The 57,671-nt window shown below is 38.4% G+C and carries 50 protein-coding genes, 1 tRNA gene and 1 other RNA gene (1 of these 52 running past the window's edge); 30 read left to right on the forward strand and 22 right to left on the reverse strand.

Translation table 11 applies throughout. The annotated features are described in order from the left end of the window. Positions 1–292: 292 nt before the first annotated feature. From araA to AC1RJ8_RS07690, 5 genes are all read right to left on the reverse strand, one after another. Positions 293–1,783, reverse strand: a complete 1,491-nt coding sequence (araA, locus tag AC1RJ8_RS07670; protein WP_492953635.1) for an L-arabinose isomerase — start codon at positions 1,781–1,783, stop codon at positions 293–295. Positions 1,784–2,193: 410 nt separating this feature from the next. After that, complete coding sequence (locus AC1RJ8_RS07675; protein WP_492953634.1) at positions 2,194–2,895, reverse strand: L-ribulose-5-phosphate 4-epimerase; 702 nt, start codon at positions 2,893–2,895, stop codon at positions 2,194–2,196. Further along, complete coding sequence (locus AC1RJ8_RS07680) at positions 2,892–4,592, reverse strand: ribulokinase (protein WP_492953633.1); 1,701 nt, start codon at positions 4,590–4,592, stop codon at positions 2,892–2,894. The genes AC1RJ8_RS07675 and AC1RJ8_RS07680 overlap by 4 nt, the downstream gene beginning before the upstream one ends. 151 nt (positions 4,593–4,743) lie before the next feature. After that, a complete protein-coding gene (locus AC1RJ8_RS07685) occupies positions 4,744–5,616 on the reverse strand; it encodes an alpha/beta hydrolase (protein WP_492953632.1) in 873 nt (290 codons plus the stop codon). A gap of 211 nt (positions 5,617–5,827) precedes the next feature. Continuing rightward, positions 5,828–6,211 (reverse strand): winged helix-turn-helix transcriptional regulator, encoded by a 384-nt coding sequence (locus AC1RJ8_RS07690; RefSeq protein WP_426329523.1) that lies wholly within the window; start codon positions 6,209–6,211, stop codon positions 5,828–5,830. A gap of 82 nt (positions 6,212–6,293) precedes the next feature. Here AC1RJ8_RS07690 and AC1RJ8_RS07695 point away from each other — a divergent pair, with 82 nt between their 5' ends. Continuing rightward, on the forward strand, positions 6,294–7,040 hold the full coding sequence (locus tag AC1RJ8_RS07695) for an SDR family oxidoreductase (RefSeq protein ID WP_492953631.1): 747 nt from the start codon (positions 6,294–6,296) through the stop codon (positions 7,038–7,040). 132 nt (positions 7,041–7,172) lie between these two features. Then, positions 7,173–7,529, forward strand: a complete 357-nt coding sequence (locus tag AC1RJ8_RS07700; RefSeq protein ID WP_492953630.1) for a VOC family protein — start codon at positions 7,173–7,175, stop codon at positions 7,527–7,529. Between the two features lie 52 nt (positions 7,530–7,581). Here AC1RJ8_RS07700 and AC1RJ8_RS07705 read toward each other — a convergent pair whose 3' ends face one another. Then, a complete protein-coding gene (locus AC1RJ8_RS07705; protein ID WP_492953629.1) occupies positions 7,582–8,034 on the reverse strand; it encodes a VOC family protein in 453 nt (150 codons plus the stop codon). Positions 8,035–8,253: 219 nt separating this feature from the next. Here AC1RJ8_RS07705 and AC1RJ8_RS07710 point away from each other — a divergent pair, with 219 nt between their 5' ends. From AC1RJ8_RS07710 to AC1RJ8_RS07730, 5 genes are all read left to right on the forward strand, one after another. Further along, positions 8,254–8,604, forward strand: coding sequence for a cupin domain-containing protein (locus AC1RJ8_RS07710; protein ID WP_492953628.1), 351 nt, complete (start codon positions 8,254–8,256; stop codon positions 8,602–8,604). Positions 8,605–8,742: 138 nt separating this feature from the next. Then, positions 8,743–8,877: a DUF1963 domain-containing protein gene (locus tag AC1RJ8_RS07715; RefSeq protein WP_492953627.1), complete on the forward strand. Its 135-nt coding sequence runs from the start codon at positions 8,743–8,745 to the stop codon at positions 8,875–8,877. 28 nt (positions 8,878–8,905) lie between these two features. Further along, positions 8,906–10,348 (forward strand): ligand-binding sensor domain-containing protein, encoded by a 1,443-nt coding sequence (locus tag AC1RJ8_RS07720; RefSeq protein ID WP_492953626.1) that lies wholly within the window; start codon positions 8,906–8,908, stop codon positions 10,346–10,348. Between the two features lie 881 nt (positions 10,349–11,229). Continuing rightward, positions 11,230–11,637, forward strand: coding sequence for a VOC family protein (locus AC1RJ8_RS07725; protein WP_492953625.1), 408 nt, complete (start codon positions 11,230–11,232; stop codon positions 11,635–11,637). A 465-nt stretch (positions 11,638–12,102) separates the two neighbouring features. Further along, complete coding sequence (locus AC1RJ8_RS07730) at positions 12,103–13,932, forward strand: ABC transporter ATP-binding protein (RefSeq protein ID WP_492953624.1); 1,830 nt, start codon at positions 12,103–12,105, stop codon at positions 13,930–13,932. A gap of 84 nt (positions 13,933–14,016) precedes the next feature. Here AC1RJ8_RS07730 and AC1RJ8_RS07735 read toward each other — a convergent pair whose 3' ends face one another. From AC1RJ8_RS07735 to AC1RJ8_RS07745, 3 genes are all read right to left on the reverse strand, one after another. Further along, positions 14,017–14,922, reverse strand: coding sequence for a hypothetical protein (locus AC1RJ8_RS07735; RefSeq protein ID WP_492953623.1), 906 nt, complete (start codon positions 14,920–14,922; stop codon positions 14,017–14,019). Continuing rightward, complete coding sequence (locus tag AC1RJ8_RS07740; protein WP_492953622.1) at positions 14,922–15,950, reverse strand: DGQHR domain-containing protein; 1,029 nt, start codon at positions 15,948–15,950, stop codon at positions 14,922–14,924. Before AC1RJ8_RS07740 ends, AC1RJ8_RS07735 begins: the two co-directional genes overlap by 1 nt. Positions 15,951–16,049: 99 nt before the next feature. Further along, positions 16,050–17,717: a reverse transcriptase domain-containing protein gene (locus tag AC1RJ8_RS07745; protein ID WP_493008041.1), complete on the reverse strand. Its 1,668-nt coding sequence runs from the start codon at positions 17,715–17,717 to the stop codon at positions 16,050–16,052. Positions 17,718–18,007: 290 nt separating this feature from the next. On the opposite strand from AC1RJ8_RS07745, the gene AC1RJ8_RS07750 reads away from it, so the two are divergent. Both AC1RJ8_RS07750 and AC1RJ8_RS07755 read left to right on the forward strand, forming a co-directional pair. Next, positions 18,008–18,988: a BT4734/BF3469 family protein gene (locus AC1RJ8_RS07750; protein WP_492953620.1), complete on the forward strand. Its 981-nt coding sequence runs from the start codon at positions 18,008–18,010 to the stop codon at positions 18,986–18,988. A gap of 213 nt (positions 18,989–19,201) precedes the next feature. Beyond that, positions 19,202–19,879 (forward strand): hypothetical protein, encoded by a 678-nt coding sequence (locus AC1RJ8_RS07755; RefSeq protein ID WP_492953619.1) that lies wholly within the window; start codon positions 19,202–19,204, stop codon positions 19,877–19,879. A gap of 169 nt (positions 19,880–20,048) precedes the next feature. Here the strand turns inward: AC1RJ8_RS07755 and AC1RJ8_RS07760 are convergent, their stop codons facing one another. Both AC1RJ8_RS07760 and AC1RJ8_RS07765 read right to left on the reverse strand, forming a co-directional pair. Further along, complete coding sequence (locus AC1RJ8_RS07760) at positions 20,049–20,636, reverse strand: hypothetical protein (protein WP_492953618.1); 588 nt, start codon at positions 20,634–20,636, stop codon at positions 20,049–20,051. A gap of 4 nt (positions 20,637–20,640) precedes the next feature. Beyond that, positions 20,641–21,552 (reverse strand): HEPN domain-containing protein, encoded by a 912-nt coding sequence (locus tag AC1RJ8_RS07765; protein WP_492953617.1) that lies wholly within the window; start codon positions 21,550–21,552, stop codon positions 20,641–20,643. A gap of 375 nt (positions 21,553–21,927) precedes the next feature. On the opposite strand from AC1RJ8_RS07765, the gene AC1RJ8_RS07770 reads away from it, so the two are divergent. The 7 genes from AC1RJ8_RS07770 (at position 21,928) to AC1RJ8_RS07800 (ending at position 26,593) form a co-directional block, all read left to right on the forward strand. Continuing rightward, positions 21,928–22,248 (forward strand): hypothetical protein, encoded by a 321-nt coding sequence (locus AC1RJ8_RS07770; protein ID WP_492953616.1) that lies wholly within the window; start codon positions 21,928–21,930, stop codon positions 22,246–22,248. A gap of 6 nt (positions 22,249–22,254) precedes the next feature. Beyond that, on the forward strand, positions 22,255–22,590 hold the full coding sequence (locus AC1RJ8_RS07775) for a hypothetical protein (RefSeq protein ID WP_492953615.1): 336 nt from the start codon (positions 22,255–22,257) through the stop codon (positions 22,588–22,590). Between the two features lie 135 nt (positions 22,591–22,725). Then, on the forward strand, positions 22,726–23,100 hold the full coding sequence (locus AC1RJ8_RS07780; protein WP_493008042.1) for a DUF695 domain-containing protein: 375 nt from the start codon (positions 22,726–22,728) through the stop codon (positions 23,098–23,100). A 129-nt stretch (positions 23,101–23,229) separates the two neighbouring features. After that, the gene (locus AC1RJ8_RS07785) at positions 23,230–23,940 is read left to right on the forward strand and encodes a leucine-rich repeat domain-containing protein (RefSeq protein WP_492953613.1); all 711 of its coding nucleotides are present in this window, start codon (positions 23,230–23,232) and stop codon (positions 23,938–23,940) included. 188 nt (positions 23,941–24,128) lie between these two features. Beyond that, complete coding sequence (locus tag AC1RJ8_RS07790) at positions 24,129–25,088, forward strand: DKNYY domain-containing protein (protein WP_492953612.1); 960 nt, start codon at positions 24,129–24,131, stop codon at positions 25,086–25,088. Between the two features lie 453 nt (positions 25,089–25,541). After that, complete coding sequence (locus tag AC1RJ8_RS07795; protein ID WP_492953611.1) at positions 25,542–26,120, forward strand: hypothetical protein; 579 nt, start codon at positions 25,542–25,544, stop codon at positions 26,118–26,120. Positions 26,121–26,185: 65 nt separating this feature from the next. Then, on the forward strand, positions 26,186–26,593 hold the full coding sequence (locus tag AC1RJ8_RS07800) for a hypothetical protein (protein ID WP_492953610.1): 408 nt from the start codon (positions 26,186–26,188) through the stop codon (positions 26,591–26,593). A gap of 288 nt (positions 26,594–26,881) precedes the next feature. On the opposite strand, the gene AC1RJ8_RS07805 is transcribed toward AC1RJ8_RS07800, so the two are convergent. From AC1RJ8_RS07805 to AC1RJ8_RS07820, 4 genes are all read right to left on the reverse strand, one after another. Next, positions 26,882–28,213: a Gfo/Idh/MocA family protein gene (locus AC1RJ8_RS07805; protein ID WP_492953609.1), complete on the reverse strand. Its 1,332-nt coding sequence runs from the start codon at positions 28,211–28,213 to the stop codon at positions 26,882–26,884. 248 nt (positions 28,214–28,461) lie between these two features. Beyond that, a complete protein-coding gene (locus AC1RJ8_RS07810) occupies positions 28,462–29,376 on the reverse strand; it encodes a helix-turn-helix domain-containing protein (RefSeq protein ID WP_492953608.1) in 915 nt (304 codons plus the stop codon). A gap of 44 nt (positions 29,377–29,420) precedes the next feature. After that, positions 29,421–30,323 (reverse strand): SDR family oxidoreductase, encoded by a 903-nt coding sequence (locus AC1RJ8_RS07815; protein WP_492953607.1) that lies wholly within the window; start codon positions 30,321–30,323, stop codon positions 29,421–29,423. A 312-nt stretch (positions 30,324–30,635) separates the two neighbouring features. Next, positions 30,636–30,708, reverse strand: a tRNA-Lys gene (locus AC1RJ8_RS07820). Between the two features lie 182 nt (positions 30,709–30,890). Between AC1RJ8_RS07820 and AC1RJ8_RS07825 the strand changes: the two genes are divergently transcribed. The 3 genes from AC1RJ8_RS07825 (at position 30,891) to AC1RJ8_RS07835 (ending at position 34,072) form a co-directional block, all read left to right on the forward strand. Further along, a complete protein-coding gene (locus tag AC1RJ8_RS07825; protein ID WP_492953606.1) occupies positions 30,891–32,012 on the forward strand; it encodes a formylglycine-generating enzyme family protein in 1,122 nt (373 codons plus the stop codon). Positions 32,013–32,116: 104 nt separating this feature from the next. Continuing rightward, entirely contained in the window at positions 32,117–33,403 is a 1,287-nt protein-coding gene (locus AC1RJ8_RS07830) for a sugar MFS transporter (RefSeq protein ID WP_492953605.1), read from the forward strand. A 162-nt stretch (positions 33,404–33,565) separates the two neighbouring features. Next, positions 33,566–34,072, forward strand: a complete 507-nt coding sequence (locus AC1RJ8_RS07835) for a D-glycero-alpha-D-manno-heptose-1,7-bisphosphate 7-phosphatase (RefSeq protein ID WP_086546192.1) — start codon at positions 33,566–33,568, stop codon at positions 34,070–34,072. An 880-nt stretch (positions 34,073–34,952) separates the two neighbouring features. On the opposite strand, the gene fsa is transcribed toward AC1RJ8_RS07835, so the two are convergent. Together fsa and ffs are read right to left on the reverse strand one after the other, a co-directional pair. After that, positions 34,953–35,612, reverse strand: a complete 660-nt coding sequence (gene fsa, locus AC1RJ8_RS07840; protein ID WP_025141909.1) for a fructose-6-phosphate aldolase — start codon at positions 35,610–35,612, stop codon at positions 34,953–34,955. Between the two features lie 86 nt (positions 35,613–35,698). Then, positions 35,699–35,798, reverse strand: an RNA gene (gene ffs, locus AC1RJ8_RS07845) — signal recognition particle sRNA small type. A gap of 423 nt (positions 35,799–36,221) precedes the next feature. Here ffs and gltB point away from each other — a divergent pair. Both gltB and AC1RJ8_RS07855 read left to right on the forward strand, forming a co-directional pair. Continuing rightward, complete coding sequence (gltB, locus tag AC1RJ8_RS07850; protein ID WP_492953604.1) at positions 36,222–40,721, forward strand: glutamate synthase large subunit; 4,500 nt, start codon at positions 36,222–36,224, stop codon at positions 40,719–40,721. 3 nt (positions 40,722–40,724) lie between these two features. Continuing rightward, entirely contained in the window at positions 40,725–42,191 is a 1,467-nt protein-coding gene (locus AC1RJ8_RS07855; RefSeq protein ID WP_492953603.1) for a glutamate synthase subunit beta, read from the forward strand. A gap of 500 nt (positions 42,192–42,691) precedes the next feature. On the opposite strand, the gene AC1RJ8_RS07860 is transcribed toward AC1RJ8_RS07855, so the two are convergent. Then, complete coding sequence (locus tag AC1RJ8_RS07860; protein WP_492953602.1) at positions 42,692–43,894, reverse strand: DUF763 domain-containing protein; 1,203 nt, start codon at positions 43,892–43,894, stop codon at positions 42,692–42,694. 260 nt (positions 43,895–44,154) lie between these two features. Here AC1RJ8_RS07860 and AC1RJ8_RS07865 point away from each other — a divergent pair, with 260 nt between their 5' ends. Then, entirely contained in the window at positions 44,155–45,258 is a 1,104-nt protein-coding gene (locus AC1RJ8_RS07865) for a metallophosphoesterase (protein WP_492953601.1), read from the forward strand. On the opposite strand, the gene AC1RJ8_RS07870 is transcribed toward AC1RJ8_RS07865, so the two are convergent. Then, complete coding sequence (locus AC1RJ8_RS07870) at positions 45,244–46,311, reverse strand: sensor histidine kinase (RefSeq protein WP_492953600.1); 1,068 nt, start codon at positions 46,309–46,311, stop codon at positions 45,244–45,246. The two genes, AC1RJ8_RS07865 and AC1RJ8_RS07870, sit on opposite strands and share 15 nt — an antisense overlap. Positions 46,312–46,462: 151 nt before the next feature. Here AC1RJ8_RS07870 and AC1RJ8_RS07875 point away from each other — a divergent pair, with 151 nt between their 5' ends. Continuing rightward, a complete protein-coding gene (locus AC1RJ8_RS07875; RefSeq protein WP_492953599.1) occupies positions 46,463–47,929 on the forward strand; it encodes a glycoside hydrolase family 130 protein in 1,467 nt (488 codons plus the stop codon). A 290-nt stretch (positions 47,930–48,219) separates the two neighbouring features. On the opposite strand, the gene AC1RJ8_RS07880 is transcribed toward AC1RJ8_RS07875, so the two are convergent. Beyond that, the gene (locus AC1RJ8_RS07880; protein ID WP_492953598.1) at positions 48,220–50,490 is read right to left on the reverse strand and encodes a glycosyltransferase family 4 protein; all 2,271 of its coding nucleotides are present in this window, start codon (positions 50,488–50,490) and stop codon (positions 48,220–48,222) included. A gap of 129 nt (positions 50,491–50,619) precedes the next feature. On the opposite strand from AC1RJ8_RS07880, the gene ku reads away from it, so the two are divergent. Beyond that, entirely contained in the window at positions 50,620–51,390 is a 771-nt protein-coding gene (ku, locus tag AC1RJ8_RS07885) for a non-homologous end joining protein Ku (RefSeq protein ID WP_477583083.1), read from the forward strand. A gap of 84 nt (positions 51,391–51,474) precedes the next feature. On the opposite strand, the gene AC1RJ8_RS07890 is transcribed toward ku, so the two are convergent. Next, positions 51,475–52,593, reverse strand: coding sequence for an alpha/beta hydrolase (locus AC1RJ8_RS07890; protein ID WP_492953597.1), 1,119 nt, complete (start codon positions 52,591–52,593; stop codon positions 51,475–51,477). Positions 52,594–52,734: 141 nt separating this feature from the next. Here AC1RJ8_RS07890 and AC1RJ8_RS07895 point away from each other — a divergent pair, with 141 nt between their 5' ends. The 3 genes from AC1RJ8_RS07895 to AC1RJ8_RS07905 are packed head-to-tail and all read left to right on the forward strand — an operon-like array spanning position 52,735 to position 54,099. Next, on the forward strand, positions 52,735–53,103 hold the full coding sequence (locus tag AC1RJ8_RS07895) for a SpoIIAA family protein (protein ID WP_492953596.1): 369 nt from the start codon (positions 52,735–52,737) through the stop codon (positions 53,101–53,103). Positions 53,104–53,115: 12 nt separating this feature from the next. After that, on the forward strand, positions 53,116–53,268 hold the full coding sequence (locus AC1RJ8_RS07900; protein ID WP_165456547.1) for a hypothetical protein: 153 nt from the start codon (positions 53,116–53,118) through the stop codon (positions 53,266–53,268). A gap of 24 nt (positions 53,269–53,292) precedes the next feature. Next, on the forward strand, positions 53,293–54,099 hold the full coding sequence (locus AC1RJ8_RS07905) for a mechanosensitive ion channel family protein (protein WP_492953595.1): 807 nt from the start codon (positions 53,293–53,295) through the stop codon (positions 54,097–54,099). 4 nt (positions 54,100–54,103) lie between these two features. On the opposite strand, the gene AC1RJ8_RS07910 is transcribed toward AC1RJ8_RS07905, so the two are convergent. Continuing rightward, complete coding sequence (locus AC1RJ8_RS07910) at positions 54,104–54,472, reverse strand: response regulator transcription factor (protein ID WP_492953594.1); 369 nt, start codon at positions 54,470–54,472, stop codon at positions 54,104–54,106. Positions 54,473–54,616: 144 nt separating this feature from the next. Here AC1RJ8_RS07910 and AC1RJ8_RS07915 point away from each other — a divergent pair, with 144 nt between their 5' ends. The 3 genes from AC1RJ8_RS07915 to AC1RJ8_RS07925 all read left to right on the forward strand — a co-directional run. Next, entirely contained in the window at positions 54,617–56,830 is a 2,214-nt protein-coding gene (locus AC1RJ8_RS07915; protein WP_492953593.1) for an ATP-binding protein, read from the forward strand. 2 nt (positions 56,831–56,832) lie between these two features. Beyond that, complete coding sequence (locus tag AC1RJ8_RS07920) at positions 56,833–57,252, forward strand: response regulator (protein ID WP_492953592.1); 420 nt, start codon at positions 56,833–56,835, stop codon at positions 57,250–57,252. A 75-nt stretch (positions 57,253–57,327) separates the two neighbouring features. Continuing rightward, positions 57,328–57,671 carry the 5' portion of a biliverdin-producing heme oxygenase gene (locus AC1RJ8_RS07925; RefSeq protein WP_492953591.1) on the forward strand. Its footprint extends 241 nt past the window's final position, so the window shows 344 of its 585 coding nt (coding positions 1–344); its start codon is at positions 57,328–57,330; its stop codon lies beyond the right edge, outside the window.

Genomic DNA, 57,671 nt, shown 5'->3' on the forward strand with positions numbered 1-57,671 from the left:
AAACGCTTACCAAGCTTTCTTCTTGTAATACTATTTGAAAGAAGAAAAATCAGTTTGATAAACCAAAGGAGATGACGATTTTTTGGTGGGATCTTTCAATGGTACTTATTTCAGGACCTATCCTGCTTAGTGTTGCTAAAAAGATCCTGAAACAAGTTCAGGAGGACGATCAAAGAGGATGACGATCAAAGGGGGGACGATCATAGAATGATGATTACAGAATGATGATTGCATAAAAAAGCCGATAACCCTAAGATTATCGGCTTTTTATTGAGCATTACTTTATTAAAAATTATTTATAAAAAACCTCATTCCAATGCAATTCATTTCTGAATTGATTGATTTTGGTATCGGCACCTATATTTACATATTCTAAGCCGGCAATATTCGCAAAATCCAATAAATGCTCGGTAGTTAAATTCTGGCTATAAGCGGTATGGTGGGCGCCACCAGCATAAATCCATGCTGCACAACCCGTTTTCATATCAGGTAGTGGTTTCCACAATACTCGGGCTACTGGTAAGTTTGGTAAATCATGTTCAGCTTCAACAGCTTTTACTTCGTTCACCAATAAACGGAAACGGTTGCCCATATCTATTAAAGATGCATTTAAAGCATCGCCACCAGCAACGTTAAAAACCAAACGCGCAGGATCTGCTTTGCCGCCAATACCTAATGGGTGAACCTCTAAACTCGCTTTACCACTTGCCAATGATGCATCAACCTCGAGCATGTGCGAGCCCAAAACCATTGAGTTTGCCGGATCGAAATGATAGGTATAATCTTCCATAAATGCATTTCCACCAGCTAAACCTGCACCCATTACTTTACAGGCACGTACCAAAGCTGCCGTTTTCCAGTCGCCTTCACCCGCAAAGCCATAACCATCGGCCATTAAACGTTGCGCTGCAATTCCAGGTAACTGGATCATACCATGTAAATCTTCAAAAGTATCAGAGAAACCTTTAAAACCACCGTCTTCCAGGAATTTTCTTAAACCCAGTTCGATTTTAGCTGCTTCGTAAACAGATGAATGCCTGGCACCGCCAACTTTTAAATCGGCAGTCATTTCGTAAGTCTCTTCATATTCTTTTAATAACGCTTGAATAGACTCCTCACTTATTTCATTAATTACTGCTACTAAATCACCTATACCATAGGTATTTACCGCGAAACCAAATTTCATTTCAGCTTCTACCTTATCGCCATCGGTAACGGCCACATAACGCATATTATCACCAAAGCGGGCGAATTTAGCACCTTGCCAATCGTGCCATCCTGCAGCAGCCCTGCACCAGGTATCGATCTGTTTAGCTACTTCTTCATCCTGCCAATGCCCAACAACTACCTTACGGTCTTTACGCATGCGCGAAACCATAAAACCAAATTCGCGGTCGCCGTGTGCACTTTGATTCAGGTTCATGAAATCCATATCAATGGTATTCCAAGGAATATCGCGGTTAAACTGCGTATGTAAGTGTAATAATGGTTTCTGCAAAACATTTAAGCCCCTGATCCACATTTTAGCAGGAGAGAAGGTGTGCATCCAGGTAATTACGCCGATACAGTTCTCATCAATATTGGCTTGTTGCAGGGTTTCAAAAATCTCTTCGGTTGTTTTTACAATCGGCTTGTACACTACCGAAACAGAAATACTTCCGTTCTGGTTTAACGAATCGGCCACTTGTTGGGCGTGCTCCGCTACTTGTTTTAAGGTTTCTTCACCGTACAAATGTTGCGTACCTGTGATGAACCAAACTTGTAACTTTTTTAAATCAATCATTACTATTTATGTTATTTTTAATTTATTCAATGTCATGGTCTGTGTCCTCACAGACCATTATGTATATCTTTTTAAAGCGTACCACTCTTCTTCCTCGGTCTGTGTCCTCACAGACCGAAATATTTTTTTGAAAAGCAAGGTTCCGTATTCCATCGGTTAGGATAGTCCTGCTTTCCGTTTTATCCCGATTTTACATCGGGATGCTCACTCCAATCAGGTTTAGCTCACTTAGGTAAACCTTACAATGTTAAACCCGACAGCAGCGACAGCTCCCGATTCTTCATCGGGACTATAGCGAATGGCGGGACTTTCGTTCCCCAAGCACCACTGTACCTGCTTTCCAAACTTATTATGCAACGCTATCTCTGCACCCAAGACTAAAGACTTTAGACTCGTGACTAAAGACTACCTTAAAGCTGTCCATAATAAGCACCATCACCATGCTTACGCTCGTAATGTTTTTCTATTAACGAATCTTTCAACTTTGGGGCTTTAGCATTAATTTGTTCCGTTAGCAAAGCCATTTGTGCCACAGTTTCTAAAACCGCACTGTTATAAACGGCTTTCTCGGCTGTTTTTCCCCAGGTAAAAGGAGCGTGGTTACCCACCAAAATCATCTCAAGTTCTTTATAGCTTAAACCCAAACTTTCAAAATGGTTCATGATCTGAAAACCCGTTTCGTACTCATAATTCCCTTTAATCATTTCATCAGCCATTGGTGGTGCACACGGAATATCGACTGTTAAATGGTCGGCATGGGTAGTTCCGAAAATTGGAATTGCCCTTTGCGCCTGTGCCCAGGCTGTGCCATAAGTAGAATGTGTATGTACAATCCCACCAATTTCTGCCCAGTGTTTATATAAAACCGCATGGGTTTTAGTATCCGACGAGGGGCGTAGACTTCCTTCAACAGTATTTCCTTCAAAATCTACAATCACCATTTTCTCGGGCGACAAATCTTCGTAAGGCACGCCGCTTGGTTTAATGGCAAAAACACCTTTTGATCGATCTGCAGCACTCACATTGCCGAAGGTAAAAAGTACCAGCCCTAATTTGGGCAACTGCATGTTGGCCTGGTAAGCCTGCTCTTTTATATCCTGATAGTTGCTCATGATAAATAAGGTTTTACATCTTTTTTATTGTATTTCTCCAGGTACCTGCCTAGCCCCAAATATTGTTGGTAATGCTGGCGGTAAAGTTTTTGTTTTTTAATATTTGGCTTGTATTCTTTCTCAAAGCCTGTTCCCATGGCCGCCATGGCTGCTTCGATATTTGGATAAACACCAGCTGCTACAGCCGCGAACATTGCCGCACCTAACGCACAGGTATGCTCAAAACGATGGATTCTAATGGGCATTTCCAATACATCTGCCATCATTTGCATAATATAAGCCGATTTTTTTGCTACACCGCCAATACCGATAATTCCTTTAACCGGAACGCCCTGTTCTTTAAAACGATCTACAATGGCTTTTGCACCAAAACAGGTGGCAGCAGCTAAGGCACGGAAAAACCGTGGCGCATCTGTTCCTAAACCTAAACCCGTTATAGCACCTTTAAGTTCCTGATTGGCATCTGGTGTTCTACGGCCGTTCAACCAGTCGATAGCCAGTTCGGCATAATCCCCCTCTGGTAAAGCATCAGCCTGTTTGCTTAAATTGGCGATTATTTTTCCTTCGAGCTCTGCCTTTAATGCAGTAGCTGTAGCTTCATCAATTACATCAGATTCAGTAAGCAAATGGTTTAATGGCCAGCTGATTAAATTTTTGAACCAGGCATAAACATCACCAAAAGCAGATTGACCAGCCTCTAAACCTGCCATACCCGGAATTACCGAGCCATTAACCTGTCCACAGATCCCATTAATCAATTTTCCATGTAAATCCTGGTTTGGTGCAACCAAAATATCGCAGGTACTCGTACCCATTACTTTACTCAGGTAGTATGGCTCAATTTGTCCGCCAACTGCCCCCATGTGTGCATCAAATGCACCAACACCAACAACTACATCTGTACTTAAGCCCAGTTTAGTTGCCCATTCCTCGCTCAGTGTTCCCGCAGCAACATCAGAAGTATAGGTATCGGAGAATAATTTATCTCTAAAGCCTGCTAAAAGCGGATCAAGACTACTAAAGAAATCTTCAGGAGGTAAGCCGTTAAACTCTTCTGCCCAAAGTGCTTTATGCCCGGCGGCACAACGGCTACGTTTCATTGCTGTAATGTCGTTTCCACCACAAAGTAAAAACGGAACCCAGTCGCAATGTTCTACCCACGATGCCGCACCTTTTTTAATAGTCGGATCAACCCTTAATATGTGTAATAATTTAGACCAGAACCATTCTGATGAATAAATGCCACCTACATATTTAAGATAATTGGTACTGAATTTAGTAGCGTGTTCATTAATTTCTGCGGCTTCTTTAACTGATGTATGGTCTTTCCAAAGCACAAACATGGCATTTGGATTTTCTTCAAAATCTTTGGTCAGGGCAAGGGGAGTACCCGTTGCATCAACAGCCACCGGACTTGACCCAGTTGTATCAACCGAAATTCCCTTTACCAGATGTGCAATATCGGCACCACCTGCTTTTGTTAAACAATCTTTTATAGTGTGTGTTAAACCTTCAATATAATCTAACGGATGCTGGCGGAACTGATTAACAGCCGGTTTACAATATAAACCTTTCTGCCATCTTGGATAAAGAAAAACAGACGATGCTATTTCCTTTCCGTTTGCGGTATCGACTAGAACTGACCGGACAGAATCTGTCCCGTAATCCACTCCAATTACATAGTTTGCTGTGCTCATAACAATAAATAAATGTCTAATTAACGTTTATTTTTTTGAATTAAAAAATTTTATTACTTTTTTAATCAAAAACCTTCATTTTAACGTTTTAGTAGCATGATTTTGTATACAGGTTTTGCATTCCACTCCTGTCGGATATTTTTTCTAAACCCTATTCTTTTTTCACTACCGGATATAAAAATTTAAAAGAATTGGACACCGCCTGGTGCATAATCGTAGCATGGTTCTCCTGTGGTAAAAAATCAAAATATACCCGCACATTTTTGTTTTTGAGACCTTTAATTTTTTCAGTCAGTAAATTTGCATCTACTTCCATCACCCTGGGTATTTCAGTTGGTGTAAGGCCTTCTTTACCTACACCAATGTAAACATCGGTTTCTTGCTTAAACGTATTTTCCTTTAATTCGGAATCCTGATTCAACAACGAAGCGTTATCCCACCACAAACTCGGACTAATAATAATGTATTTATTAAAAAGTTTAGTTTTTTTGATTAGGATTTCAGTAGCCAGCAAACCGCCTAAAGATTGCCCAATAAGTGTTTTGTTCGCATTCGTTTTATATTTTGATTGAATGTACGGCTCAAGCTCTTTTTCAATGAACGAAATAAATTTATCCGAATGGCCTGTTGTAGGATATCTTTTCTTGTCGCCCTCGATTGAGGTAGGGAAAGTAAAATCCCGTTTCCGGTCTACAGTGGCAATGCCCACCACAATTGATTTAGGCAGCTGATTTACCCATTCGAAACTATTAAACTGCACAAGCCCTACAATATGGATAAAATCTTCGTCTGCAGAACCATCAAGCAGATAAATTACCGGATATTTTGTGGTATCGTTTTGTTTATAGCCTTCGGGAAGATAAATGTTCAGGATTCTTTTCTCAGCCAGTTCTTTTGATTGGATTTCTTCTATTCGCCCCAAGACAAAGGCTTTACTTTTATCGCTTTCATTTGTCCTGTTTTTTTGTCCAAAAACTACTGCCGTAAAAAAAGTTAAAAGAAGAATTAAAAATGTTTTATTCATATGTTACTTATAGGGTATTTGGTGCATCAAGCTGTGCTTAATTTGTCTGCCATTTTTTTGGAAAAATACAATTTTCATTTGGCCCGATAAAATTGATCTCAATAAGATAATGCGCTCTTAGTCAATTTGGCTAACACAAAGATAGATTTGCTTAGGCACGTTCTTTTAAGATCATGGAACTTTGCATCGATAAAAATTGTTAGCCATTAACCTAATCAGCAGTTCCCTTCAAGCGTTGCCTGTGGCTTTTGCCCCACCTGATCATTTCCAGGATGATGCCGCCAAAAGATTGGCAGTATTCAGTGGAAGTATATTCAATACTTACAGGAGTATCGTCTATCACTGTTCTTTTGATCAGCTGGTTTGCCGTCATTTCCTTTAATTCCTTACTCAGCATCCGCGTGGTAATTCCCGGAATGCTTCTTTCAATATCCCGGAATCTTTTATTTCCATTACAGATGGAATTGATGATCGGCAGTTTCCATTTGCCCCCGAGCACATAAAGTGTATCCTGTAAAGCTTGTACCTCTTCTTTTTGGTTGCGTGGATTAGACAGCACCTCTGTTGCAATCTGGATTGTTTTTTCTGTTTCCATAACTGGTATACTCTGTTATACTGACTACAAAAGTATACCAATACAACCATATTTTTGCAGGTATAAAATTTATTTTTTTATCATGAACAATTTAACAGGAAAAAAAGCGCTGATAACCGGCGGAAATAGCGGCATCGGTTATGCCACCGCAAAAGAATTAAAAGCACAGGGTGCAGAGGTGATTATTACCGGAAGGAGGAAAGATGCCGTTGAAAAGGCTGCTTCAGACCTTGGTGTGATAGGATTGGTGGCAGATCAGAGCCAGATTACCGCAATTGAAGGATTAGCGAGTGAGGTAGGAACAATCTTTGGTAAAATTGACATCCTGTTTATTAATGCGGGTGTAGTGGAGCAGAGCAGCATTGCAGATGCTACTGAAAAAAGTTTTGATAACATTTTTGGTGTTAATTTTAAAGGTGCATATTTTACTTTGAGCAAATTTATCCCATTGCTGAATGATGGTGGTTCTGTGGTATTCCTTTCTTCTAATACCGCACACATGGACGGGGCAAACAGCTCAATTTACTCTTCAAGCAAAGCAGCACTGAACTCGGTGATGCGTATTGCAGCGGTAGAGCTTGCACCACGCCAGATCCGGGTGAACAGTGTGAGTCCAGGCCCTATCGCTACAGAAATCATGAACAAAATAGGACTGAGCGAAGAACAGTTAGCAGGCATTAACCAGTGGCTGATCGGCCGTATTCCGCTCGGCAAAATCGGAAAATCTGAGGATGTGGCCAAAATGGTTACCTTCTTTTGTGGTGATGCTGCCACTTATATTACAGGGGCAGAAATCGTAATGGACGGGGGCATGAGCCTGAAAGCCTAAGGCGAGATGGTTAAAGGTACAGGCGAAGGCTTGTCTGTACCAGTAACTAGGAAAGCATCTTGAAACCAAAACAATAATTTTTTGGGAGGCAAGCCCATTTATAGGTATTTTTGCTGATCAAGCAACATATTTATGAGCAATACGCCACAGAAGTTAAAGCACCAGCAGGTGCAGTACCTTGAATTTCTTTCCCGCGACCTTGAAAAGGTCAAAGCATTTTATACATCGGCTTTTGGATGGGTTTTTACCGATTACGGGCCTGAATATACTGCTTTTGAAGGGGATTTTGTAGATGGTGGTTTTACCATTGGAGCGCCGTCGAAAGGAAGTATCCTGGTTGTACTTTACTCACAGGATTTAGAAGGAACCAGAACAAATGTGATTCAAGCAGGCGGCGTAATTTCAAAAGAAATATTTGCTTTCCCTGGCGGTCGCCGGTTTCAATTCCTTGATCCGGATGGTTATGAGCTTGCCGTGTGGTCTTTATAAGGATGGGACCGATGCGCTATCCTTTAAAAGAAGCCACGGGTTATCAATTTCATCATTTTTTGTGAAGTTCCTGCGCAAGCCCGATCAGAAGACCTTCTGATCCCCTGATGTAGCAGAGTTTATAGGTGTCTTCATATTGAACAACTTCACCAACCAATGTGGCGCCGTGTTTTTGCAGTCTTGGCAACAACTCGTCGATATCTGAAACCGTAAACATTACACGCAGGTAGCCAAGGGAATTAACGGGTGCTTCGCGGTGGTCTGAAATGGTAACCGGAGCAATAAACTGTGAAATTTCAAGGCGGCTATGGCCGTCGTGGGTAACCATCATAGCAACTTCCACGTGCTGGTTGCCCAGCCCGGTAACCTTACCTGCCCATTCTCCCTCGATTGTTGCCTGGCCTTCAAGTTTCAGTCCGATTTCGGTGAAAAAAGAGATTGCATTGTCGAGCGATGCCACAACAATGCCCATATTATCCATTCTGATCAATTGGTTCTGTTCCATAACGTATTTGGTTATCATTTAAAATTAAGGAATTTCACAAAGCTAATCGATGCTTTATAGAATAAATTGTATAAATCGGAACAGCGGGTATGATATTTATTATGTGCACCGGGTGCCCATCTATCTTTGAGTTAGTGATGAGTCTGGTACTAAAGATGTAATTGCATGTTAATATGCTTTGAATTAAGAAATATGTAATTTTAAGGCTAAAATAAAAACATGATCAGGACCATACCTCAGCTTACCGTGATTGATATTGAGCAGGAGATCGCTGGCGTCAGCAGCTACAAAAATATTCCGCTTTCCCTCTTTAACGACCATGTTGTAAGGGTTGGGGTAATGACGGAGTCCTTTTACTGGCACTACCATCCAAATAGTGATGAAACCTTTATGGGCATTGAAGGCACTTTATTAATTGATCTTGAAGACCGTACGGTTGAGCTGAAACCGGGACAGCTATTCACCATTCCTGCAATGGTTAAGCACTGTACAAGACCGCTTAATGGATGTTCGGTGAACCTTACCTTCGAACTAGCTGAAATGGAAACGGTGAGATGTGATGCAAGTTGATCATTGTATTTTGGTTGATGCCAGTCTTGATAAACATAGCAGCAAATAATTTTGAGTAATCAAACGAATGGTATATCTTTCATGATCTATTTTATCTAATACACTCAACTAAAACCCAATGCCAAGGATTGACGGCTGTTGCTACAGATCGATAGCAATGAGGAAAACGATTATATGTGGGGAGACAGCGGCAGACTGTATTTCCGGATCAAAGAAGTGGATCTTGCAGCAAAGCAGTTTGAGAAAACCTGGTGTATACTCCAAAGTTATTAACCTTATAAAAACAAAAAATAAAATTATTGTGAAAAAGACACTCTTAGTTATTGCCTTAAGCCTGTTTTCAATCCTTCTGAATGCACAGAGCCTTTACCCTGAAAAGTTTGAAGACTGCAAACTCTCCGAATTCTGCCTGGATTGCGGAAATCCACAGGCGCAGCCGCCAAAGACAGTGTTTCAGAATATCTTGCGTGGTATCGGCGAAAAAAACCTTTTAACGCTCAAAGGTACGCTGGAAATGCAGATCCTGGTCAATCAGGAAGGCAAGCCCTGCCTGTTAAGCATCGATAACAAGACCAACATAGGTTCAGCTGAACTCGGCATCAGGCAATCGGTCAATGCTACTGAAAACTGGACACCTGCAATAGATGGCTCGAAAAAGGCAAACAGCTCGGTATCGCTCATGATGGAATTCGTAGATGGGAAATTCAGGGCCAAACGCAGAACATTTAATTTTACTAACCAATCCAATATGAAAGCCACGGGTACTCCCGACCGGAAGGGAAGTGAACGGGCAGCGCTTAGTGAGGGCTGGAAAGTATTTACACAGGGCAACTCCGAACTGCCCTGGGATATGAGCAGGGCTGTGGCAGCTGATTTAAAGGGCGACATCTGGATCGGAACGGATAACGGGATTGTGAAAATATCAGAAGGCAAATGGCAGCACTTTAATTCTGGAAATACCATTGTCTCCGCAACGAAATACAACAAGGCCCAGACGGAGTCGGTCCGGGACATGGCGGTTGATCAAAAGGATAATAAGTGGTTTGTGATCGGCTATGATGTTTACCGCTACGATAACCATGTTTGGACCAAATTCGATTCACTTAATTCACCCATTAACTGGGCAAGAAATATCGTAGTCGACCCTAAGGGGAATATTCTTTTCACCTCTTGGGATGGGGTAGCCAGGTTTGATGGCAGCAAATGGAGCGTGATGAACAAAAAGAACTCGAAGTTGCCATCTGATAGGGTTCTGGGCGTGTTTGTGGACAGCAAAGACCGCACGTGGATCGGTACTTTTGAGGGCAACGTTGTTATTGAAAAAGGTAAAACCACTGCTTTAAACGATAACTCGTCACCACTATCAAAAGCTTACATTTCCAAGATGTGGGAAGATAAAAAAGGCAATCTCTGGTTTTCGCTCTATAATGAAAAAGGCGCAGAAGCAGGAATGTATATACTTTCTCCCGACGGAAAATGGCAGCGTTTATGGAGCGATGCCCTAACAATGTTTGCCGGAAATAGCATCAATGATTTCTTTTTGGATGAAGAAAAAAATACCTTATGGCTCAGTCAAAACAACATAGGCATCATTAAATACGACATAGCAGGCAAAAAGACCGAAATCTATACCACTGAAAATTCTAATGTTCCCAGTGTCAATATCGAACGGATCGCAAAGGATCGAGAGGGTGCAATCTGGGCAGCAACCTTTGCCGGAATAATCAAAACAACATTAAAATAAGAGACTAAGTTACCTCATTATGCTTGAAGCATATCTCCTAACTTTTCCGCCTGATCCTTTATTCTGTGGATACAAAGCTGTAACACATGGGGCCTATCCAATATTGGTTTCTTCGGCTCTAGATCAGGTGGGGCTGGAGGATAAATTATCTGTAAGACATGAAATGTTTGAACATTAATATCAGGATATTTTATTCGAGAAAAGCCATTGTTATGGACTGTCCCGCAATGGCTTTTTATTTATACAGATTACTAAACGTTATGATCGGCTGTTAAAGTTTCACCTTTCTTACAATGGCCTTAATTCCGCGTTTGTAAAAAAACAAAATCCCGTTTGCCCTTTAATTTTGGTCATTCCATTCTCAACAGCCATAATTTTAGTATATTAGGTTAATCAAAAAGGGATGATCACCCAAATCAATCCATCTGATTAAAAATCCTCAAAAAAATATTAAAAAGTCCACCTTCATGCCACCTTTAGCCCACGTTTAGGCCACCTTCCGGCCAGGCTTGCGTGGTACTTACTTGCACACTGCTTTGTACTTACTTCGGTTGAGTTGTAGTCTTGTTCTAGATCAGGTTGGTCAAAGATTTGCGTCGCTTTAGGTTGGCAGGCTAACAATAGCTAAATAAGAGGTAAAGAGAAAGTTATTTTAAGGTATGGTTGGTGTATGGCTGTGTCGGAGCAGCCAGGATCATTCACTAAGAATAACTGTAGAATGTACCGTTTAGATAGGATGGAAGCGGCCAATGCAGCCGATTTCATGTTTGCTCTGCATCAATATATTCTTTAGGAATATTTACGAAAAAAAATCATCAGCCCTGACAAACAGTTGTCATAAGCCCCCAATAACTTCGCTGCATCATCAAAACCAATTAGCAATGAATTTAATATCAACACGCATTATCACCGATCAGGTAGCGGCACTTATCCATTTTTATGAACAGGTAACAGGCTTAACCGCCACCAGGTACACGCCCGATTTCGCCGAACTGAAAACCAAAACCGCAACTTTGGCCATTGGCAGCACCCGTACTTTACAGTTTTTTGGTGGTAACCATGTGGCGCAGCCCGCACAGAACCTTAGTGTGATTATCGAATTCAGGGGGGATGATGTACAGCAACTTTTCGATCAGCTGGCTGCTTCTTTAAAAGGTGCCGTGGTACAAGAACCTACTATCATGCCCTGGGGCAATCAATCTTTATTATTAAGAGATCCCGATGGCAACCTGGTGAATCTGTTTACCCCGGTAACGCCCGAAGCTGTAGAGAAGTTTAAGGGTAATTAAGAGGCCGAGAATAATCGTTATCCAATAGCTATCGGATGAGAAAAGGCTTTCAGCCGACAGCCTGTCCCAAACGAGGGAAGCAATCTTTCGTCATCTCGACCGCAGTGTTCCAAAGGAACTCCTTTGGAGGAGAGATCTTTTAACACAGTTCAAAGATTTCTCCATTCCACTGCGTTCCAGTCGAAATGACGCCCAATTTTAGAAATCTTTTATTGATCGCTTCTCAAAGGATCTGAAGAGTTAGTACGATGGGGCTGTTTGTACCAAAAGTTTTAAATCTGTTGCTTTGGAAAATAACCAATAAGCATTTTTCATCACCAGTATAAACCTCCAGACTAACCTGCTTAAATAGCTCAAAATATTTAAAGTATTTTTGATGTTGATCCGTCTTCACTACCATAATCCTGTTTGGTATTACAACAGGCATTAAAAAAGGAATATATCCCAACGATCAACATCAAAATAATGGCAAGAAAACAGTTAAACAGCGGAAATGCACCGGGCGTTGAATTAGCAAAAGCAAAAATAACCAGAGAAAGTTTGGGCAACGTTGCCCGTTTACTTACTTATTTAAAACCTTATCGTGGTAAATTTATTGCTGCGCTGTTTTTTCTATTCTTGTCCAGTTTGGTTGGGCTGGCCTTTCCATCTTTTATCGGCGCCTTAATTGATACAGCACAGGGCAAACACACCAACAGTTACCTGCCAGGCACCATACAGGGCATTTTAATGTTGGCTTTTGTAGTATTGGCCTTGCAGGCAGTAGTGTCTTATTTTAGAATATTATGGTTTGTTACGGTAGCCGAACGCTCCCTGGCCGACATCAGGCGCGACACTTACTTCAAATTGATCACCCTGCCCATGAATTTCTTCTCGAACCGCAGGGTAGGTGAACTGAACAGCAGGATCTCTGCCGACCTTTCACAGGTTCAGGATACGTTAACCACCACCATTGCAGAGCTGTTGCGGCAGCTGGTGCTGTTTGTAGGCGGTGTCGTTTTTATGGCCATCATATCGAAAAAGCTGGTTTTTGCCCTGCTTTTGGTCTTGCCCGTGATGATTGTATTTGCGGTGCTGTTTGGCCGTTTTATCAAAAAGATTTCGCGCCAGGCGCAGGATAAAATGGCCGAATCAAACAGTATAGTGGAAGAAACCTTATCGGGTATTGCCAATGTAAAAGCTTTCGTAAACGAGGCATTCGAGGCCACGCGTTACCGGAACACCATCCGCGAGGTAGCCGATATTGCCATTAAGGGCGCAAAATTCAGGGGCATGTTTGTTTCCTTTATAGTGCTGTGCGTTTTTGGTGGGGTACTGGCCGTAATCGGATATGGCTGCGTGCTGGTTAGTCAGCATGAAATCACCTTTGGCGAACTTTTAAAGTTTTCATTATATGCGATGTTCCTCGGCAGTTCGCTGGGAAGTTTTCCCGAACTTTTTGCCAACCTGCAAAAGGCTGTTGGGGCCAGCGAAAGGGTACTGGAAATATTGGGAGAGCAGGGCGAAGCCGTTTCCATAAACGAAAAGGACCAGGTAACGAGCCAAAAAATAACGGGGAATCTCGCTTTTAATCATGTCAATTTTGCCTATCCTTCACGGCCGGAAGCAGCCGTATTAAGCCAGGTATCTTTCGAGGCCAAAGCCGGACAAAAAATAGCCATAGTAGGTCCGAGTGGCTCGGGCAAATCGACCACAGCAGGATTGATACTACAATTTTACCATCCGCAAAGCGGCGAAATCCTGTTCGATGGCAAACCAGCCGCTGCCTATTCGCTTACGGATATCCGGAACCAGATCGCTATTGTTCCGCAGGATGTAATGTTATTTGGCGGAACGATATTGGAAAACATTGCATACGGCAAGTTAACGGCTACCAAAGCAGAAATTATACAGGCCGCTAAACGGGCAAATGCACATGATTTTATCAGCGCATTTCCGGAAAGTTACGGCACCATAGTTGGAGAACGTGGGGTAAAACTATCAGGCGGACAACGGCAGCGCATTGCCATTGCCCGGGCACTGTTAAAAAACCCGTCTATATTAATTTTAGACGAAGCTACTTCTTCGCTCGACTCCGAATCGGAACGCCTGGTACAGGAAGCCCTGGAAGAATTAATGAGCGGCCGCACCTCTATCATCATCGCACACCGTTTATCCACCATTCGTGAAGCAGACCGGATCCTGGTGATGGAAAAGGGACAAATTATTGAATCGGGCACCCATCAGGAACTCATCAGCCGTGAACAGGGTTTGTACCTGTATTTGAGCGGCTTGCAGTTTGAGGTGCAGGCGTAAAAAAGGAATATAAAAGAATTTTATAGGCGAACTCCATCGCTCAATTAATATCAGAAAGCAGGTAGATTCGAATTAGTATTGTCTCTAAACTTTAATTGGAAAAATTTCTTCAACAAGTATTTCATTGAATTTCAACCAATCTGCTAAAAACGCCATAAGCCAATCACTTATAAATGGATATCTTACTTTGAGTGGCTCTAATCTATTATTCATATTACGAATATAATAACTTTTATACTCAGCATTATGGTTTGCTATGTAGTTCAGGACATAACTAACGACTCTAATTCTTGCAGTAGCGATTTTTAATGCTCTTTTAGCAAAATTTGGAGGAATTGGCACTGAATCTTTTTCACCTAAAAATGGGGATCTACTGTTATCTTTGATGATTTTCAGAAAATCACTATTACGTATATTCAATTCATAATAAAACTTATCAGTATGTGATAAATAATAGTTTATTGCATTTCTTAATCGGTGTTCGGATCCATATCCTTCTAGTCCTTCAAATGTGGAAAGCCCTAAATTCCATATTCTATCAATCTGTTCTTTTTTATATTCCGGTACATTATTATTATGATAAATGTGGAACTGTTCGTCGTGAGAGTTACTCGATGAAGCGTACTTCGTAAGTTTGACTTCCTTTGTGTTATAATTCACAATCTCACATTTAACATCATAAGCAGTAAAATTTAATTGTAATCTATTTAATGCCTGTACAGAGAAGAAACTACTGTAATAAGAGCTCACAAAACTCCAATTGAACAGCCCTTTTTTCATCAATAAATCAGCAGCAACAATATTTAATACACTTTTTGTTAGAAGCCTTTCACAATCGTATAAAATAAAATTGTTAACGTCGTTGACTATTAGACCACCTTTGAAATCGGTGCCTTGACTTTTTAAGCCTTCTTTATAATCTTTGAAAGTGTATGTATTTGTTTCTGCATTACAATCTTTAAAAGCAATTGCTATTTCTGATAAATTCATTATTCCTCAATACGGATTGTTGAATTATTATCTTTAATAGTTGACTTTAAATCTGAAATTAATGCTTTTGCTAAGTTGTCCTGAGCCTTAAAACCACTACCAAATTTTCCGCTACTAAAATCAAAACTATTAACAAGTTCAAGCACTTCAATAGTATTATTTGTGCTGAATGATTTCTTTTGTTGCGTTACTGTAACAAAAATTTCATACATAGCTTTCATGATACCTCCAAAAATCGCTGATTTAAAGAACACAGCCTTTTCCCATTGAGGTAAATAGACAGCCTTAATTGATTTGAAAAAGATCTTAAAGATAATGTATTGTTGTTCGAAACCGTATTCTTTGAACTTACCATTTTTATGATCAACATATTCTAAAAGGCTAGCTTTAAACGCGGCTAAAGAAACCCCTTGACTTCTCTCTCCTACGGTATTCACCTTTTCAAAGAATGGACTATCTGTCTCTTCATTGAGTCTTTTAGCGATTTCAACAGCACGACGTTCCCCCAAGTTAGAAATACCTTCATCATCAAAATTATCGATTTCACCTTCAGTTAAATCTAATAGATCTAAATATAATGAAGTTGGAACTCCTTTTTGTGTTGAATTAATTTTAATAAAGAGTTTGGCTTGCTCGACCACATCCAATTCAACAGTTGCCACAACTGGTAGCAATATTTTGGGATCTGCATGATAAGTTCCAATTACTCGATGTTGCCCATCGATAATAAAACCAATTGAGGCTTCATCTTTCAGTGTTAATTCACCTTTTTTTTCATCAAAAGAATAATTTCCCTTATCAATATTTACTAATATGGAGTTCGGAATGATTCCATTTTCTTTTTGAAGATAATTTTGCATATTTTTAATTCTGCTACTTCCAAAAGATCTCTGATAGCCCTCATCATTAGTTATATTATCATCTTTTCGTCTTGATATATCAAAATTATTATATAGAATTTCCGCTGGTACAACAAAAACAAACATTTGCTGCTTGTTCTGTATCAATTTTATTGTTTGAACTTTCATTGTGAATTGGTTGTTAATTTAAATCGGTAATAAGCAATCTCGGATTGGTTGCAATTTAAGCATAAATCTTATTTTCAGCTTAACAATATTTCGATTAACTCATGCTTTAGGCCTATCAAGCAAGCTAAAGAATGAATGAGGATATTTCGGTTTTAATATTTCAAGATCATCTTCTTTTTCTACTGGAACATTTTCAATATTTCTAGATTTAAAATAATTACGAAGTCTAGATATTGTTTTCTTTCGAGAGGAATCTAATTTTTTTAATTGAGTACGCGTAAATTTATTGTTCTCAATCAACTTGAAACCAGCACCCCAACACATTTTAACTCGTTCTTTTTTATAATTGTTGATATCTACATTGCCTACAGCCATTGATATCAGTTTAGTTTCAAAACTCCTAAGAATTGCAAACTCCTGATTAACAAGGGCTAAGTCACTTATCTTATCGAGTTTTTTTATTGTTTTTACAAGCTCGTTGTTATGCTTTGAAACTTGTTTATCTAGTGAAGATTTTCGAATTTTCAAATCTCCATCAAAATTGACCATATAACCGAGAAAACTTACCCAGGGAGAATGAGGACAATTAGAATCGTTTTTTTTTGACCAATAGTAAACGTCTCTTGATTTTATATTAGAACCCCAAAATTCTTTGCAATACTTTAATTTTAAATTGGGGGGATCGTGTGGAATTAACTTTAGCGCTGAAAGATTTTTAAAATATATGCCAAACAATCTTTTGCACTCATCTGCGGAGGAATGAATGATTACCATATCATCACAATAACGTAAATACAAATAGATTTTGTTCCATTCGTTTAAATCTGTTACTGCAACATCTAGTGGATGCATGATGATATTGACAATTAAGCCTGATAATGCGCCTCCTTGAGGAATTCCAATTCTTTTATTATCTAATTTGCCATTATTAAATTCATCCTCAAATTCTGCACTCCATCCAAATTGACCATCAAAATCATTCATGTGATGCCAATAGTCTTTTTCTTTGTTTAATGGGAATACTTGCTTATTAAATGCATAACAAGCTAAGTATGCTTGAAATATACTTTTAGCTTTTTTGTCTATATATATACCGTCCGCATTTAGGACATTTTCTATTTCTTTATATGTCGATATAACAACCCCATGATCTACGCAATCAAAAAATTTTTTGATGTCACATTCCGAAACATAAAGAGCAGTATCTTCATTTTTTATCCTAAAATTTCTCATTTGCTCTACAGCGTCGTTATATGTCGGTCCTGCCATAAAACTATTTCTTGACCTAAAAGCAAATGAAGAATCTAGAAATATATTATCGAAAATTTTCGTGAGATATTTATTAGTTATGCTTAATATAATTTTATCTCTCAGCTTGAATTTTGCCAATGGCCTTCTAACGATGTCTGTTTTATGATATGGTGGTTTTCTCGCTGGTATAATTAACGGCGTGTCGAGTATAAGTTCGTGACTCTGGAAGACATAAATTCTTAAGTCAAAAATAAATTTTCTTAAATTTTGATACCAAATCGGTGTATCTAGAAAACTAATTTGCTTGCTATAAAACAAACGATGAATTTGATAAACTCTATTTTTTATTGATTGTTGGTTCAACTCTATAGATGACTCAAATCTCTTTCTATAAGAATGCTTACTAGGTCTAGACCACTCTTTTCTGGGTGGCATCAAATCGCTTACAACCTTTATCTCCTCTCTCTTTAATTTATCTTTGACAGTAAAATGATTTCCCATCAGGAATTTATCCAAATAGGAATTTTTATGGATGTAAAAAGCTATTTTTGACCTGGAAATTATCAGCTGATTAACTACATTATGAAAGTCGAAATACACATCAAACTCTTTCATAAAGAAAAAAGAGGGCAGCGGCTAAAGGAATTACTTCGATATTGTGGTTGGTTTGAAACCATGATTCTCCAGTTAAGATTTTTGCCTTACGCGTATTAGCCTATCAAAAAATAAGCCGAGTTTTAAATAACTTCTATAAAGAGTTCGCTACCCTCGCCATAAATGTATTACTTTTATTTCTATTTAAATATATGGAAGAAAATTTAATTGTTGGTTTTTATCCAAAACCTTTTAAGCATGTGTATAGGGAAGCAGGAATTAAGGCCGTCTTAGAGAGTTTTGGCTCTGGTATATTTAAATCGAAAATATTAACTGCTCGAGAATTGTATGATAGGAAAGAATATGAGAAATATACGTTATATAAAAACAATTTACCTGCTTTAACATTTTCTGGAATATTTTCTCCGACAAGAACAGCAGCAAATATTATGCAGTACAGTGGCTTAATAGTCATGGATATTGACAAAATTGGCGAGGGTATTAGCATTTTGATTTCTAAATTATCAAATGATAAATATGTGTTATCTGCGTGGCTTTCCCCTTCAGGCGACGGAATTAAATTTTTAATAGTAAATGGTCTAGAGCCCAAAGATCATAAGGATGTTTATAAAGGTGCTGTAGAGTATTTTAACTCTACTTACAATATTAAATTGGATACATCTGGTTCTGATATGTCTAGGCTTTGCTTTGTATCGTATGATCCCGATATAAAGATTAATTTTAAATGCGAACCTTTCATTAAAATACCAAATAAAGAAGTCGTTGTTAAAGAGTTAAAAAAGGCTAATATTGATTTAGTTAAAAATACGCATTCAACAGATTATTCTAAAAATGATGAAATTTCCAAACGCACATTAAAGAGGATTTTACATTATTTACAAAAAAGAGGTTTATCCATTACAGATACTCACGAAAACTGGATTAGAGTAGCTTATGCAATAAGTAACTCTTTCAACTACAATACGGGCGTAAACTATTTTTTAGATTTGTGTCGTTTAGATGGAATACGTCATAATGAAGAATTAAGTGAAAAACTAATAAAAACATGTTATGGAGGAGGTATTTCGCAAAGTAGCTTCGCAACAATTCTTTACATTGCTCAAGAAAAAGGATATGATGTGGGATTCAATGCAAAAGTTAATGTAAAGAGAAAAAAATCAATTGATAAATAATAATGGATAACTAGATAATTGACAATTATATTGACTCTAAAAACAAAACCTCTTTATGTCTTGTCCTGAAATAGCTTGCGATTAATACCTACCTTCGCATGGGAAGATATAGATATGATCAATTTCTTTAAAAGGGCACTTCGTTACATCAAATCAAAGTTCAATTTAAACATTTTTTTAAGTGTACTGGCAATTTTGGTATCATTACTCACAATGTATTATCAATTTTTTAATACTAAACATGAACTCCTTTACGCCTTTATGTTCCCTTCGATTGACGAAAAATTGACAATCCCCATTGTATACAAAAACAATGGTAATCAAAATGAGCTAATTTTAGAGTCCAATATTGAACTTGAAATCATTCCTGATGACGGATCGGAGAAATATTTCAAGAGAATTGGTGATGAAAATAAAACTCACTTTCCCTTAATAATTGCACCAGGTGATTATAAAGTAATCAACTTGTTAGGTGACTATAAGGAATATTTTAAGGGAATGATGGAATATGGTCCGACTGGGCTGAAATACAGGGAGGTTGTTAATCTTGATACACTTTCGATTGTCATCACCACAAAATTTGTTGCTGGAGATGGAATTGCTCAGACCAGACGGAATCTAGGTAAAATAACCTTCCGAAAAGATAAATCATTCGACAGGATTGATATTAATCCCATCAATCTAATCGAACTTGAAGCGGATGAAGACATCGTAATGACAGCGGGATCAGTGGTAAATGCTGGATATAACATGAAATTCAATTTTTCAGATTCGTTGACAAATGACCAGATTGAACAGATTAAGTTTATGGTCAATGTAATAGGGGATACCATTATAAGAAAAGAGCTGATCAAGGTTTTGAAAAAAAACAAAATAGATTATCCGAAGTGATTGCAATAACAATGCTCCCAAAGCTAATAAAATACTTTAAGTGGTTAATTCTAACCATTGGCAAAACGTCAAAACAAGAACACTTACAAATGCATTATTACCGTTACCGCTCGGATTCTGAACTCAGCTTTGTTAGGCCCTTCGTTCAGTCGGGACGGAAAATTATGTTTTAATTACCCTCTTTTAAACGCTCACTAATCAGCCATGTAGCCTCGAACAGCTTGACCAATTGTTCGTAAACGGTGATGACTTCAGATTTGGACAGGCTTTCTTCTATGAAGGAGCTGCTCAGTGCATTGTGAAGCCATGTGTTCAGGATTTTTTTGTACCCGTCGAGTTTATAGATCCTGAACATTTTCTTTAATACAGATGAAGGCTTTACGATCTCCCGAATGCTCAGATTTCCAGGATAGTCCCGTAGCTTCTTCCTTTCCGTTTTGATGTACCATTTTGCGAGTTCACTTTCCTGTTTGTCATTGAAGTGAAGTTTGCCAGGCTTATGGCACTTTAAGAGCCAGGCGGCTTCTATCAGCTTTATGGTCAGTTCGTAATGATAGACCAGGCTGTCTGGACTACATTTTTTTGCTTCTTCGGATTCGAGCGCAGCATCGTTTCGCCAGCGTTTCAGCATCTTCAAATGATTGGGCAACCATGAGTAACTGAAAAAATCGTTTACCACTTTTACCGGATCTGTTATTTCATCATTGTTTAGATAAACGATCCTGTTATCAGATATTTTTTTTGTTAGCTTCTTCATAATATCAAATATTGGCATGTAATATTTTTTCGATCTGTACATGATCAGCATTTTTTAAGGCTGCATAATCTGATGCCGATTTGGCCAGCAGTTCTATTTTTTCGTTGCACATCTCTTTTGCCAACAAAAGAAAAGATGCGACCCGTTGATAAAGACGCTCCGCATCCTGCCGAGAAACCGTAAAATCATCTCTGTAACGCGAACCAGAATAACTTTTTGCCATGATATCAAATAAGCGCTCATCTTCGGGAGTGGACATGAAAAGTTGAAAAGGGCGTTCGGAAAAGCACTGGCACAAACGGAGCAGGCGGTAGAGGTTATGGAACTCCGAACGGTAGGCGATATGAACCCTCACCAGGCAGATACAAGCCTGTTCTACGGCCTGATGGAGCATAAAGGCGCATATTCCAAACTGTTCATTCTCCAGGCATTCGGCTGCGCACATCAGAAATCCGTCAGCTAGCAGTATGCGATGTTCATAATGTCTTATTGCCTTAATTGCGCCCTTAGCAGGAATATAAGGAGGGAGCAGGTCGCCATCTAATAGTCCGTCCTTATTGTAGAGCAGTTTTCCATAGGTAAGCACGCTGATAAAAAAGCGGCTGTTTTGCTGTACTGCGTCCATAACCGATTGCTTGCCATGGGAGATGATGGTAGTTGTGCCTTGCCGATAACTGGTATTGGCGAAATCCTGCATTTCATAATCTATTCGGGTTGCCGTTTCGGTAACTACCAATAGGCAATGGTGAGATCTGAAATAGTGTTGACCATCATTAAAGCAGCCTTGGGAATTATGCGTATAGCTGTTCTGCGAAAAGCTGAAGATCTGGAGTGGTTCGAACTTCTGGGCAAGCTGTTGGATAAACGCCCTAAAATAGACAGCGTGTTCGGCTTCTGGTGATAATTGTGGTTCCATATTGATCTCATTTAAATTTCTTTCAAATGAGTCTTGGAAGTGGAAGGCACAAAATAAGGCGTGAAACCCACTTCCCGTCTTAGTGGCCCTGAGAAGCCTTGGATACGGAAAAGCAGGCTCACGCCTATGACGTGAGCACTACACTTACCTCTCGTATCCATTTGAAATTTCTCAGGTTTCTAAGACGAGACTCGAAGTGCGAATGCTTCAATATTTTGTGAAGTAATCGCTAAAAATAATTCTTTATTCTTTCATACCCAAACGTAGTGAAAAGTACACACAAAAACAAACTATTAGTATTTTTAAATTTACTAATGGTTCTTTTTTATAAATGAATAGTAATCTATTGACGACTTTAGTTATAAACGTAGTAATATGGCTAATTGGAAGAACAACAATAATAGTCCCGAAAAAGACCTTTCGTCAATAGGCGCAATGTTTGAAACCAACAAGATTAAAAAGATGTATGATATTTCGGAATTATACCCAACTAAGATCATCAAACTTTTAGGTATCAATTCAGAAAGATATTCTGTAAAACTGGCCGATCCTGAAAAGTTTACAGTTTCTGAAATCTTGCGCTTGGCTTATATTTTAAATATCGATCCTAATTTAATCGTCAATGTGATACAGGTTGAAACAGAAAAAAAGATTATAAGTAAGATCAGCGTAAATAAAACTAAGCATACTAGGTAGAACAATATGTGGACACCGATTTCATTAGCTGAATTAGAAGAATGGATCTCAAGGGGAGAATCAAAACTCGAAGGTGAGCCATTGAACTTTTGGAACCTGATTAAAATTGCGCCCAAGAAATGGCAGGAAACAGCATATGGAAGCGAGGGTGGAGGATTTTGGGTGGTCGCAATTTTCGGAAATGCGGTAGTTTTTTACAATGACATTGAGGAAGGCTTTAACGTCTCAACATACCAGACTTTTGGATATATTAGTGAATATTGGTCTGAACAGAGCGAACTTGATTGGATAGTTAAACTGCTTTACAGGAGGATCAACGAGGAAAAGCAAAAGACCACGTAACTAACAATAAACCCCTAAAAATTGAACTTTTTAAACAAGTTTTTTGGAAACAAACCTCCTGTGGTTGACTGGAAGATGGTAAAGTATTCGGATCAGATATATCCGAAACATTCTTTTACCCTCTTAAAGCTAACCATGCCAAACGGTGAACTAGGAACAGGGTGGGTTGATAAATCATATAGAAAGTACGAATTCAAAGAATTTTGCCCTTATCATATCGGGATAAGTATTGATCTCACTGATAAAGTTGCCCAGAATAATCCTGACTTGGATATGGGAGCAATTGAGGATTTCTTCTCAGATGAATTGAAGAGGATATGCATTTGCCACTTGGTTTCCAGGCTGGTATCAGATAGAGGAATGGAAATCGAATGTTATTCGGAAAAGAATGAACCTATCGAGCAATTTTTAAGAAAGGTTAGTCTGGCAGAAAACAGATTGGTAACTTTCACTTACGAAATTGACTTCGATCCCAAATGGCAGCGAGTAAATCGGTTGTTAAGTTTATAATAGATTATATTTATGTTTCGCCGAATTAAAATATCCTTACTTTCACACTAATGGGAAACAAAGTAGCATGCCTTTTATTTGTGAATTAATGAAGTTAATTATTCCGACCATAACCGTAAATAGAAAAAAATGAGAATAGAAATTTTGATAATACTTTTTACGTTTAACATTTTAGGACATAAGGACGAGATTAAATTTGAGAATCCAAATTTCGAAAGAATAGTATTAAGCAAATATCCAGAAATTGACTTAAACAGTAACAGAAGGATTGAGGTAAATGAAGCTGATCAAATAAAAACGCTTGACCTAATGGGACAAGATCTTGTAAATGTTAATGACGTAAAATATTTCAAGAACTTAGAACAACTATTAATAACAAATAATAAAATTAGTGGATTGAAACTTGATAGTTTAAAGTTCCTGACAGACATCTATTGTGCTAAAAATGCTTTAAGAGTATTTGAAATTTCAAATATGCCAGCTCTAAAACAAATTAGTTGTGGCTTAAATCAACTGACTCACGTGAATATAAAAAATTGTCCAAATTTAGAGTCATTGAATATGATGGACAACCAACTTAATAAAATCGACCTAAGTCAATTTTATAGGCTTAAGTACTTGATATTAGACAACAATAAATTAAAGACTCTTGAATTATCGAATAACCCAGAATTAATTCAAATAACTGTGAATGGAAATGATATTAAAGCAATTGATATTACAAAAAACCAAAACCTTAAAATGAATATAATATATGTTGACGAGGGTGTAAACATTGTTGGTACTGAAAGCCAAATGAAGAATTATAAGAAAGTTCCGCCAATTATTCAAAGTCAGTAAATCCCCCTCTGTCCGTTAGCGTTAAGCATAGCGTCTCTACGGATATTAGAATAAAATTGAACTTATAAACTCAAATAAAAGCGAGTCACAGACGCTTTTCTATTTACGAATCCGTAGAGCCCTGCGGAACGCTACCGACAGACAAAGGATTGAGGTAAATTGGTGGCAATTATAATAGGCGTACTTCAATGACAATAAGACAAGTAACAATTTTAGTTTTAACAATTTCAACTTTGACAAGTTGCAGACGTGGCTATAAGATTGAAGGCGACAAAGTTTATTATGAATCTTGGAATGAGGGAAGCGGGCAAAATAAGCGAATAATTGAGCAAGCAGACGCAAGGACTTTTAAAGAATTAACTTTTGACTGCGATTGTGACTTTGAGTTTGGCAAGGACAAAAATCACTTGTTTATAGACGGAGCACTTATAAAAAATATTGATCCTAACACTTTTGAATTTATTGGAAACTATATTTTTCGTGATAAAGACTCCGCTTATTTTTTTGGTTTTTATAACAACATAACCGATTGTGTAATTAAAGGTATTAACCCCGACAAAATAAAATTGATTAAATATCCTTGGTCAAGGGCGGATAATTTTTTAATTCACGGTGGGGAGGCTATAAATATTGATGATTTAGATGAATTTGTTCCTATTGACGATAATTGGGGAAAGACAAAAAAATACATAATTAATAATAGTCAAATTCTATACGGAGCAGATGTAGAAACTTTTAAAATCACAAGTCCTTTTCAAGGTAAAGACAAAAACTACAATTATGAGTTTGGTATTATTAATGAAGATGATTTTAAAAAAACAAGTATCAAGACTTTTGACTTTGATAGAAAAGATTTCTGCGAATATGAACCTACAGCATTTGAAGATATTTATGGCAGTTTGCTATCCTATAAAGAAGATCAAAACAAAAGAATTGAAATTGTAGAAAAACTAAAATTGAAAGGTTTTACAATTCGGAATATTAGATATTCAAATTGGTCGGGCGAATCAAAAATAATCAGTGTTTCTTTGGTAAAAGACAAATGTAATTGCATTGTTGAGAAACTTTACCGTTATGATTATTCAAAACCTTCTGAAACTGAAAATATATTTAAAGTAACCGAAAGAATACGCTGTGAACCAAAATAGAATAAAAAATAACGTTGCACAAGAAATTTTAATCTCAACTATTAATGCGCTCATTATGACTGAAGACACCTACGAAGAAAGACCGAAACTTTATAATCAGGTAACAATCGTAATTTTTTCAATTCTACTTTCAACCTTCTTTGGCGGTATCATTTATTCCCAAAATCTTTCAGCGATAGGTAATCGAAAGCAGATAACACCTGTATTAGTGTTCTGTATAATCTGGAATATAGTTCTTTTTAAATTGGCACATAGATATACTGACAATTTCGTTCTCACATTTGTTCTTCCAAATATCATGGGTGGTCTCGTACTCTCGATTTTTTTCTGGAAACATCATTTTGGAGATTTGGACTTTAAGGCTAGAAATGTATGGATTCCGCTGGCTATCTTGTTGTTCATATACGGGCTTTTTGCGGGACTTCGTTTTTTTGGTAATTGAAATTTTTAAAGATGAAATACTATCAATACCTGCTCATTTCAATACTGTTCTTATTTTTTCAGAGTTGTATAGAAAAAGGTAATTTTCAGGAATATGATTTGGAGGCGCTAAGAGCAACCGTCAAACTTCCTAATACATACCTTCAAGTAACTAAAGAAAGACTGGATAGAATACTAAACCATAAAGAAGATCAAGGGTTTAAAAATGAATTATTAAGTCTAATCCAGAGAAAGAAAAATGTTAAAATGCTAATTGATACCATAAATCCCTATAAGTTTATTCTCATCACAGAAAAGATTTCGTATGTAAAGATCGATACCATTTCGATGTACATTCAAATTGATGATGAACGAAAAAAATCAAGCTCACGAGCTGACGTAAATGATTCCACTTATTTTGTCGGTTCGAGGTTGGACAGCATTGGAAGTTTTAAGTTTATTGAATCCAAACATACAAGGACATCTGGGAACAGGCGGCGCATCGGTTATACCTTTATGATTTCAGATGATGCCCATACAAGCGGGATTAGTTTTTTTAGTCCTGAAGAACAGGACACCAGAAAATATATTAAGACAATTTTAAAAAATTAGGCAATCTATAAACCATATCATTCAGATCTATATTTAAGCCAACTATATTACGCAAATCATATTTTATGTTATTCAGAATAACGAAAAGATTAACCATTCTGATTTTGGTAGTTTTCCTAGCTTCTTGCTTTCCATTGTTCGAGGATAGTCCATTAACACTTTTAAAGATTGTTTATAACCATAAAAAAACAAAAAAAGCTATGGTATTTATAAACAATGGGAATGCAACTACGGACAATTCATTACATGTATTTATGGAAAATCCAGATTTCGAATTGACCGAAACCGAATCGGGCAATGTCTTCATCGTAGATTCTAATCATAACGCTGCAAAACTAGATTCCAATGCAATAAATTTCAAATGGTTAAATGAAGAGACTTTGGAAATCTCATACAAATCCAAATTGAGGATATTCAAAAAAGAAGGTGAGGTAAATCAGGTAAGGATTGTGTATAAAGAACTATTAAAATAACAATATGAAATGCTTTTTATACATAGGCAATAAATTAGAATAAAATTGAACTTATAAACTCAAATAAAAGCGAGTCACAGACGCTGTTCTGTTTACTAATCCGTAGAGCCATGCGGAACGCTACGGACAGACAGATTTCACACACAAGATTTCGTGCGAGTTCTGACAATTCCCTAAAAGCATAAAGCCCTGCTAATCGTGCGATTGCAGGGCTTTATACATTTTCATAATCTTTAGCATGATCCCGGAGAGAAATGGATACATGCTGATCTGTTTTAAATGGTAGCGTTAAACTTTGGGTAAGCTGTAGCCGTTGTGATACTGGGCCAGCAGGTATTTATCGTTTACCTTCTGGTCTGTAAACTGATGTTTGGCATGGTCCCATGATAATTTTTGTCCGCTTCTGAAGGCAAGATTTCCCATTTGGGCAACGGCAGCCACATGCGCAGCATCCTGTATGGAGCAGTTCAGTTCTTCTTTTTTTCTGGATCTGACCACACTAAAAAAATTGACCATATGATTGTCCAGTCCATTATCTGAAGATTTAACAAAGGGCTTGCTCACTTTATTGCCGCTTATCTTTTCTTCAATAACTTCCCAGCCTTGCCTGTTGAGGATCAGCGTGCCGTTGTTGCCGATATAGGCAATCCCGTGGTTGCGGTTATAAGAGCCATTATCAATACCCATCGCAGAATCCCATACCATGTTAAACTTGTCAAACTCATATAAGGTAGTCAGCGTATCAGGCGTTTCTTCATACAGATCGGGATAGGCGAAGCGGCCACCTAATGCAGATATGGTTTTTGGTACAGGTGAGTTCATACCCAGCAAGCCATAATCCAGTAAATGCACGCCCCAATCGGTCATTAACCCACCTGCATAATCCCAGAACCAGCGGAAATTGAAGTGATATCTGCTGGCATTGAATGCTCTTTTATTCGCCGGCCCAAGCCACATGGCATAATCAACGCCTGCAGGGGGCAAGGTATCAGGCACTATGGGCGCAGGTTTCATCCAGCCCTGGTAACACCATACTTTTACCGTTCTGATATTACCTAACTGGCCGCTCTTTACAAAATCTACCGCATCTTTAAAATGTTGCTGACTGCGCTGCCATTGACCTGCCTGCACAACCTTATTGTATTTTTCCTGCGCTTTGACCATGGTACTGCATTCGACAATAGAGTTGCCGACCGGTTTTTCAACATATACATCTTTACCTGCCTGTACGGCATGGATCATCATCAGGGCATGCCAGTGATCGGGTGTGCCGATAATTACAGCGTCGACATCTTTATTATCGAGCAGCGCACGATAATCTTTATATCTTTTTACTTTTGCGGCGTCAACATTCATCGACTTTAATTCGGCCATCCTTTCATCAAGCACATTGGCATCACTGTCGCACAGGGCGATCAGGTTTACGCCCGGTACTTTAAGGGCCGCTTTGAGGTCGGACCATCCCATGCCTTTGATTCCGATTACACCAATATTGATTTGATCGTTTGCACCAATAGTCTTACTGAAAAGGGCATAAGCAGGATTGTCTAAGGTAGAAAGCAGGGCAGTGGTTCCCACTGCGGTTGCAGCGTAGTGGAGGAAATTTCTACGGTTTAACATTTAATTTAGGTTAGATTTATACTGAAAGTAAATTACAAAATAATTAGCGGAGCATCCAGGATATTGTAAAATTAATAAGAATGTTACCCATATCTGTGTCCATATTGACTCACCTAACCGCTCTCCATTTTTTTTCCGATACGTTTTAGCTGCAACTACTATTGATGAAACATTTTTAGTGAAAAGTCTCACAAACTTTCTGTCCTGTGAATAAAACTTGACTGAACTTAAGCAGACTTGGAATAATTTTAATTTAACGACTTCCTGAATTCCAGAGGCGAGATATCAGTTTTAGCTTTAAACAGTTTACTAAAAGATTGGGAATGCTCAAACCCCAATTCATAAGCAATTTCACTTACTGAAAGTTCAGTAGTGGAAAGCTTTTCTTTGGCTTTTTCAATCAGCTTTTCGTGGATGTGCTGTTGTGTGGTTTGTCCGGTTAAAGTTTTCAAAAGGCTCCGCATATAGTATTGCGACATATTGAATTTGTCTGAGAGCAGCCGGACACTTGGCAAACCTTGTTCTTTGAGATGATTTCCTTCGAAATAATCTTTGAGCAGAATTTCCAGGCGTTCTAAAAACTGATGATGCGCTTTGTGACGCGTAATAAACTGTCGCTGATAAAATCTTTGAGCATAATTCAGAAGCGTTTCCAACTGAGAAACAATAATGCTTTGGCTGAATTTATCAATGTTGGTTTGATATTCCTGCTTGATATTATCAGTAATTTGCTGGATTTTTATTTCTTCATCTTCGGATAAAAATAATGCTTCATTGACAGAATAGTCAAAGAATTCATATTTCCTGATTGCACTTGCCAAGGGTGTGCTCCAAAGAAAATCCGGATGAATCATCATCATCCATCCGGACGGATTTTTGCCATTCTGTTCTCGTATAACGCTCAAGATCTGATGTGGAGCCATACAGAACATTACCCCCTCATCAAAATCGTAATCTTGCTGCCCATATATATATTTATGATCCATATCCCGCTTAACAGAAATCATATAAAAATCAAACATTAAACGCTGCTTTCCGCTTTCCAAAGCCGGCGCCATATCTTCAAAATTAATCACACTGATGAGCGGATGTTTTGGCTTTGGCAAGCCACGTAAAGTATGAAATTGAGAGATGGTTTTTATTCTTAACGGCGAATCAGACATCAGTTTAAATATTTAATCAAATTTAATGAATATAAAGGTACAGACTATCTTACCTCAGCGAAATAAACATCATTTTGCAAATCTTCCATCAAAGTTGGCTGTTGAGGTTTCCAACCTAATGTTACCTTAGTTGCTTCACTCGAAGTCTGATTATTAAGCTTTACAAAATGTGCAAACCAGCCGAAATGTTCTACTGCTTCATCGTTCGTAAGGGACACAAGTGGAATCTGCAATTTTTCTGCAATAAAAGTTGCAATATCTTTAAACGGAATTCCCTGCTCTGCAACTGCATGATATCTTGTCCCGCTTATGAAAGGTTTTTCCAAAGCTAATCGGTACAATTTTGCTGCATCTAGTACGTGCACAGCAGGCCAGAAATTACGGCCATCGTTAATAATGGCAGCCTTTCTTTTTTCTTTAGCAATATTGATCGAGGTCGGAACAAAACCAATTACATCTCCTTTACCGTGAACAGCTGGAGAGAGTCTTACAACGGCAACTTTCACACCTTTTGCCGCTACAGCATCAGCTGCATTTTCTGTTGCAATTCTGGGATGCGGATGGTTTGCGGAAAGGTCTTTTTCGGTTGTGATTCCGTCTTTTGAAAAAAGTGCAGTTCCTGAAGTGATGAGAAAAGGTTTGTCTGTTCCCAATAAAGCTTCGCCTATTGTTTCAATCACTTTTCCATCAAGTTTACACATTTCCTCGAATCTTGCAAAATCGTGTACAAATCCTAAATGAATCACTGCATCTGAAGCGGTAGCGCCTGATTTCAAACTTTCAAAATCATTTAAATCTCCGCTATGTGCTTCTGCGCCTGCGGCAATCAATTTCTTTACTGATTCTTGCGAACGGGCCAATCCCAAAACCTGGTGCCCATGGGCTAATAATTCCTGTACTACGGCAGTTCCTACGAAACCTGTAGCGCCTGTAACAAATACTTTCATTTTGATATTATTTAATGATGCAAAGTTCAGCTATCGTTTCTGTACGCTTGTAGCCGAAAAGTGTTTTCTTGTAGCCGAAATGCGATTATTACCTATTTAGCCTTTTACAAATCGAACCCGGGCCGGCGCTTCTGTTCGAATTTCAGCAGGAATAAAACAAAAAAACCTCACATTTCTGTGAGGTTTTCTGTGATCCCGCTGGGATTTTTCGCTCGCGCTAGCCATGCTCATACCTGCTCAAGAAAAAGTTCGAACCCGGGTTCGAATCCCTTTTAAACAAAAAATCCCCCAACTTTCGTTGGAGGATTTCTGTGATCCCGCTGGGATTCGAACCCAGGACCACTACATTAAAAGTGTAATGCTCTACCAGCTGAGCTACGGAATCTACTTTGCTTAAAACGTTATCCGTTTCCTTTAAAGTGGTGCAAATATAGGGTTATGAAGCATTTCCTGCAAATAAAAAATCGCCAAATGTGTTAGTGTATTGATTTATAGGCGAATTAATTATTTAGCTTCTCTTTTTTAAACTTAATTGATATTTTTATCGCTCCTAATTTAATATCAATCATGCATAGATTTCTTTCTGCTTTGTTTTTTTTGCCGCTTCTTTTTATACTTTCTTGTCAATCTAAGCACGCTAAGGAAGAAGAACAGGCTAAACACAAGCAAGATTCTTTAGCCTCATGCGAAAAAAATATGCCAAGCCGTTTTGGTGCGGTAAAAGATTCTTCAAGTTTCGCTTCCAATAACAATGTAAGTCATGAAGGCATGGTTTTAATTCCAGCAGGCGAGTTTGCCATGGGCGCTTCTGATAAAGAGGGTAGAGATGATGAATACCCACAGCATCGGGTTAAAGTTTCTTCTTTCTGGATTGATGCTACCGAAGTAACCAATGCCAGTTTTAAAAAGTTTGTAGATGCAACCGGATATCTTACTACGGCCGAACGTAAACCAGATTGGGAAGAAATGAAAAAACAGCTTCCGGCAGGTACGCCAAAACCGCCTGATAGTGTTTTTGTTGCAGCCTCTTTGGTTTTCCATCAGCCTAAAAGCGTTACCTCTCTAAACGATGCCTCGCAATGGTGGCGTTGGGTTAAAGGTGCCAATTGGAAACATCCTCATGGGCCTGGCAGCGATATTAGAGGAAAAGAAAATTTTCCGGTTGTACACGTATCATGGGATGATGCCATGGCCTATTGTAAATGGTCGGGTAAACGGTTGCCAACTGAGGCAGAGTGGGAGTACGCCGCGAGAGGTGCTTTGAAAAATGAAAAATATCCCTGGGGGAATGAAGATATAGAAAAAGGTAAAGTAAAAGCCAATACCTGGCAGGGGAGCTTTCCTGTTAAAAACACCAATTGGGATGGTTTTAATGGTTTAGCTGCAGTGAAAAAATTTAAGCCGAACGGTTATGGACTCTATGATATGGCGGGCAACGTATGGGAGTGGTGCAGCGATTGGTACCGGCCTGATTATTATAGCACGCTTTCAGGGCTGAGCACCAATCCTAAAGGTCCGTCGGATAGCTACGATCCTATGGAACCAACTATACCTAAAAGAGTGGTAAGGGGTGGTTCTTTTATGTGTAATGCCTCTTATTGTAAAGGTTACCGCGTAACTTCGAGAATGAAAACTTCTGTTGATACAGGCCTAGAGCACACGGGTTTTAGGTGCGTAAGCACCAACTAAAGCCCTTTTCTGTTAAAGTTGAAATTACGCAAACGTTTGATCCTTATTTTATTAAATATTATTGTTTAGTTTGGCCCGAACAAATTAAACCGAACCAAAACTTTATGCAACAAACAACTAAACCTGGTCAAACGCAAGGGCCTAAACCACTTATTATCATTTGTGCCCTATTCTTTATTTTTGGATTTGTAACCTGGGCAAACGGAACATTAATTCCTTTCTTTAAATTATCTTTCGGATTATCAAACTTACAGGCCTTCTTCGTAACCTTTGCCTCATACATGGCTTACTTCTTTTTAGCACTGCCATCATCATGGATACTTAAAAAAGTTGGCTTTAAAAATGGAATTGTTTTAGGCTTGGTTATTTTAGGCCTGGGTTCTTTGATATTTATACCTGCGGCCCAAACCAGAACCTTTGGTTTGTTTTTAACCGGAATTTTTGTTCAGGGGGCTGCCTTAGCTTTGTTGCAAACCGCATCAAACCCTTACTTAACGATTATCGGCCCAATAGAAAGTGCTGCAAAACGGATCAGTATTGCGGGTATCTGTAATAAATTTGCCGGAATGATTGTGCCTTTAATTATGGGCAGTCTGTTTTTGAAAAATGCTTCAGAAGTAGAGAAACAGATCAAGGCCGCTACCGGCGCTGTGCACGAGCAGTTATTAAATGATGTTTTAGGCCGTGTAAATATGCCCTATATTGTTTTAGCAATCGTTTTCTGCCTTTTTGCCGTTTTTATTAAATTCACCAACCTTCCGGAGGTTGAAGTAGAAGAAGATGTGATCGACGAAAGCAAAGGAGAGGTGGTAAAACATACAAGTATCTTTCAGTTCCCACACTTGTTTCTGGGTGCACTTTGTATTTTTGTATATGTAGGCGCAGAGGTTATGGCTGGCGATATTATCGGTATTTATGGTCGCGAGTTAGGCATTAGCGCAGAGATTAGCGGAAAGTTAACCTCTATCACGCTTTTCAGTATGTTAATCGGTTATATTATTGGTATTGTTACGATTCCAAAATATATCTCTCAGCAAAAAGCCCTTAGAATCTGTGCTATTTTAGGCATCATATTTACCATTTTATCTTTTGCAATCTCTAGCTGGTTTGCCGTAATTTTTGTAGCCCTATTGGGTTTAGCCAATTCATTAATGTGGCCGGCAATTTTCCCGCTGGGCATTAGCCACTTGGGTAAATTTACCAAAATAGGCTCGGCGATTATGATTATGGGTATTGCAGGCGGTGCATTAATGCCGTTATTATATGCTTTCTTAAATGAAAAATTACATATCAACTTTCAGTTGGCCTATCTTTTAACTGTATTACCATGTTACTTATACATTCTGTATTTTGCTATAAAAGGCCATAAAGCAGGATTGAATTTGAAATAACCAAAACCAAATAAATTTTATGATTAAGCCCGGTCTTTAATTAGATTGGGCTTTCTTTTGTCCTTAATTTTCAGTTATTTTGGCGAAATTATGAGCGAGGTTGGATCTTGCTACTCAATACCCAAATCTTAATACTTATATTACCATACTCATATCTCAATAATGAATAAAGCTATTTTTCTCGACCGTGACGGTGTACTCAATCACGAAATATACGATTACATCTGCCGTGTTGAAGATTTTAAAATCCTGGATTACCAGATTCCGGTATTAAAAAAACTGTTCGACGAAGGTTATCTTTTAATCGTAATTACCAACCAGGGCGGTATTGCTTTAAAACGTTATACCGAACAGGAGCTGGCCATTATGCATCAAATGCTCCGCAACGCTTTTGTGGCTAAAGGAGCTGATATTGCAGGTTTTTATTATTGTCCGCATCATCCAACCGTTGGCGGCGAGTGCAAGTGTAGAAAACCTGCTTCAGGAATGATTTTAGATGCAATTGATATGTACGATATCGACCCGGCACAATCTGTTATGATCGGCGATAAGCCAAGAGACGTAGAGGCCGCTAATGGGGCAGGTGTAAAGGGCATCCTGATCGAACCTGATGAGCAGATCAGTTATGAGAAGATAAAGGAAGTTCTTAGTCGTGAGTCTTTAGTCTAACGTCTTTTATCATTTGGGCGTTTTAACACGCTGTACACTGTATCTTTTTGGCTGCCCTTCGACTACGATCTTCACAGGAGTCCTTTGGACAGGATAACAGCCAAAAAGGATGCCGTTTCCATCGTTAACGCAGCATAACGCGATGACTTACGAAGTTTAGAGGGAAGGAGCGGATGAATAACTTCGTAAGTCAAGAGCTTCTGAAATTCTATTACGCGCTTGCCCATTGAGATTTTGTAAGGTGCCCTGGCCACCTAGCCCTGATTTAAATGGCATTCCGGTATTCGATTAATTTATCTTTATCAAAATTCACCGGAATATAATGGAAAGCAGGACTACAGAAACCTACGAGCACTGTTTCTGCGCTCCAAAAAAAAATCGCAATGACTTACGAGTTTAGAAAGAGAGGAAGCGGATGAATAACTTCGTAAGTCAGAAGCTTCTAAATTCTATTACGCTTTCCCCACCTCATACTTGTGAAATCCTTCCACGCGCTTGCCCATTGAGATTTTGTAAGGTGCCCAAGCCACCTAGCCCTGATTGAAATGGCATTCCGGTATTCGATTAATTTATCTTTATCGAAAATTCACCGGAATATAATGGAAAGCAGGACTACAGAAACCTACGAGCACTGTTTCTGCGCTCCAAAAAAAAGACCGCAATGACTTACGGGTTTAGAAAGAGAGGAAGCGGATGAATAACTTCGTAAGTCAGCAGCTTTTAAAATTCTAATACGCTTTTCCCTACCTCATACTTGTGAAATCCTGTCAGGCTCAGCCCATTGAGATTTCGTAAGATGCCTATTAAACAAAAAATCCTAAGTTTTGAACCGGAAATCCGACTCAAGACTTAGGACTAAAGACTCTCGACTTTATAATTCTTATTTCCCAGCAGCTTTAGCGTGGTCAGCTAAAAATGTAGCTAAACCGCTATCTGTTAATGGGTGTTTTAATAAACCTACAATAGCAGCCAATGGTGCAGTAATTACATCAGCACCTAATTTAGCACAGTTTACAATGTGTAATGGTCCGCGGATTGATGCAGCTAAAATCTGAGTTTCGTAACCATAGTTATCAAAAATGGTTCTGATATCTTCAATTAAAACCAAACCATCGCTAGAAATATCATCTAAACGGCCTAAGAACGGAGAAACATAAGTAGCTCCGGCTTTAGCAGCTAATAATGCCTGTCCGGCAGAGAAAATTAAAGTACAGTTGGTTTTGATTCCTTTTGACGAGAAATATTTAATGGCTTTAACACCATCTTTAATCATTGGTACTTTTACTACGATTTTCGGGTTTAAAGCGGCCAGCGCTTCACCTTCTTTAACAATCTCATCGAAAGTAGTCGCAATAACTTCAGCACTTACGTTATCATCAACAATATCGCAAATCGCTTTGTAGTGGTTAATTACATTTTGTTCGCCGGTAATACCTTCTTTCGCCATTAAGCTAGGGTTGGTGGTTACGCCATCTAAAATGCCAAGATCTTGCGCCTCTTTGATTTGATCAAGATTTGCTGTGTCAATAAAAAATTTCATGTTTATAAATTCTTAAATATTTGAGTTTCTATGATTGAACCCTGAAGAATTTAATTCCCCCTTCAGGGGATTAAGGGAAAAGAAAAAAAGGGCAAGCACCTTCTATCGCACCGCTACAACCTTCTACCCTTGCTGTGTTCCCACCCTGGGGGAGTTCAAAGGGAGCTGGTCGTAAAAGACTTGCCCGGCCACAAAGGTAGAAAAAGAAGTTGTTTCGCAAAACGCATTTTTGTATTTTTTTTCTCTTTTAGGCTATGTGGCTGATTAGTAAATTAATAAAATCAAAATGTGTATTTTTAAATTATAGAAGGAAATACAAGATAAACATTTTTTTAAGCAAGATATTTGTATATGAATTAAATATTCACAAATAAATCATCTGAATAAAACGATTTAGGCTGGAATTTGGCAGAAAAAGTGAATTTATTGTACAATATTGTCATTATCAATCTGATAAATATTCATCAATATCATTATCATTTTTTTAATCCTAATGCTTTAAATTGCTTAAGGACTAAAATTTTTCTAAAAATCGTGTCAACTCTGTAATTTAAAATTTGTTTTTCGTATCTTAGTGTTTCCTATACACTAACAACTAACGAGCAAAGAATGGAACCAAACAGTGGATTGTACGATGCGCAATTTGAACACGATGCCTGCGGTATTGGGTTCGTTGCACATGTGAAAGGGCGAAAATCGCATCAAATCATCTCTGATGCACTTACTATTTTAGAGAATCTAGATCATAGAGGGGCATGTGGAGCAGAACCAAATACAGGCGATGGTGCAGGTATTATGATTCAGATTCCTCACGAATTTTTTTACGACGAATGTTTAAAAGCTGGCTTTAGCCTACCTGAAACCAATAATTATGGTGTAGGTATGTTATTCATGCCAAAAGATATCAGATCGAGAGAAGAGTGCAGAGAATTGATTTACCGTGCCGCCGAAAAATTAGGCCTGGAAATTTTAGGTTTTAGAAAAGTTGATGTTGACACAACAGATATCGGCAATATGGCCCTTTCTGTTGAACCAGAAATTGAGCAGGTATTTATTGCCCGTCCTTATGCAGTAGCGCCAGGGGCCGATTTCGAACGTAAACTTTACATTTTTAAAAATTACCTGATTAAACTGATCGTAAACACCGTTCATGGTGGTAAAGATTTTTATATTGTTTCGCTATCAGCGCAAACCATTATATATAAAGGTCAGCTTACTTCACTACAGGTACGTACATATTTCACCGATCTAACCGATAAGCGCATGGTTTCTGCTCTAGGTTTAGTTCACTCACGTTTTGCAACCAATACTTTCCCTTCTTGGAGGTTGGCCCAGCCATTCCGCTTTATTGCACACAATGGTGAAATTAACACTTTACAAGGAAATTTAAACTGGTTTAGAGCAGGCGTTAAGTCTTTTGCTTCTGCTTACTTTACTCCGGAAGAATTAGATATGTTATTGCCTGTAATTGATGAAACCAATTCAGATTCAGGCTGTTTAGACAATGTTATTGAACTGTTACTTCACTCAGGAAGAACCCTGCCTCATGTATTAATGATGTTGGTGCCAGAGGCCTGGGATGGTAACGAAGATATGGATCCTGTTAAAAGGGCATTTTACGAATTCCATGCTACTTTAATGGAGCCATGGGATGGACCTGCAGCCATTGCTTTTACCGACGGTAAATTAATCGGTGCTACTTTAGACCGTAATGGTCTTCGTCCTTCACGTTATGCCATTACTTCTGATGACCGCGTAATTATGGGTTCTGAAGCTGGCGCACTGGCTATCGACCAAAGTACCGTAATCGAAAAAGGCCGTTTAACGCCAGGCAAAATGTTCGTGGTGGATATGGAGCAGGGCAGAATTATCAGCGATAACGAAATTAAAGAAGAAGTTTGTGGTAAAAGCCCTTATGCGGATTGGATTAATCAATACCAGATCCGTTTAGAGGAATTACCTGAGCCACGTGTAATGTTCACCGGCTTATCTACAGAGTCTATTTTTAAATATCAACAGGTTTTTGGTTACAGCAGAGAAGATATAGATCTTTTGCTTAAACCAATGGCCATTGAAGGTAAAGAACCGATCGGTTCGATGGGTACCGATACACCATTGGCTATTTTGTCAAAACGTCCTCAGCATTTATCTTCTTATTTCAAACAGTTATTTGCACAGGTAACCAATCCACCGATTGATCCGATCAGGGAGAAAGTGGTAATGAGCTTGGCCAGCTTTATGGGCAGCATGGGTAACTTATTGGAAGAAACGCCAAAACAAGCGCACTGTGTAGCCATTAAACATCCAATTTTAACCAATCAGGAATTAGAAAAGTTAAGAAGTATTGATACAGGTGTTTTCCAGGCGAAAACTTTACAGACTTATTTCAGGGCTGATGGCAAGCCGGGTGCTATGGCAAAAGCTTTAGACCGTTTGTGCCGTTATGCGGTTGATGCCGTTGAAGATGGTTTCCAGGTAATTGTATTAACCGATAGGGCTATTGACTCTGAGCATGCTGCAATGCCTTCTTTATTGGCCGTTTCTGCCGTACACCATCACTTGATCCGCAAAGGATACCGTGGGGCTGTAGGTATTGTGATAGAGGCTGGCGATATTTGGGAAGTACATCATTTTGCCACATTACTGGGCTTTGGTGTTACGGCGATTAACCCTTACCTGGCGCTGGAAACCATTAATGAGTTTAAAGAAGAATCTGGCTTATCAACAGAGCAGCTTACCAAAAACTATATCTACGCGGTAAATAGCGGTTTACTTAAAATTTTCTCTAAAATGGGAATCTCAACCTTGCAATCGTACCAGGGTGCGCAGATTTTCGAGATTTTAGGTTTAAATAAACAAGTAGTGAATACTTATTTCACCGGTGCAGTTTCACGTATTGGTGGCTTAGGACTGGATGAAATTGCAAAAGAAACGTTAATTAAACATCACCGCAGTTTTGGTCCGTTAACAGAAACCGAAAATTTATTACCAGCAGGTGGAACTTATAAATTCCGCCGTAAAGGTGAAGCGCATTTGTTTAATCCGCAAACCATTCACTTGTTGCAAAACGCAACACGTAAAAACGATTACAATATTTTCAAACAGTACTCTAAACTGGTGAATGAGCAAACACAACAGGCTTATACCATCCGTGGATTGTTCGAATTTAACTATAGCCGTCCATCGGTACCTTTAAACGAGGTGGAATCTACCGAAGCAATCTTAAAAAGATTTGCAACAGGAGCGATGTCTTTCGGTTCAATTTCCCATGAGGCGCACTCTACTTTAGCCATTGCCATGAACCGTATCGGTGGAAAGAGCAATACCGGAGAGGGTGGTGAAGATGAAATGCGTTATACTAAATTGCCAAACGGCGATAGCATGCGCTCGGCAATTAAACAAGTTGCCTCAGCACGTTTTGGTGTAACCAGTTACTACCTAACCAATGCTGATGAGTTACAGATTAAAATGGCCCAGGGTGCTAAACCAGGAGAAGGTGGCCAATTACCAGGGCACAAAGTGGATGACTGGATTGCAAAAGTTCGTCACTCTACACCAGGAGTTGGTTTAATTTCACCTCCGCCTCACCACGATATTTATTCGATCGAAGATTTAGCACAGTTAATTTTTGATCTGAAAAATGCTAACCGTGCAGCGAGGATCAATGTGAAACTGGTTTCGAAGGCTGGTGTTGGTACTATTGCCGCGGGGGTTGCTAAAGCACATGCCGATGTGATTCTGGTATCTGGTTTTGATGGTGGAACGGGAGCATCTCCTTTAACTTCGATCCAACATGCTGGTTTACCATGGGAGTTAGGCCTGGCGGAAGCACACCAAACTTTGGTAAAAAACAAATTGCGTAACCGTATTGTGTTACAAACAGATGGTCAGCTTAAAACAGGTAGGGATATCGCTATCGCTGCATTATTAGGTGCCGAAGAATGGGGTGTTGCAACAGCAGCCCTGGTAACTTCGGGATGTATTATGATGCGTAAATGCCATTTAAATACTTGTCCGGTTGGCGTAGCAACACAAGATCCGGAATTAAGAAAATTATTTACCGGTGATGCTGACCATGTAGTGAACTTATTTTATTTCCTTGCCGAAGAATTACGTGAGATTATGGCTGAATTAGGTTTCAGAACCATTCACGAAATGATCGGTCAGGCTGATATTTTAAAAGTACGCGAACTGCCTGCTGAAGACTGGAAATTGAAACACCTTGATTTATCAGCTATATTATATAAAGCAGAAGAAAATGGTTTGCCTTTATTTAATACTGAAGGTCAGGATCATGGTTTGGACCATGTTTTAGATCATAAATTAATTGCAGCTGCACAACCTGCTATTGATCATAACGAACCGGTTTTTGCCAGTTTTGATGTGAAAAATACCGACCGTGCACTGGGTACCATGTTATCAAATGAAATTTCGAAAGTTCATTTAGGTGCTGGTTTACCTCCAGATACGATCAATTTTAAATTTGTTGGTTCGGCCGGACAGAGTTTTGGTGCTTTCAATACCCGTGGGGTAACGTTATCACTAGAAGGTGAAGCAAACGATTACGTGGGTAAAGGATTATCGGGTGCAAGATTGGCCATTTATCCTTTCTCAAATTCAACTTTTATCCCTGAGCAAAATATCATTATCGGTAACGTAGCCCTTTATGGTGCAACTTCTGGTGAGTTATTTGCCCGTGGTAAAGCAGGTGAGCGTTTCGCCGTACGTAACTCTGGTGCAACAGCTGTTGTTGAAGGCGTGGGCGATCACGGTTGCGAATACATGACTGGTGGTGAAGTGCTGATTCTTGGTGATACCGGAAGCAATTTTGCTGCTGGTATGAGTGGTGGTGTGGCCTGGATTTATGATGCCAACGGAACTTTTGCACGCAAATGCAATAAAGAAATGGTTGATCTGGATCCATTACAAGCTGAAGATGAGGAGCGTATTTTAGCTTTACTTAAAACACATATCCGCTTAACAGATAGTAGAGTAGCTGAGTTTATCTTAAGCGATTGGAAAACTCAATCTGCTCATTTCGTAAAAGTATTCCCTAAAGAATACAAAGCAGTTTTAAGCAAACGTAATCAACAAGTAAAAACACACTAGGCCATGGGAAAAGTAACAGGATTTCAAGAATACGATAGAGTTGCGCCCACTAGAGAAGAGGCTGCAACACGTGTAAAACACTATGGGGAATTTTTAAATGAATTACCCTCAAAAGAATTAAACAATCAAGCTGCCCGTTGTATGGATTGCGGCGTACCTTTCTGCCAATCAGGCTGCCCATTGGGTAACGTGATACCAGAATTTAACGACGCCGTTTATCAGGGTAAATGGGAATTAGCTGCAAATATTTTATTAAGCACCAATAATTTTCCTGAATTTACAGGTAGAATTTGCCCCGCACCATGCGAATCGGCATGTGTATTGGGCATTAACCGCCCACCGGTTTCTATCGAGGAGATTGAAAAGCACATCATCGAAATTGCTTTCGAAAAAGGATTTATCAAAGCAAAAGCACCATTAATCAGAACGGGTAAAAAAGTAGCTGTAATTGGTTCAGGTCCTGCGGGCTTAGCTGCTGCTGCTCAGTTAAATAAGGTTGGACATGAGGTTACCGTTTTCGAACGTGATGATGCTCCAGGTGGTTTATTGAGGTATGGTATCCCTGATTTCAAACTACAAAAAAATGTAGTGGACCGCCGTATCGATTTAATGAAAGAAGAAGGTATCATTTTTAAATGTAATGCCAATGTGGGCGAGAATGTTGAGATAGGTACTTTGTTACGCGATTTCAACGCAATTGTATTGGCTGGTGGCTCAACTATTCCACGCGATTTACCAATTGACGGCCGTTCGGCTAAAGGAGTTCATTTTGCAATGGATTTCTTGAAACAACAAAATAAACGTGTAGCGAGCAGAGCCGTTGATGCGGAAGATATTATGGCTACCGGCAAAAATGTAATCGTAATTGGCGGTGGCGATACCGGATCTGACTGTATTGGTACTTCAAACCGTCATGGGGCGAAATCGGTTACACAGTTTGAGATTATGCCAATGCCGCCGCAGGCACGTAACGAGCATATGCCCTGGCCAAATTACCCAATGTTGCTAAAAAATACTTCTTCTCATGAGGAAGGTGCACAAAGGGCCTGGTCGGTAAACACTAAAAACTTTATTGCTGATGAAAAAGGAAACCTTAAAGCCTTAAAAGTAGTTGATGTAGAATGGGAAATTGATGCAAACGGACGTCCGGTTACTTTTAAAGAAGTGGCTGGTACTGAAAGAGATCTTCCATGCGAACTAGTACTTTTAGCAATGGGTTTCTTACATCCTCAAAAAGAAGGTTTAATTGAGAAATTAGGTGTGGAACTGGATAACCGCGGAAACGTAAAAGCATCTGAACACACTTACCAAACCAATATTGCTAAGATTTTTGCCGCAGGTGATGTTCGCCGCGGACAATCATTAGTCGTTTGGGCCATTTCAGAAGGTAGAGAAGCTGCCCGTAAGGTAGACGAATACTTGATGGGGACAACTAAACTGGCATCGAAAGATGCAGTTGCATACGCTTAGTAGGTTTAAATTCTATATTTTTAGGGTCGTGGTGCAAACCACGACCTTTTTTGTTTTAATAAATCTTAGTTAATGCTCTGCCACGGAGGCACTGAGCTTATGCCTTTAAGAAATATCGTCCTCGTTTGATAACGAGGATGCAAGAGAATGGCGATTTTATCGCCACTAGAATTCTTATTAAGCATTAGAAATGCGAACCTTGCTAATCTTCGTTATAAAAGAGAACTATTTGTAGACGTTTAATCATTAATTAACTTTCTGACACGGAAATACTGAATTTATTGAGCTTAACCTTGTCATAGCGAGATCTTACAGCTAGTAAGTTTTAGTGCGGTCGTCATGCTGAATTTATTTCAGCATCTATCATACTGTTTAGTTGTTAATAATCTTTCGACACGGAAACACTGAGACCACGGAAATTTCAGAATGAATACTTAACATATGACTAACGAATAGATCCTGAAATAAATTCAGGATGACGAACATGCGAGAAAAATAAATTAAAATAACTTCAATTGCTCATTCTTTGGCGGTTTTTCTTTTCCAAAAACTGTTCTGCCGCCGTATTTCCAGCTTTCAGTACGTTCTTTTTGAATTACCTTTTCAAAATCCATATTTGGAACAAAGTCTTTTTCTGCATTCCGGGCAATTTGATGCAACGATTTGATGGCTTGTTGTTTATCTGTATTTCCAATCTTCGCTTTTTCAATTGCTTTCTGCAAAACACTTATGGTTTCATCATAAACATTTACCGGAACAGGGAAGGGATGCCCATCTTTACCGCCATGCGCAAAAGAATAACGGGCAGGATCGCTAAACCGGGAAGGCGTACCATAAATCACCTCGCTCACTAAAACCATCGATTGTAAGGTTCTTGGCCCCATGCCTTCGAGTAATAATAATTCCTCAAAATCTCTCGGTTGCTTTTCCTGTGCCAGCCATAAAATACTTCCTAAACGTTTTAAATCTACATCTTTCGATTTTACCTCATGATGATCGGGCAATACCAGTTTTTGTATTTCATTAAGCATCCTTACCGGCGATTCAGCTGTAATGCTCACCATACGCTGCCTGGTTTTATCAGCATCATTAGCCGTTAGGTTCAGAATCTTGCCTTGATTAACACCACAGATACCGGTATGTGGTTCCTCGACAAAAGATTTTAGGTTTTCAGAATGCCAGTGGTATCTTCTTGCGGTTGAGCTGCTGTCGCTCATGCCTTGTTGCACCACTGCCCAATCGCCTTCGCTGCTTAAAATAAAACTATGAAGATACAGTTGAAAACCGTCTTGAATGGCCGTATTGTCTACTTTTGCACTGAGTTTACTGGCCCGAACCAATGCTGTTCCATCTAAACCCGTTTTATCGGCAATTTTTAAAAGTTCATTTGGCGTTTCTCTGCTGTGTTTTCCTTTGCCTCCGCAAATGTAAATGCCCAACTCTTTCGATAAGGGATTGATCGATTTCTTTAAAGCGCCCATTACCGATGTCGTAATACCAGACGAATGCCAGTCCATACCCATTACAGCGCCTAAACTCTGAAACCAAAAAGGACTGCTTAAGCGGCGTATTACTTCTGCTTTACCATATTCTAATAGTATCGCTTCCGTTATGGCCAGGCCAAGTGTTGCCATACGCTGCGCCAGCCATGGTGGTACATGGCCATAATGTAGGGGTAAATCTGCGCTTCCTGATCTTTTCAATACTAACAAATTTAGTAAATTTTATTTAAAATAAGGCCTTATCTTATTGGCGATAGAAAGGACCTGACTTTAATAAAAGCGATTAACCAGAGTAAACTAAACTTGATTGGAGTGAGCATGTCGATTTTACATCGGCATAAAACGGAAAGCAAGGCCGAACCTAACCTAAGAATTACCACTATTGCTTTTCAGAAAAAACGATTGCTGATATTTTTTGTTATTTTGAGAAACAATAATACTAGCGAAGGCTCATTTTATACATGCGGAAACTCTTACAACGTTTACTCAGTGCCTGGATTATTCGCATGTCGAATAAATTTGGTTCAAGGCCCAACCGTAAACGCATTCATGCAGCTTTAAATAAACTGTATAAAAACATCAATGCAACACCTGGTAAACGGGGACTTATTTTTGAAGTTGCCGATACGGATAAATTTATCATTTTATCAGACCAGCATAAAGGTGCACGCGATTATGCCGATGACTTTACTTTAGCTGAAAAGAATTATTTAAAAGCACTTGAATATTACAACCAGCAAGATTTCCATTACATAAATTTGGGCGATAGCGAGGAACTCTGGGAGAATTTACTTGAATCTGTAATTAAACATAATAAAGAGACTTTCGAAGCAGAAAAAGCTTTTATTTCAAAAAACCATTTCACTAAAATATTCGGCAACCACGATTTATATTGGGATAATGATCCTTTAGCCGGATTTAACCTCAATAGAATTTACGGAACTAAAATCCACATTTATGAAGGCGCAATCTTAAGAATGCCAGTGGGCGAGATTAAACTCGATATTTTCTTAACCCACGGCCATCAAGGCGATTTACAGAGCGATGGAAACTGGTTTAGCAAATGGTTTGTGAGTACCGTTTGGGCACCACTGCAGTCGTACCTTCAAATTAACCCGAATACGCCAGCATACAGCAACCAGCTCAAAACAGCACATAACACACTCATGTACAGTTGGGTAGCTACAAAAAAGAACCTGGCTTTAATTACCGGACATACACATCAGCCTGTTTTTGCTTCGTTAACACATCTGGAACGGATTTACATCAAACTGAATAAAGCCAAAAAAGAAAAGAATGCTGATGATCTTGCTGTTTTAAATGCAGAGCTTCGTAAACTGATAAAAGAGGGAGATAAAACACCACGTTTTGGCAAATACAAACCCGGTTACTTTAACAGCGGTTGTTGTTGCTTTAATGATGGCGATATGACTGGTATCGAAATCGAGAATGGCTTTATAAGATTAATAAAATGGTCGTACCATAGAAATGCCATTCCTGAAAGAATTTTACTCGAAGAAATGAAACTTAGTGAATTATTAGATTTAAACTTATTTAATGGGTAGCGTTACGTAAAAAGTTGCACCCAAATCTTTCCCTTCGCTTTCTACCCACAACCTTCCCTTATGTACATCTACTAAGGCATTTACGGTGATTAGTCCCAAACCATAGGTATTTTCATGCGCTGTGGCCATAGCCGTTAATGTTGCAAATTTCAAGAAAATTTTATCGAGATCTTCTTCCGTCAAACCCACACCGTTATCTTTTATTACAATGGTTACTTCATTTTCTGCAGTTTGATGTGATATTTTAATTTCCTTTCCTTTTGGAGAAAATTTAATGGCATTGTCCAGTAATTGGCTAAAAATAACCTTAAGTTTATCAGCATCGCCAAAAATTTCAACTGGAGTTTCAATATCGATCAAAACGTTTTGGTTTTTCTGTTTAAGCGTTAAATCCAAATTAAACTTTACCTCTTCGAGCAGCTCTTTCAAGTCAACTTTCGCTTTTTGGGGCTTAAATGAGTGAGCTTCTTTTCGGGCAGTGCTTAAAATGTCATTCAGATTATCGATCATTCTTTTCGATTGTGCATTAATCTTACCGGCAATTAATGAAGCTTTATCTTCAATACCTGGAATGCGTCCCAGCAATTCAGATTGAAGTGAAATCGTCGTCATCGGGTTTTTAAGATCATGAATAAGCACATGTAAACGATCATCGTAAGCCCTTAAAGCCCTTCTGGTTGCAATTCTAGATTCCAGTTTTTCTATTACCATACCTGCTAAATGCCTTAGCATTTTTAGCTGCCGCTCTTCGGCTGCTTTAAATTTAGTATCGGCAACGTAAATCGAGCCGATAGGATAACCTTCTGGCGAGCTGATCAGAGCAGAGGCAAAAAAAGGAAATGCATCTTTTTTTAAAGGTGACCCGATTGAAGATCCCACTTGGGCTTTCATAAAAATATCGCCATCCGTCTGAAAACATATACCCGCATTTGGAACATCAAATATTTCAGCAGCCAATTGTGCTATCTGATCAAAAGCACGTTCAGCAGGTGTACTTAAAATCTCGTAGTATCTTAATTTTCCTAAACGCAAGGTTTCAGCTGTTAAAATCATGTTATCTGCTTTAAAAGGGATAAGGGTTAAAGGTAAAAATTATGTCCAAATACTATAAATAATATAAACAATTAAGTCGTAAATTTCGTTAATATAAAGTTGGAAGATATAAAACGAAAAGCGTTAAAATTACTACCAAAACAGCAAAATAATGAGATTATACATAGAACGCAAACCAGTTAAGGTTAACCCAGATACTAAAAGAGTTATTGCACGTTTTTTTTTTAATGGAGAGGAGAGAGCATTAGAAGTCATCCGAAAGGTTTTAGAGTTTTCAGATGAAAAAGTGTTTTCGCTGATATCGCCCATCTTACAGGAATATTCTAAAAGACACCGGAATATTACCAAAATCCTGACCCGGCACTGTAAAAAATTAAAAAAACAGTTTGCGGCCCTAGGTACAGAATTCGAAGATATTGATGAATACACCAGATTGCTGATCGGTGCTTACTTTACACATGAATACTCGATAGAATCGGCAGCTTTTTTTAATCCAAGCATAGTAGACGACCCCGATCAAACCGATTTGGTAGAAGGCGAAAAGCGGGTAATTATTAGCTTTCGTGCCGTAGGTGAGGGGCATATTTCTTCAATTGTTTTCAGGCGTGCTTTAATTGATAAAAACAATAATATCCAGGTTTTACCAGTTGGGAATTATGTAGATGAGGCGGAGGTAGTGAAGAATGCCATTTATGTAAAAAAACTGTTCTTAAAAAAAGCAGCCTACGCGCAGATTGATCCTTCGGTATTGGATGAAATTGAATCAAAACTGGATGATAAATTTGAATATACCAGTTTGAGCAATATCATTAAAGATTCTAAAAGCTTACATAAAGAAAATCCGTCACGCTTAATCGAGTACGACAAAGTACTTTGGTTATCAGATACTTACCACACCATAACTTTTTCAAAAGATACAGATATTTCTGATCGGGTAATTTTTCCCATTTCAGAATTTGAACGTAAAGGGATTGAAGATGCCCGATTTGTAAAATTTGTTAAAGATGATGGCAAAGTACTGTACTATGCCACATATACTGCTTTCGATGGTTCTTTAATTATTCCAAAACTGGTACAGACCGAAGATTTTTACGAGTTTAAAGTGATTCCACTTTATGGCGATGGTGCACAAAATAAGAACCTGGCATTATTCCCAAGAAAAATTAAAGGGAAATACGTGATGATGAGCCGGATAGATGGCTGGAATAACTACCTGATGTTTTCTGATAAAGTTAATGTTTGGGAAAACCCGGTTCTTTTAAAACAACCTCGGTACGATTGGGAGCTGGTACAGATCGGCAATTGTGGTTCTCCGATAGAAACCGAAAAAGGATGGATTGTAATTACACATGGGGTGGGACCAATGCGCAGGTACTGTATTGGTGTAAGTTTATTGGATCTTGAAAACCCAAATATAGAAATAGGCCATTTAAAAGAGCCATTGATTATTCCAAATAATGATGAACGTGAAGGTTATGTGCCCAACGTGGTATATTCCTGCGGATCGATTATCAGTAACGGCGAATTAATTATTCCTTATGGTTTATCTGATTATAGTTCTTCGTTTGCCAGCGTAAATCTGGAGTTGCTGCTGGCCAAATTACTAGAGAATAATTAATTTCAATCTAAATCATGAAGGACTAGATAGACCCTGAAATAAATTACCTATGGTGAACTCGCTTAAGGCGCTGTTTACTTCGTAGCTTTTCGCTGCGCTACACTCCAGGGTGACGTAATGTTTAGTAAGATCCGTCATGCTGAACTTGTTTCAGCATCTATCGTTAAAGCCAGATGTAACCTGAAAAGGTTCAGGATAATGATCATCTTAACTTAATTGCTCTAAGAAAATACCACAAAAGGCCGATTCATTTCTGAATCAGCCTTTTTATTTCCCAGACAATTTAATCTTTAACTACATTTATCTGCTTCCACCAGGGGAGACGACAGTGTTTCATATTCGGTTTCTGCGGCCTTTAATATCGCCAAATGAGAGATGAAATAAGCCAGTGTACTCTCAGCACCCTGGTTCCTGTTCACACTGTTAAACTGTAATCCATCTGCACATCCATGTGTTTCAAAATCGTATAAAGGAATATGCAGGCTGTTTTTCCCTAAGAACCACTGATAACTGATATGCATTAAATTTAGATATTTATCATCTTTAGTTACCTCGAATGTTTTAGCATAGAGTAATACCATTGCCATCGTTTCTATAGCCTGTTGGTCATAGATAGGGTTTTTGCCATGTTTTTTCATCCATCCTGCATTTCCGACCGGATTTAGGTACCCGTTTTCGAAAGAGAAGCTATTTAAAAACTCAATGCTTTCCATCGCAATTTTATAAGATGTTGCATTCCCCGTAACTTCGTAATGATGAAGCAACGCCAAAGGAAGGATTGCATTATCGTAGGTAAGAATATCTTCAAACCAATGCCAATCGCCATCTTTATTGTCTTGATATGATGCCTTTAAGGAATTGGCCAGCAGATTGATTTCTTTCGTGATCAACTCATCATCAGGATGAGCGCACAGATAATACGATAGACCAATAATGGTATTGGCTTTTCCCCGCAGATATTTTAATCCTTTAAAATGTGGAATAGAATGCGAAAATAATTCTCTACCAAATTCACGGTAAGAATTGTTGGGTGCACTGCAGACTAAATAACCTAATGACCAGATGGTACGGCCAAAAGAATCTTCTGAGCCTATCTCATCCAAATAATTGCGGTTAAAGCTTAAGAAATTCCTAAAGTTCCCGTCATCGGTTTGCATATATTGAATAAAGCTCAGATAAACAGGCATGAATTTTAAAGCTTTAGGATTTTTATCCTGCTCGATAGCCATTAATGCCATAATCAAAGCTCTGGCATTATCATCAATACAATAACCTTCTTTCAAATTTGGAATACCAAAACGGGCATGCTGAATAATTCCGGTATCATCTGTTAGTAGCGAAATATGATCTAAGTTAAGCGCTGGCATACCTTCTACATCAATAATAGGCGGAGTAACTCTTTCTGGCTTTTTCCCTAGAGCCACAGCTTCATTTAATACGTTGAGATAAACACCGCCAATGGCTGGCCAGCGAAGCTTCAATCCATATTCGTAAGCATTTTGCTTCAGTTTTTGATATTTATCTTTATCACTTAAAAGTTCGTTTACAATGGTTGTCAGTTGGGCATCATTTTTAAAATCAAATAATCTGCCCCTGTTATTGGCTAAAAGCTCTTGTGCATGCCAATATGGGGTAGAGACTACTGCCGCACCAGCTCCAATGGCATATGATAAAGTACCACTGGTAATCTGCGCTTCATTCAAATAAGGCGTAATATATAAATAACAGGCTGTTAAATACTGATGCAATTCTTCTTCAGACACAAATTTATTGACAAAAGCAATATTATTTTCTACACCTAAATCTTTTGCCAATGTTTTCAGACTATCGCGATATTCTTCGCCATTATGTTTTACAACGCCGGGATGAGTATTGCCCAAAATCACATATAATACATCCGGATGTTGAGCAACAATTTCCGGTAAAGCTTTAATTACGGTTTCTAAGCCTTTATTTCTGCTAATTAAGCCAAATGTAAAAAGTACTTTTCGATTGGTGAAAAGCGCACTTTGCGCAATTTCATTATTGGGTATAGGTTCCAGATCTGGAACGCCATGTTCAATTAATTTGATCGAATCTTTAGGAATCTGATAGATGCTGGTCAAAAACATGACTGCTTTTTTGCTCATTACGACTATTTTAGAAGATTTAACTGCAATCTCTTTAATAATGGTCTGTTGCATGAAATTCGGTTCTTTTAAAACCGTATGCAAAATGGTAATGAATGGCTTTTTTAATCTATTGATTAAGGACAATAAGAATACACCGCTATTGCCACCATATATACCGAATTCATGTTCAATAATACAACTATCTACATCACTGTTATTGATAAAATCTGCAGCATCGATATAATCTTTTTGGTTTTGCTGGCGGATTACGAATTTCACTTCGTTTGGGTAATCGTGTTCATTAACATCATCCGATTCATTTAATGCAACAACAAAACTTTTCTGTGAATTATAAGCAGGATTTAAACTTAAAGCATTAACCAAATTTTGGTTAAATGTAGCTAAACCACATTCACGAGGAGGATAGGTTGAAATGTAGGCGATTTTCATATGTATTTAAATAGGATTGATATTTAAATAACATTGTATTATCTAAATAGTTTGTGATTTCCTCAATTTACGCTTAATAAAGCCAAAACAATCTGATTTGGACACTTGTTAGTAAGTAAATATTTAACTATGAGATCAATATGGAAAGGTTCTATTGGATTTGGCTTGGTAAACATTCCAATTAAGTTGTTTTCTGCTGTCCAGAATAGCAATCTCGATTTAGATATGCTCGATGAGCGTGATCACGCAAAGATTAAATTTTTAAGGGTGAATGAAAATACCCATAAAGAAGTACCCTATGAGAAGATTGTTAGAGGTTATTTTTTAAAAGACAGGTATGTGGTGCTAGATAAGCACGATTTTGAAGAGGCTGCGCCTGAAAAAACCAAAATTATTGAATTAGAGAATTTTGTTGATATAAAAGATATTAATCCTATTTATTACGAAACTTCTTATTATACCGAGCCTGAAAAGCAGGGCAAAAAAGCTTACGGATTATTACTAAAGGCCTTAGAGAAATCGGGTAAAGCTGGAGTGGCACGATTTGTACTGCGGAATACAGAAAATCTTTGTGTTATCCACCCCATGGAACATGTAATTGTGATTACTAAAATCAGGTTTGAACAGGAAATCAGAAGTTTATCAGAGATTAACAAAGTTGACGACATTACCATTACCAAAAAAGAAATGGATGTGGGCTTGGCATTGATTAAACAATACAGTTCTAAATTCGACCTGAGCGCCTTTAAAGATGATTATAGCAGCGAATTATTGAAGATTATCAAAGCAAAATCTAAAGGCAAACGGGCAACGGTTAAAAAGATGAAACCACAAAAAGCGACAAGCGACGACCTTTATGATCAATTGATGCAGAGTTTGGGCTCGAAGAAAGGCGCATAGCTAACCTGAAGTTTTAAAAGCGCGCTGCGCTAAACGCTATACAAGAACAGCCTTGGAGTGATATCCACTCCAAGGCTGTTCTTTCTATTTAAAAGCAGCTTTCAATTGATCTGCAGCATAAGCCTGAGCCGCTTTCGCTTCTGGTATAAGCAGCGCCATACCAAAAAATTCATGTGTTACGCCTTCATAATTTTTACTGTCCACTTTCACTCCGGCAGCTTTCAATTTACGGGCGAGTATTACACCATCATCGTGTAGCGGATCTATTTCGGCTGTAATAATAGTTGTTGACGGTAGCCCATTTAAATTGGCATTAACCAACGACATTTTAGGGTCCTGCGCTTCAATCATGGTGGTCAGATATTTCTCTGTAAACCAGCCCATCATTGCCTTGTTCAGCGGTTTTGCCTTTTCATACATGTTATAAGATTCAGTATTCATATCTGCCTGAGCAATGGGATAAATTAAAACCTGGTGCACCGGCAGCATAATGTGTTTGTCTCTGGCCATAACAGATACATTTGCGGCTAAATTTCCACCTGCACTTTCACCAACAACTGCAATCTTAGCTGGATCGGCTTTTAAATCAACTGCATTTTTAACTGCCCATTCATAAGCTGTAAAAGCATCGTTATGTGCAGTAGGGAATTTGTTTTCGGGTGCTAAGCGGTAAGCTACAGAAACCACAACTGCACCGACCTGCTCGGCCAAAGCCTGTGCAGACGCGTTATAAACATCTAAATTGGCAATAACGAAACCACCGCCGTGGTAATAAACAATTAGTGGATAGGGCCCGGTTCCATTTTTTGGTGTATAAATACGCAGGTGGATTTTACCTCCGCTAACATCAATATCTTTCCCAATAGTATCTACCTTAGCAATTGGTAAGGTTATATTGTTCTGTTTTGCCAGATCCATTACCGCATCGGTTGGTGTATGATTTTTGCGTGCGTCGGTAGCACTTAAAGTTTCTAAAGGTTTATCTCCATAGCTATTTAATTTTTCTATTACAGCCTGCATTTCTGGCTTTATTGTTTTTCCCCACTCGGGGGCAGGGCCGGCAGGTTTTAGTGCTGCTGTTAATGTAGAGTCGGTTATGGTCGAATCTGTAACCGTAGTCGTTTTTGTTCCGCTTGTACAAGCAGTAATCCAAACAGCCACAGCACAAATAAATGAAGCAGGTTTTAACCAGTTAATTTTCATAGGATTGTTTTATTTTATAAATATTGTTTCTATAACAGTGTCAGCAAGATAAGTGTTTTTGTTGCCACTCAACTTTTCCTAATTTATTTAAAGGGCAAACATCTTGATGAATTAGTGTGTTCTTAAATAAACGAAATAATTATGCTAACAGAAATAACAGGACTACCAGATCATATTTTTGGCGTAAGGGCTACCGGAGAAGTGACAAGCGATGATATAAAGAGCGTTTTATTAACCGGTTTAAAAAGAACCGCTGAGCGTTTTAAGGAAATCAGATACCTGCTCGTTTTAGAAACTGATGTGAAAAATTTCACTGCAGGTGCATGGGTACAGGATGTTAAAGCCGGTCTGCAAAATTTTACCAAATGGAAAAAAATTGCAGTAGTAAGTGCCGAAAAAGGAGTAGAGTGGTTTACAGATGTTTTTACGTTAGCTACGCCAGGTAAATCAAAAGGCTTTAAACCAGAAGAAATAGAAGAAGCAAAGGCCTGGCTGGATGCTGAAGATTAACGATTAAAAAAGATGAAAAATTCTAAAACATCGGCAGAAAGTAGCAAGGCTACCGCACCGAAAAATGCAAAAGCTAAAGGTGCTGATGATAAAGTAACATCAGCCAAAGATGCAAAAAAAGTAAATGTAACTAAAGATGCGCCCGTTAAACATAAAAAACCTTAATAATTAGAAGCAAAATCCTAGTTTATGAAGATTGATGCCAATAACATCGAGCATTTTTACGATAAAGCCTACGATTGGATAATTGACAAAGGACCATCGGTAATTTTAGGTATAGTGTTGCTTATTTTAGGCTTATGGCTAATTAAGCTTTTGGGGAAATGGATGCAGGGTGGTATGCACCGTAAAGATATAAATCCATCGTTGCGACCATTTTTAACCAGTTTAATACTGATTACCTTAAGGGTTTTACTGGTACTTACAGTAATGCAGATTATTGGCATTCAGCTTACTTTTTTAACGGTACTCATTGGTGGTATTGGAGTTGCGGCAGGCTTGGCTTTATCTGGTACGCTGCAAAATTTTGCCAGTGGCGTATTAATTTTACTCTTGAAACCTTTCGTTGTGGGCGATAATATTATTGCACAAAGTCAGGAAGGGACCGTAACATCGATCCAGATATTTTATACCATTGTTAAAACATTTGATAACAGAACGGTAGTTATTCCAAACGGCAAATTATCAAACGAAGTGATTATCAACATCAGCAGAGAAGGCAGCAGGAGGTTGGATATTGAAATGAAGTTTAGCTATGGTATAGATTATGAACAGATTGTAACTGTTTTCAATAAAACGGTCGATGAATTTAAGGATTGTCTCAAAACACCAGAAAGGAGAATTGGTGTGTCTGCTTTAGAAGATAGTGGGTTTAAAGTAAGTTTAAATGTTTGGGTTAAAGCACATGGTTTTACAGACACTAAACTTTCTTTTTTGGAAGTGCTGATGAAAAACCTAAAACTTGGAGGAATAAAATTACCTGGTATGCCCGAGTAAAAACTTACTTTCGCAATAATGCATAAATTTTATCCATCAATTCGTCAATATTAAATGGCTTGGCCATAAAGTCATCGGCTTCTATTCCATCTAAGGTATAATTGTTGGCATTATAACGGGCCGAAATCATTAAAACGGGAATATGCTGCGTAGCTGCTGTATCTTTAAGTTCTTTTAAAAGTATCCTTCCATCAGCATCTGGAAGCATAATATCCATGATGATCACATCCGGATTAAATTCCTGAACATGATTAATAAAATCTGCACCTTTGTTTAGTCCATCAACGTTAAAGGCTTCGCTTTCTAAAATAAGGGTTATAACATCAAGGATTGCATGGTTATCTTCAATAACCAAAATATTCTTCTTTGCCAAGATTGAGATGATTTTAAAATTTCAAACAAATATATAATAAAAAATAAATCTCAAAACCGAATTTGCTAAAATAGAGACATTCTAAAAAGAGGCTTAATATTTGTTAATTCGTGAAATTAAATATGCTGCAATATCAAAATACATATGACTAAATTTTCTGTTGACCTAAGCAACTGTGATAAAGAACCCATTCATATTCCTGGTAAAATTCAATCACATGGATTTCTAATAGCAGTTGATAAAAACAGCCTATCCATTACCTACATCAGTGAAAATGTAGAAGTGTTTTTAGCGGAAGAAGCTAAAAGCCTATTAAATAAACAGCTTTCAGTCTTAAACCAGTTTATTAAACAACAAGATCCGGCGTTTCATATCGAAGAGCTGCTTAAGCTAGGTATTATCCGTAAAAGCTTTGATGCAATTAGTCCGCATCCTGTTGAAATTAATGGCCTTTCTTTTTATCTGATTATTTCTTCATCAGTAAGTGAGTGGTTATTGGAATTTGAACCGGTAACCTTACAATTCGATATTCAGAGTTCTATAGGCCGTTCTGCCTCATCTATGCTTCAGGGGAAAAGTATTTCAGCTTTGTTAAAAGGCGCTGCTCAAGAAGTAAAAAAACTCATCAATTATGATCGGATTATGATCTATAAATTTTTAGAGGATGGTCATGGCGAAGTAGTAGCAGAAGAAAAAGAAGCAGATTTAGAACCATTTTTTGGATTGCATTACCCCGCATCTGATATCCCTAAACAGGCTCGGGTGCTTTATAAACTCAACCTGACCAGGTTAATTGCCGATGTAAACAAAACTGATTCGCCAATTCTAACTTTTAAAGAAAACCAGGCACTCGATTTAACCAATGGTAGCTTACGCGCTGTATCGCCCATACATATTCAATATCTGAAGAATATGGGTGTCCATTCGAGTTTTAGCATATCCTTAATCGCTCATGGCGAATTATGGGGGTTAATTGCCTGCCACAACTACAGTCCTAAGTTTATTGACTACAAAGCCAGGGAAGGCGCTAAGTTAATCGGGCAGATCCTTTCCTCGGCATTAGAATACCGCCAGGAAGAAGAAGATGCAGCAGTTATTGAGCAATTTAAAAGTACTGCCAATGTTCTTTTAGAACATTTAAACCGCGACAAGTATTTAGTTGAGGCCATAACTACCCACAAAAGAACTATTTTAGATGTAACCAAAGCTTCGGGGGTAGCCATTTTTTTCGAAAATGAACTTAAAACGATCGGAAATGTACCATCAGAGGAAGAAATAAGAGAACTCCTTGAATGGTTAAAAACAACCAATGATGAATCGATATATTATACCCATCGATTGTCTGAAATCCATTCTCCGGCTAAAAAATACAAATCAATAGCCTCTGGACTTCTTTCTTGTATGCTCAATAAGGAAATGGGCGAAATGATCATCTGGTTTAAGCCCGAAATTATTACCACTGTGAATTGGGCCGGAAATCCGGAAAAAGCTGCAGTTCCTTCAGAAAATGGTTTGTTAAGCCTGTCTCCCCGAAAATCTTTCGAAATCTGGTCGCATGTAGTTAATAATACTTCGGAAAAATGGATGGCTGAAGAAATTGCCTCCGTTTTAAGGATACGCGAAATTATCATTACCGATATTAATAAAAAGGCCAACGAAATTAGGCTGCTCAACGAAAAGTTACAGGCCGCATACGAAGAATTAGATACTTTTAGCTATACGGTTTCGCACGATTTAAGAACACCGTTAACCTCGATAAAAACTTATGCTGAGCTGATGCTTAAAAATAAGAGCATTGATGAAAATGGCCAAAAAATGCTGAGCAGGATTTTAATAGGCGCTGATAAAATGAATTTCTTAATTAAGGAGATCCTCAATTTGGCAAGAGTTGGCCGTTCTGAAATAAATTTTGAAACAGTTGATATAGGATCTCTGTTAAAAGAAATAAGAAGAGAAGTTTGGTCGGCCTTTAAAGCAGACCGTACCGAATTAGTTTTAGGACAACTCCCAAATATAAATGGAGATAAGACCATGATAGCACAGGTTTTCACCAACTTGATCGGAAACGCGGTAAAATATTCTGCCATGGTGGACAAACCCAAAGTAGAAGTTTCTGCGTACATTGATGGAGAAGAGACTATCTACGCAGTTAAAGATAATGGCATTGGAATTGACAACCGTTATTACGATCGGGTTTTTGAGCTCTTTAAGCGAATGGATAATGTTAAGGATATAGAAGGAACAGGGGTGGGGCTGGCTATTGTAAAAAGGGTGGTAGAAAAACACAATGGGAGGGTTTGGTTTGAGAGTAAGTTAAATGCAGGATCGACTTTTTTTGTGGCTTTTAAAAACAGATAAAAATGAAAACACCAGATATATTTTATGTTGAGGATGATGTAGACTATGCATTTTTTATGCAAAGTGCCGTACAAGAGGTTAAGAATACCCTTAATTTAACTATAGTTGAAGATGGTACAGAAGCATTACAAAAACTTCAAAATTTTGCTGAAAGTAAAATCAAACCTAAATTAATTTTGCTTGATTTGAATTTGCCTGGCTTATCGGGACTAGATCTGTTAAAATTTATACGGGATATTCCTTACCTCAAAACGGTACCCGTAATCTTGTTTTCTACATCAGATAATCCCGACGATGTTAAAGCATCGATAGAGTTTGGTGCCAATGCCTATCTTACCAAACCCGATGGTTACGAAAACCTGCTTAAATGTATACATTCTGTACACGATTTTTGGTTTAACCAACATTTGAGGTTAAATTAAAATTTTATAAAACCATATGGGAAGATTCGGGTATTAAATCCGGATCTTTCTTTTTTTAATAATTAAAATCCAAATATGATTGCCAATTTATTGAGAACTGAAACAGCAGAAAACCATAAAACATTAGAATCCTTAATGTTTGTTAATGAGATTATGAACAATTCTTTAAGCATTGATCAGTATAAAAAGCTGTTGACCATTAATTACATCATTCATCAGAAATTAGAGAATACGCTTGCGAATATGCTGGATGCAAATATTGCTGAGCATTTGGAAATGAAAAGCAGATTGAAACTTACTGCTTTAGAAGAAGACTTAAAATATTGGAAAATAGACAATTTAACATTGCCTGGTTTAGATTTTGAACTGTTTGTTCCGGAAAAAAATACTGCCGAAGTTTTAGGTGCGCTGTATGTGTT

It is taken from the genome of Pedobacter sp. GW822-FHT03F06, assembly GCF_058801365.1.

Coding starts and splice junctions, on each gene's coding strand:
- araA (WP_492953635.1), bottom strand. CDS start 1,783: ATGATTGATTTAAAAAAGTTACAAGTTTGGTTCATCACAGGTACGCAA.
- AC1RJ8_RS07730 (WP_492953624.1), top strand. CDS start 12,103: ATGGCAAGAAAACAGTTAAACAGCGGAAATGCACCGGGCGTTGAATTA.
- AC1RJ8_RS07825 (WP_492953606.1), top strand. CDS start 30,891: ATGCATAGATTTCTTTCTGCTTTGTTTTTTTTGCCGCTTCTTTTTATA.
- AC1RJ8_RS07905 (WP_492953595.1), top strand. CDS start 53,293: ATGAAGATTGATGCCAATAACATCGAGCATTTTTACGATAAAGCCTAC.
- AC1RJ8_RS07755 (WP_492953619.1), top strand. CDS start 19,202: ATGTATTATCAATTTTTTAATACTAAACATGAACTCCTTTACGCCTTT.
- AC1RJ8_RS07705 (WP_492953629.1), bottom strand. CDS start 8,034: ATGGAACAGAACCAATTGATCAGAATGGATAATATGGGCATTGTTGTG.
- AC1RJ8_RS07880 (WP_492953598.1), bottom strand. CDS start 50,490: ATGAAAATCGCCTACATTTCAACCTATCCTCCTCGTGAATGTGGTTTA.
- AC1RJ8_RS07740 (WP_492953622.1), bottom strand. CDS start 15,950: ATGAAAGTTCAAACAATAAAATTGATACAGAACAAGCAGCAAATGTTT.
- AC1RJ8_RS07690 (WP_426329523.1), bottom strand. CDS start 6,211: ATGGAAACAGAAAAAACAATCCAGATTGCAACAGAGGTGCTGTCTAAT.
- AC1RJ8_RS07775 (WP_492953615.1), top strand. CDS start 22,255: ATGTGGACACCGATTTCATTAGCTGAATTAGAAGAATGGATCTCAAGG.
- AC1RJ8_RS07920 (WP_492953592.1), top strand. CDS start 56,833: ATGAAAACACCAGATATATTTTATGTTGAGGATGATGTAGACTATGCA.
- AC1RJ8_RS07870 (WP_492953600.1), bottom strand. CDS start 46,311: ATGATTTTAACAGCTGAAACCTTGCGTTTAGGAAAATTAAGATACTAC.
- AC1RJ8_RS07835 (WP_086546192.1), top strand. CDS start 33,566: ATGAATAAAGCTATTTTTCTCGACCGTGACGGTGTACTCAATCACGAA.
- AC1RJ8_RS07760 (WP_492953618.1), bottom strand. CDS start 20,636: ATGAAGAAGCTAACAAAAAAAATATCTGATAACAGGATCGTTTATCTA.
- AC1RJ8_RS07815 (WP_492953607.1), bottom strand. CDS start 30,323: ATGAAAGTATTTGTTACAGGCGCTACAGGTTTCGTAGGAACTGCCGTA.
- AC1RJ8_RS07915 (WP_492953593.1), top strand. CDS start 54,617: ATGACTAAATTTTCTGTTGACCTAAGCAACTGTGATAAAGAACCCATT.
- AC1RJ8_RS07700 (WP_492953630.1), top strand. CDS start 7,173: ATGAGCAATACGCCACAGAAGTTAAAGCACCAGCAGGTGCAGTACCTT.
- AC1RJ8_RS07770 (WP_492953616.1), top strand. CDS start 21,928: ATGGCTAATTGGAAGAACAACAATAATAGTCCCGAAAAAGACCTTTCG.
- fsa (WP_025141909.1), bottom strand. CDS start 35,612: ATGAAATTTTTTATTGACACAGCAAATCTTGATCAAATCAAAGAGGCG.
- AC1RJ8_RS07890 (WP_492953597.1), bottom strand. CDS start 52,593: ATGAAAATTAACTGGTTAAAACCTGCTTCATTTATTTGTGCTGTGGCT.
- AC1RJ8_RS07675 (WP_492953634.1), bottom strand. CDS start 2,895: ATGAGCAACTATCAGGATATAAAAGAGCAGGCTTACCAGGCCAACATG.
- AC1RJ8_RS07725 (WP_492953625.1), top strand. CDS start 11,230: ATGAATTTAATATCAACACGCATTATCACCGATCAGGTAGCGGCACTT.
- AC1RJ8_RS07875 (WP_492953599.1), top strand. CDS start 46,463: ATGAGATTATACATAGAACGCAAACCAGTTAAGGTTAACCCAGATACT.
- AC1RJ8_RS07750 (WP_492953620.1), top strand. CDS start 18,008: ATGGAAGAAAATTTAATTGTTGGTTTTTATCCAAAACCTTTTAAGCAT.
- AC1RJ8_RS07710 (WP_492953628.1), top strand. CDS start 8,254: ATGATCAGGACCATACCTCAGCTTACCGTGATTGATATTGAGCAGGAG.
- AC1RJ8_RS07795 (WP_492953611.1), top strand. CDS start 25,542: ATGAAATACTATCAATACCTGCTCATTTCAATACTGTTCTTATTTTTT.
- AC1RJ8_RS07790 (WP_492953612.1), top strand. CDS start 24,129: ATGACAATAAGACAAGTAACAATTTTAGTTTTAACAATTTCAACTTTG.
- AC1RJ8_RS07805 (WP_492953609.1), bottom strand. CDS start 28,213: ATGTTAAACCGTAGAAATTTCCTCCACTACGCTGCAACCGCAGTGGGA.
- AC1RJ8_RS07685 (WP_492953632.1), bottom strand. CDS start 5,616: ATGAATAAAACATTTTTAATTCTTCTTTTAACTTTTTTTACGGCAGTA.
- AC1RJ8_RS07735 (WP_492953623.1), bottom strand. CDS start 14,922: ATGAATTTATCAGAAATAGCAATTGCTTTTAAAGATTGTAATGCAGAA.
- AC1RJ8_RS07680 (WP_492953633.1), bottom strand. CDS start 4,592: ATGAGCACAGCAAACTATGTAATTGGAGTGGATTACGGGACAGATTCT.
- AC1RJ8_RS07785 (WP_492953613.1), top strand. CDS start 23,230: ATGAGAATAGAAATTTTGATAATACTTTTTACGTTTAACATTTTAGGA.
- AC1RJ8_RS07695 (WP_492953631.1), top strand. CDS start 6,294: ATGAACAATTTAACAGGAAAAAAAGCGCTGATAACCGGCGGAAATAGC.
- gltB (WP_492953604.1), top strand. CDS start 36,222: ATGGAACCAAACAGTGGATTGTACGATGCGCAATTTGAACACGATGCC.
- AC1RJ8_RS07800 (WP_492953610.1), top strand. CDS start 26,186: ATGTTATTCAGAATAACGAAAAGATTAACCATTCTGATTTTGGTAGTT.
- AC1RJ8_RS07865 (WP_492953601.1), top strand. CDS start 44,155: ATGCGGAAACTCTTACAACGTTTACTCAGTGCCTGGATTATTCGCATG.
- AC1RJ8_RS07900 (WP_165456547.1), top strand. CDS start 53,116: ATGAAAAATTCTAAAACATCGGCAGAAAGTAGCAAGGCTACCGCACCG.
- AC1RJ8_RS07830 (WP_492953605.1), top strand. CDS start 32,117: ATGCAACAAACAACTAAACCTGGTCAAACGCAAGGGCCTAAACCACTT.
- ku (WP_477583083.1), top strand. CDS start 50,620: ATGAGATCAATATGGAAAGGTTCTATTGGATTTGGCTTGGTAAACATT.
- AC1RJ8_RS07765 (WP_492953617.1), bottom strand. CDS start 21,552: ATGGAACCACAATTATCACCAGAAGCCGAACACGCTGTCTATTTTAGG.
- AC1RJ8_RS07895 (WP_492953596.1), top strand. CDS start 52,735: ATGCTAACAGAAATAACAGGACTACCAGATCATATTTTTGGCGTAAGG.
- AC1RJ8_RS07855 (WP_492953603.1), top strand. CDS start 40,725: ATGGGAAAAGTAACAGGATTTCAAGAATACGATAGAGTTGCGCCCACT.
- AC1RJ8_RS07780 (WP_493008042.1), top strand. CDS start 22,726: ATGCCAAACGGTGAACTAGGAACAGGGTGGGTTGATAAATCATATAGA.
- AC1RJ8_RS07810 (WP_492953608.1), bottom strand. CDS start 29,376: ATGTCTGATTCGCCGTTAAGAATAAAAACCATCTCTCAATTTCATACT.